The 57,671-nt window shown below is 57.2% G+C and carries 50 protein-coding genes and 1 pseudogene (2 of these 51 cut by a window edge); 22 read left to right on the plus strand and 29 right to left on the minus strand.

Annotated elements, in window-relative coordinates; translation table 11 throughout:
- The 3 genes in view from F0320_RS06250 to cecR are tightly spaced (each overlapping or abutting the next) and all read right to left on the minus strand, a layout consistent with a single transcriptional unit that may run on beyond the window.
- Positions 1–383: the start of an ATP-binding cassette domain-containing protein gene (locus F0320_RS06250; protein ID WP_149323889.1), read on the minus strand. It extends 1,357 nt beyond the left edge of the window; only the first 383 of its 1,740 coding nucleotides appear in the window; the start codon lies at positions 381–383; its stop codon lies off the left edge, out of view.
- Positions 376–1,371: a secretion protein HlyD gene (gene hlyD / locus F0320_RS06255; protein WP_047650638.1), complete on the minus strand. Its 996-nt coding sequence runs from the start codon at positions 1,369–1,371 to the stop codon at positions 376–378. The genes F0320_RS06250 and hlyD overlap by 8 nt, the downstream gene beginning before the upstream one ends.
- Positions 1,368–2,045: a transcriptional regulator CecR gene (gene cecR, locus F0320_RS06260; RefSeq protein ID WP_047650639.1), complete on the minus strand. Its 678-nt coding sequence runs from the start codon at positions 2,043–2,045 to the stop codon at positions 1,368–1,370. Before cecR ends, hlyD begins: the two co-directional genes overlap by 4 nt.
- Positions 2,046–2,252: 207 nt before the next feature.
- Between cecR and rhlE the strand changes: the two genes are divergently transcribed.
- Entirely contained in the window at positions 2,253–3,632 is a 1,380-nt protein-coding gene (gene rhlE, locus F0320_RS06265; protein ID WP_047650640.1) for an ATP-dependent RNA helicase RhlE, read from the plus strand.
- Positions 3,633–3,729: 97 nt separating this feature from the next.
- Positions 3,730–5,907, plus strand: coding sequence for an ATP-dependent DNA helicase DinG (dinG, locus tag F0320_RS06270; protein WP_126328073.1), 2,178 nt, complete (start codon positions 3,730–3,732; stop codon positions 5,905–5,907).
- Here dinG and F0320_RS06275 read toward each other — a convergent pair.
- The 5 genes from F0320_RS06275 to F0320_RS06295 all read right to left on the minus strand — a co-directional run bounded on the left by F0320_RS06275 (position 5,894) and on the right by F0320_RS06295 (position 11,255).
- Positions 5,894–6,397, minus strand: a complete 504-nt coding sequence (locus F0320_RS06275; protein WP_126328074.1) for a fimbrial protein — start codon at positions 6,395–6,397, stop codon at positions 5,894–5,896. The two genes, dinG and F0320_RS06275, sit on opposite strands and share 14 nt — an antisense overlap.
- On the minus strand, positions 6,394–7,386 hold the full coding sequence (locus F0320_RS06280; protein WP_047650673.1) for a fimbrial protein: 993 nt from the start codon (positions 7,384–7,386) through the stop codon (positions 6,394–6,396). Before F0320_RS06280 ends, F0320_RS06275 begins: the two co-directional genes overlap by 4 nt.
- Positions 7,387–7,406: 20 nt before the next feature.
- On the minus strand, positions 7,407–9,950 hold the full coding sequence (locus F0320_RS06285) for a fimbria/pilus outer membrane usher protein (protein WP_149323888.1): 2,544 nt from the start codon (positions 9,948–9,950) through the stop codon (positions 7,407–7,409).
- A 25-nt stretch (positions 9,951–9,975) separates the two neighbouring features.
- Positions 9,976–10,650 carry a fimbrial biogenesis chaperone gene (locus F0320_RS06290; RefSeq protein ID WP_126328076.1) on the minus strand — a complete coding sequence of 225 codons (675 nt, stop codon included), beginning with the start codon at positions 10,648–10,650 and terminating at the stop codon, positions 9,976–9,978.
- 68 nt (positions 10,651–10,718) lie between these two features.
- Positions 10,719–11,255, minus strand: coding sequence for a fimbrial protein (locus tag F0320_RS06295; protein ID WP_047650644.1), 537 nt, complete (start codon positions 11,253–11,255; stop codon positions 10,719–10,721).
- Positions 11,256–11,524: 269 nt separating this feature from the next.
- On the opposite strand from F0320_RS06295, the gene ybiB reads away from it, so the two are divergent.
- The gene (ybiB, locus tag F0320_RS06300; protein ID WP_126328077.1) at positions 11,525–12,487 is read left to right on the plus strand and encodes a DNA-binding protein YbiB; all 963 of its coding nucleotides are present in this window, start codon (positions 11,525–11,527) and stop codon (positions 12,485–12,487) included.
- A gap of 118 nt (positions 12,488–12,605) precedes the next feature.
- Here ybiB and ybiJ read toward each other — a convergent pair whose 3' ends face one another.
- From ybiJ to mcbA, 3 genes are all read right to left on the minus strand, one after another.
- Positions 12,606–12,866 (minus strand): DUF1471 family protein YbiJ, encoded by a 261-nt coding sequence (gene ybiJ / locus F0320_RS06305; protein WP_023310874.1) that lies wholly within the window; start codon positions 12,864–12,866, stop codon positions 12,606–12,608.
- A 285-nt stretch (positions 12,867–13,151) separates the two neighbouring features.
- Positions 13,152–13,418 (minus strand): DksA/TraR family C4-type zinc finger protein, encoded by a 267-nt coding sequence (locus tag F0320_RS06310; protein WP_047650645.1) that lies wholly within the window; start codon positions 13,416–13,418, stop codon positions 13,152–13,154.
- 126 nt (positions 13,419–13,544) lie between these two features.
- A complete protein-coding gene (mcbA, locus tag F0320_RS06315; protein WP_126328078.1) occupies positions 13,545–13,811 on the minus strand; it encodes a DUF1471 family periplasmic protein McbA in 267 nt (88 codons plus the stop codon).
- A gap of 243 nt (positions 13,812–14,054) precedes the next feature.
- Between mcbA and rlmF the strand changes: the two genes are divergently transcribed.
- Complete coding sequence (gene rlmF / locus F0320_RS06320) at positions 14,055–14,966, plus strand: 23S rRNA (adenine(1618)-N(6))-methyltransferase RlmF (protein ID WP_185807225.1); 912 nt, start codon at positions 14,055–14,057, stop codon at positions 14,964–14,966.
- 45 nt (positions 14,967–15,011) lie between these two features.
- On the opposite strand, the gene ybiO is transcribed toward rlmF, so the two are convergent.
- The 5 genes from ybiO to F0320_RS06345 all read right to left on the minus strand — a co-directional run bounded on the left by ybiO (position 15,012) and on the right by F0320_RS06345 (position 20,745).
- Complete coding sequence (gene ybiO / locus F0320_RS06325; RefSeq protein WP_126328080.1) at positions 15,012–17,225, minus strand: mechanosensitive channel protein; 2,214 nt, start codon at positions 17,223–17,225, stop codon at positions 15,012–15,014.
- Between the two features lie 124 nt (positions 17,226–17,349).
- On the minus strand, positions 17,350–18,072 hold the full coding sequence (gene glnQ, locus F0320_RS06330) for a glutamine ABC transporter ATP-binding protein GlnQ (RefSeq protein ID WP_023310879.1): 723 nt from the start codon (positions 18,070–18,072) through the stop codon (positions 17,350–17,352).
- On the minus strand, positions 18,069–18,728 hold the full coding sequence (glnP, locus tag F0320_RS06335; protein WP_014169254.1) for a glutamine ABC transporter permease GlnP: 660 nt from the start codon (positions 18,726–18,728) through the stop codon (positions 18,069–18,071). The genes glnQ and glnP overlap by 4 nt, the downstream gene beginning before the upstream one ends.
- An 84-nt stretch (positions 18,729–18,812) precedes the next feature.
- On the minus strand, positions 18,813–19,556 hold the full coding sequence (glnH, locus tag F0320_RS06340) for a glutamine ABC transporter substrate-binding protein GlnH (protein WP_013097464.1): 744 nt from the start codon (positions 19,554–19,556) through the stop codon (positions 18,813–18,815).
- A gap of 562 nt (positions 19,557–20,118) precedes the next feature.
- Positions 20,119–20,745 carry an SHOCT domain-containing protein gene (locus F0320_RS06345; RefSeq protein ID WP_233443212.1) on the minus strand — a complete coding sequence of 209 codons (627 nt, stop codon included), beginning with the start codon at positions 20,743–20,745 and terminating at the stop codon, positions 20,119–20,121.
- A gap of 200 nt (positions 20,746–20,945) precedes the next feature.
- Here F0320_RS06345 and F0320_RS06350 point away from each other — a divergent pair, with 200 nt between their 5' ends.
- Both F0320_RS06350 and F0320_RS06355 read left to right on the plus strand, forming a co-directional pair.
- Entirely contained in the window at positions 20,946–21,677 is a 732-nt protein-coding gene (locus F0320_RS06350) for a hypothetical protein (protein WP_126328081.1), read from the plus strand.
- Positions 21,678–21,877: 200 nt separating this feature from the next.
- Positions 21,878–22,083 (plus strand): annotated as a pseudogene (locus tag F0320_RS06355) (IS4 family transposase); the annotation flags it as partial.
- 45 nt (positions 22,084–22,128) lie between these two features.
- Here the strand turns inward: F0320_RS06355 and dps are convergent.
- Together dps and rhtA are read right to left on the minus strand one after the other, a co-directional pair.
- Entirely contained in the window at positions 22,129–22,632 is a 504-nt protein-coding gene (dps, locus tag F0320_RS06360; protein WP_010428924.1) for a DNA starvation/stationary phase protection protein Dps, read from the minus strand.
- Between the two features lie 299 nt (positions 22,633–22,931).
- Complete coding sequence (gene rhtA / locus F0320_RS06365) at positions 22,932–23,819, minus strand: threonine/homoserine exporter RhtA (RefSeq protein ID WP_023334998.1); 888 nt, start codon at positions 23,817–23,819, stop codon at positions 22,932–22,934.
- Positions 23,820–24,173: 354 nt separating this feature from the next.
- On the opposite strand from rhtA, the gene ompX reads away from it, so the two are divergent.
- On the plus strand, positions 24,174–24,692 hold the full coding sequence (ompX, locus tag F0320_RS06370) for an outer membrane protein OmpX (protein ID WP_023310884.1): 519 nt from the start codon (positions 24,174–24,176) through the stop codon (positions 24,690–24,692).
- Between the two features lie 91 nt (positions 24,693–24,783).
- Here ompX and F0320_RS06375 read toward each other — a convergent pair whose 3' ends face one another.
- On the minus strand, positions 24,784–26,367 hold the full coding sequence (locus F0320_RS06375) for a phosphoethanolamine transferase (RefSeq protein ID WP_126328082.1): 1,584 nt from the start codon (positions 26,365–26,367) through the stop codon (positions 24,784–24,786).
- Between the two features lie 283 nt (positions 26,368–26,650).
- A complete protein-coding gene (gene mntS, locus F0320_RS06380) occupies positions 26,651–26,779 on the minus strand; it encodes a manganase accumulation protein MntS (RefSeq protein ID WP_014831181.1) in 129 nt (42 codons plus the stop codon).
- Between the two features lie 183 nt (positions 26,780–26,962).
- Here mntS and mntR point away from each other — a divergent pair, with 183 nt between their 5' ends.
- From mntR to F0320_RS06425, 9 genes are all read left to right on the plus strand, one after another.
- Positions 26,963–27,436, plus strand: coding sequence for a manganese-binding transcriptional regulator MntR (gene mntR, locus F0320_RS06385; protein ID WP_045355726.1), 474 nt, complete (start codon positions 26,963–26,965; stop codon positions 27,434–27,436).
- Positions 27,433–28,542: an anion transporter gene (locus F0320_RS06390; RefSeq protein ID WP_126328083.1), complete on the plus strand. Its 1,110-nt coding sequence runs from the start codon at positions 27,433–27,435 to the stop codon at positions 28,540–28,542. Before mntR ends, F0320_RS06390 begins: the two co-directional genes overlap by 4 nt.
- A 101-nt stretch (positions 28,543–28,643) precedes the next feature.
- Positions 28,644–29,738: an HlyD family secretion protein gene (locus F0320_RS06395; RefSeq protein ID WP_047653241.1), complete on the plus strand. Its 1,095-nt coding sequence runs from the start codon at positions 28,644–28,646 to the stop codon at positions 29,736–29,738.
- Positions 29,735–31,306, plus strand: coding sequence for a DHA2 family efflux MFS transporter permease subunit (locus tag F0320_RS06400; protein WP_047653240.1), 1,572 nt, complete (start codon positions 29,735–29,737; stop codon positions 31,304–31,306). Before F0320_RS06395 ends, F0320_RS06400 begins: the two co-directional genes overlap by 4 nt.
- Positions 31,306–32,829, plus strand: a complete 1,524-nt coding sequence (locus F0320_RS06405) for an efflux transporter outer membrane subunit (RefSeq protein WP_126328084.1) — start codon at positions 31,306–31,308, stop codon at positions 32,827–32,829. Before F0320_RS06400 ends, F0320_RS06405 begins: the two co-directional genes overlap by 1 nt.
- 102 nt (positions 32,830–32,931) lie before the next feature.
- On the plus strand, positions 32,932–33,972 hold the full coding sequence (locus tag F0320_RS06410) for an aldo/keto reductase (protein WP_126328085.1): 1,041 nt from the start codon (positions 32,932–32,934) through the stop codon (positions 33,970–33,972).
- 148 nt (positions 33,973–34,120) lie between these two features.
- Positions 34,121–35,497: a glycoside hydrolase family 1 protein gene (locus tag F0320_RS06415; protein WP_126328086.1), complete on the plus strand. Its 1,377-nt coding sequence runs from the start codon at positions 34,121–34,123 to the stop codon at positions 35,495–35,497.
- Between the two features lie 51 nt (positions 35,498–35,548).
- Positions 35,549–36,871 (plus strand): PTS sugar transporter subunit IIC, encoded by a 1,323-nt coding sequence (locus F0320_RS06420; protein ID WP_047653236.1) that lies wholly within the window; start codon positions 35,549–35,551, stop codon positions 36,869–36,871.
- 15 nt (positions 36,872–36,886) lie between these two features.
- On the plus strand, positions 36,887–37,603 hold the full coding sequence (locus F0320_RS06425; RefSeq protein ID WP_126328087.1) for a GntR family transcriptional regulator: 717 nt from the start codon (positions 36,887–36,889) through the stop codon (positions 37,601–37,603).
- A 42-nt stretch (positions 37,604–37,645) separates the two neighbouring features.
- Here the strand turns inward: F0320_RS06425 and ldtB are convergent, their stop codons facing one another.
- On the minus strand, positions 37,646–38,566 hold the full coding sequence (gene ldtB / locus F0320_RS06430; RefSeq protein WP_045403737.1) for a L,D-transpeptidase: 921 nt from the start codon (positions 38,564–38,566) through the stop codon (positions 37,646–37,648).
- Positions 38,567–38,788: 222 nt separating this feature from the next.
- Between ldtB and F0320_RS06435 the strand changes: the two genes are divergently transcribed.
- Positions 38,789–40,384: an ABC-F family ATPase gene (locus F0320_RS06435; RefSeq protein WP_047653234.1), complete on the plus strand. Its 1,596-nt coding sequence runs from the start codon at positions 38,789–38,791 to the stop codon at positions 40,382–40,384.
- Between the two features lie 90 nt (positions 40,385–40,474).
- Here F0320_RS06435 and F0320_RS06440 read toward each other — a convergent pair whose 3' ends face one another.
- Both F0320_RS06440 and F0320_RS06445 read right to left on the minus strand, forming a co-directional pair.
- Positions 40,475–42,838 (minus strand): glycoside hydrolase family 31 protein, encoded by a 2,364-nt coding sequence (locus F0320_RS06440; protein WP_149323887.1) that lies wholly within the window; start codon positions 42,836–42,838, stop codon positions 40,475–40,477.
- A gap of 17 nt (positions 42,839–42,855) precedes the next feature.
- Positions 42,856–44,157, minus strand: a complete 1,302-nt coding sequence (locus F0320_RS06445; protein ID WP_014883122.1) for an MFS transporter — start codon at positions 44,155–44,157, stop codon at positions 42,856–42,858.
- Between the two features lie 288 nt (positions 44,158–44,445).
- On the opposite strand from F0320_RS06445, the gene F0320_RS06450 reads away from it, so the two are divergent.
- Positions 44,446–45,519 (plus strand): LacI family DNA-binding transcriptional regulator, encoded by a 1,074-nt coding sequence (locus F0320_RS06450; protein ID WP_047653232.1) that lies wholly within the window; start codon positions 44,446–44,448, stop codon positions 45,517–45,519.
- Here the strand turns inward: F0320_RS06450 and F0320_RS06455 are convergent.
- The 4 genes from F0320_RS06455 to F0320_RS06470 all read right to left on the minus strand — a co-directional run bounded on the left by F0320_RS06455 (position 45,516) and on the right by F0320_RS06470 (position 51,195).
- The gene (locus F0320_RS06455) at positions 45,516–46,772 is read right to left on the minus strand and encodes a DUF1479 domain-containing protein (RefSeq protein ID WP_149323886.1); all 1,257 of its coding nucleotides are present in this window, start codon (positions 46,770–46,772) and stop codon (positions 45,516–45,518) included. The genes F0320_RS06450 and F0320_RS06455 overlap by 4 nt on opposite strands.
- Positions 46,773–46,921: 149 nt before the next feature.
- Entirely contained in the window at positions 46,922–47,737 is an 816-nt protein-coding gene (locus F0320_RS06460; RefSeq protein ID WP_126328090.1) for a Cof-type HAD-IIB family hydrolase, read from the minus strand.
- 121 nt (positions 47,738–47,858) lie between these two features.
- Complete coding sequence (locus F0320_RS06465; RefSeq protein ID WP_126328091.1) at positions 47,859–50,291, minus strand: formate C-acetyltransferase/glycerol dehydratase family glycyl radical enzyme; 2,433 nt, start codon at positions 50,289–50,291, stop codon at positions 47,859–47,861.
- Between the two features lie 4 nt (positions 50,292–50,295).
- Positions 50,296–51,195 carry a glycyl-radical enzyme activating protein gene (locus F0320_RS06470; protein ID WP_063439178.1) on the minus strand — a complete coding sequence of 300 codons (900 nt, stop codon included), beginning with the start codon at positions 51,193–51,195 and terminating at the stop codon, positions 50,296–50,298.
- Positions 51,196–51,323: 128 nt separating this feature from the next.
- Between F0320_RS06470 and fsa the strand changes: the two genes are divergently transcribed.
- On the plus strand, positions 51,324–51,995 hold the full coding sequence (gene fsa, locus F0320_RS06475) for a fructose-6-phosphate aldolase (protein WP_126328092.1): 672 nt from the start codon (positions 51,324–51,326) through the stop codon (positions 51,993–51,995).
- Between the two features lie 65 nt (positions 51,996–52,060).
- Here fsa and moeB read toward each other — a convergent pair whose 3' ends face one another.
- Entirely contained in the window at positions 52,061–52,813 is a 753-nt protein-coding gene (gene moeB, locus F0320_RS06480) for a molybdopterin-synthase adenylyltransferase MoeB (RefSeq protein ID WP_126328093.1), read from the minus strand.
- A gap of 1 nt (position 52,814) precedes the next feature.
- Positions 52,815–54,047 (minus strand): molybdopterin molybdotransferase MoeA, encoded by a 1,233-nt coding sequence (gene moeA, locus F0320_RS06485; protein ID WP_126328094.1) that lies wholly within the window; start codon positions 54,045–54,047, stop codon positions 52,815–52,817.
- A gap of 188 nt (positions 54,048–54,235) precedes the next feature.
- On the opposite strand from moeA, the gene iaaA reads away from it, so the two are divergent.
- The 3 genes in view from iaaA to gsiB are tightly spaced (at most 23 nt apart) and all read left to right on the plus strand, a layout consistent with a single transcriptional unit that may run on beyond the window.
- On the plus strand, positions 54,236–55,174 hold the full coding sequence (gene iaaA, locus F0320_RS06490) for a beta-aspartyl-peptidase (protein ID WP_126328095.1): 939 nt from the start codon (positions 54,236–54,238) through the stop codon (positions 55,172–55,174).
- 11 nt (positions 55,175–55,185) lie between these two features.
- Positions 55,186–57,057 carry a glutathione ABC transporter ATP-binding protein GsiA gene (gene gsiA / locus F0320_RS06495; protein WP_126328096.1) on the plus strand — a complete coding sequence of 624 codons (1,872 nt, stop codon included), beginning with the start codon at positions 55,186–55,188 and terminating at the stop codon, positions 57,055–57,057.
- Between the two features lie 23 nt (positions 57,058–57,080).
- On the plus strand, positions 57,081–57,671 hold the 5' portion of the coding sequence (gene gsiB, locus F0320_RS06500) for a glutathione ABC transporter substrate-binding protein GsiB (protein WP_126328097.1). 948 nt of this gene lie beyond the right edge of the window; only the first 591 of its 1,539 coding nucleotides appear in the window; its start codon is at positions 57,081–57,083; its stop codon lies beyond the right edge, outside the window.

Raw genomic sequence — 57,671 nt, forward strand, 5'->3', positions numbered from 1 at the left:
AGGGAGGTAAACTCCAGCAATCGGGCGAAGGTTTTCTCCCGGGTTTCACCGGTGACGCTGCGCAGGTCGGCGTACAGGTTCAGGTTTTCCATCACCGTCAGATCTTCATACAGGCCAAACTTCTGCGGCATATAGCCGAGCATGGCGTGAAGGGCTCCGTCATCCCCGATCGGGTCAAGGCCGAGCACGCGGGCGTTGCCTTCATCCGGCTTCAGCAGCCCCGCCAGCATCCGCATCAGCGTGGTTTTCCCGGCGCCGTCCGGGCCGACCAGCCCGGTCACATAGCCTTTCCGGATGGTGCAGTTCAGCGGAGCAACCGCGAGCTTATCCATCCCCTTAAAGCGTTTAACCAGATTGTTGAGCTGAATAACCGCGTCATTCATGTCGTTCCCCGTTGTTCACTTTTACGGTGACGGGCATGCCCTGACGCAGCGCGTCGTCCGCATCGGTCACGATGATGCGCAGGCGATACACGAGGTCGGTGCGCAGGTCCGGTGTTTCAACGGTTTTCGGCGTGAATTCGGCAGTAGGGGAGACAAAGCCCACCTTGCCGTGATACGGCTTGTCCGGGCGGCCGTCGGTATAGAGCAGCAGCTCGCGGCCCGGCTGCATCTGGCCGAGGTTCGGCTCGTCAACGTAGGCGCGCACCCACACCGGGCGGGTCAGGGAGAGCGTTAAGACGGTGCTGCCGGCGCTGAGCATGCTTCCCGGCTCCACGGCGCGGGTCATCAGCATGCCGTCAGACGGCGCGATCAAGGTGGTGTCGTGCAGATCCAGCTCTGCCTGAGCCAGCTGCGCCTGCGCCTGTTCAAGGCTGGCCTTCGCCTGGGCGATATCCTGCGGGCGGTTACCGGTGTGGTACTGGCTTAATTTATCCTGCGCGGACTTCAGCGTGGCCTGCGCCTGGTCGCGGGACGAGCGCGCATTTTCCAGATCGTTGGCGGAAATGGTGCGGCTTTTCCACAGCCCCTGCTGGCGCGCGTAGAAGTTCTGCGCGTAGTCAAAGGCGGCTTGCGCCTGCTTAACGGCGGCGGCGGCCTGGGCGATCTCTTCGTCGCGATAGCCCGCCAGCATCAGGTCATACTGCGCCTGGGCGACGGACACGCCCGCTTTGGCCTGCAGCAGCGCATTTTCATAGGGCGCTTTATCCAGCATCCCCAGCGTCTGCCCGGTTTTAATGGCATCGCCTTCGTCCACGCTCAGCGAGGCGAGACGTCCGCCCACGCGGAAGCTCATGTTCACCGTGCGAATATCCACGTTACCGTACAGCGTCAGGCCTTTATCCTGATGGCTCTGATACCACAGCCATCCACCGACTCCGGCGGCAAGCAAAACAACAACCACCAGAATGATGGCGACAGGTTTTTTCATGACTTCAGGCTCCTTTGCGTTAAGCCTTGCAGGATCAGATCGACGTGACAGGCGATGACCTTGCTAATCTGCGCGGCTTTATCCTCATCAAATTGTGTCCAGCCGGTGCGTAACAGGATGGTTTCCCTGCCCAGACGGAAGGCAAGAATTTCACCCAGCAGGGCGTGGGTATGCAAAATTGTCTCGGTATCACTGGCGTCCCGCCCGGTATAGGCGGCGATCAGCCGGGTCAGATGGGTATGCATCGGGGCAATCACCCGATCGTGTACCCGCTGGTAGGCGACGGTCGGGGAGAGCTGCTCGCGGGAGATAAACTTGCTCAGGTTGAGCGTATCGTCGTGCGTCAGCAGGCGGATCATGTTGTGGCAGGCATTGAGAATAAGCTGGCGAACGGCGGCGCGATCGGGCGACGGCTGGCCGAGCAGCGCGGTGGCTTCCTCAACGTGCGGGTGAAACTGCGTGCCGATAAAATCGGCGATCCACTCGGCGCAGGCGAGGTACAAATCCTCTTTTGAGCCAAAATAGTAGGTAATCGCCGCAATGTTCTGCCCGGCCAGCGCGGCAATATCGCGCGTGGTCGCATGCAGCCCGTACTCACCAAACTGCGCCAGCGCGGCGGCGATAAGCTGATTTTTGGCCTGTTCACCTTTGGTTGTTGTGGGTGTCGTATTCATGGCGGCATTAAGAATTAATCAATCGATTGATTAAGATTATGCCTGATTCACGCTAACGTCGAGGGAACGCGGAGGGATATTTTATGCGCTACGTCACAAAAGCTGCTACACTCCGCCCCTTCGCGACATTGTGGTTTTTGTCCTCCCCTATTCGTTATATCTCCCTGAAAACTACACCTGTGATGGTCGGGGCGGTTCGGAGTTTTTATGTCTTTTGATTCCCTTGGCCTGAACCCGGAAATTCTGCGCGCGATCGCAGAGCAGGGCTACGTTGAGCCAACCCCAATCCAGCAGCAGGCGATCCCCGCCGTTCTTCAGGGCCGTGACCTGATGGCGAGCGCCCAGACCGGTACCGGCAAAACCGCGGGCTTTACCTTGCCGCTGCTGGAACTGCTGGTAAAAAACCAGCCGCATGCCAAAGGCCGTCGTCCTGTCCGTGCGCTGATCCTCACCCCAACCCGCGAGCTGGCGGCGCAGATTGGCGAGAACGTGCGTGACTATAGCCGCTATCTCAACATTCGCTCTCTGGTGGTTTTCGGCGGGGTAAGCATCAACCCGCAGATGATGAAGCTGCGCGGCGGCGTGGACGTGCTGATAGCAACGCCGGGCCGTCTGCTGGATCTGGAACACCAGAACGCGGTGAAGCTTGATAGCATCGAAATTCTGGTGCTGGACGAAGCCGACCGCATGCTCGACATGGGCTTTATTCACGACATTCGTCGCGTGCTGGCCAAGCTGCCTGCGCGTCGTCAAAACCTGCTCTTCTCCGCGACCTTCTCCGACGAAATCAAGGCGCTGGCGGAAAAGCTGCTGCATAACCCGCTGGAAGTGGAAGTGGCTCGCCGCAACACCGCCTCCGAACAGGTGACGCAGCACGTTCACTTTGTGGATAAAAAGCGCAAGCGGGAACTGCTCTCCCAGATGATCGGCCAGGGTAACTGGCAGCAGGTGCTGGTCTTTACCCGCACCAAGCACGGCGCGAACCACCTGGCGGAACAGCTGAATAAAGACGGCATCCGCAGCGCCGCCATTCACGGTAACAAGAGCCAGGGCGCGCGTACCCGTGCGCTGGCGGACTTCAAATCCGGCGACATCCGCGTGCTGGTGGCGACCGACATCGCCGCCCGTGGCCTCGACATTGAAGAGCTGCCGCACGTGGTGAACTACGAGCTGCCAAACGTGCCGGAAGATTACGTGCACCGTATCGGTCGTACCGGCCGCGCGGCGGCAACCGGTGAAGCGCTTTCTCTGGTCTGCGTGGACGAGCACAAGCTGCTGCGCGACATCGAGCGCCTGCTGAAGAAAGAGATCCCGCGCATCGAAACCCCGGGCTACGAAGTGGACCCGTCTATCAAAGCCGAGCCGATTCAGAACGGTCGTCAGGGCGGTCGCGGTCAGGGCGGCGGCGGTCGCGGTCAGCAGCCGCGTCGTAGCGAAGGTGGCGCGCCGAAATCATCCGGCAAACCGCCGCGTCGTAACAACGACAGCAAACCAGCGGGTGAAAACCCGTGGCGCAGCGGCGAAGGGAAACCGGCAGGAGAAGGGCAGCGTCGACGCCGCCCGCGCAAGCCTGCTAACCCGCAGTAATCTGGAAGCCCGGTCGTAAAGCCGGGCTTTTCTTTTTGCGGCAGCGATAAGAAAGTGCCACAATAGTGGCTGTTTATACAGTATTTCAGGTTTTCCGATGGCTTTAACCGCTGCGCTCAAGGCGCAAATTGGCGCATGGTATAAGGCGCTACAACAGCAGATCCCCGATTTTATCCCCCGAGCGCCGCAGCGGCAGATGATTGCTGACGTGGCAAAAACGCTCGCCGGGGACGACGGGCGACATCTGGCGATTGAAGCCCCGACCGGCGTCGGGAAAACCTTGTCGTATCTCATTCCCGGCATCGCGATTGCGCGGGAAGAGGACAAAACGCTGGTGGTCAGCACCGCCAACGTGGCCTTGCAGGACCAGATTTTCAGCAAAGATTTGCCCCTGCTGCGCAAAATCATCCCCGACCTGCGGTTTACGGCCGCCTTTGGTCGCGGGCGTTACGTGTGCCCGCGTAACCTGGCGGCGCTGGCCAGCAGCGAGACGAATCAGCAGGATCTGCTTGCGTTTCTGGACGACGAGCTGACGCCAAACAATAAGGCCGAGCAGGAGCAGTGTGCAAAACTCAAAGCCGAGCTCGACGGCTATAAGTGGGACGGCCTGCGGGATCACACCAGCCAGGCCATCAGCGACGACCTGTGGCGCAGGCTCAGCACCGACAAAGCCAGCTGCCTGAACCGCAACTGTCACTACTACCGCGAATGCCCGTTCTTTGTCGCCCGGCGTGAGATCCAGGAGGCGGAGGTAGTGGTCGCGAATCACGCGCTGGTGATGGCGGCGCTGGAGAGCGAAGCGGTGCTGCCGGAGCCTAAAAACCTGCTGCTGGTGCTCGACGAAGGACACCATCTGCCGGACGTGGCGCGGGACGCGCTGGAGATGAGCGCCGAAATAACCGCTCCGTGGTTCCGCCTGCAGCTGGATCTCTTCTGCAAGCTGGTGGCGACCTGCATGGAGCAATTCCGTCCGAAAACCACGCCGCCGCTGGCGGTGCCGGAGCGGCTGAGCGACCACTGTGAAGAGATCTATAGCCTCATTTCATCGCTGAACAACATCCTGAATCTTTATCTTCCGGCAACCCAGGAAGCTGAGCACCGCTTTGCGATGGGTGAGCTACCGGAAGAGGTGATGGAGATCTGCCAGCAGCTGGCGAAGCATCTGGAAAAGCTGCGCGGGCTGGCGGAGATGTTCTTAAACGATCTCAGCGAGAAAACGGGCTCGCATGACGTGGTGCGTCTGCACCGCGTTCTGCTGCAGATGAACCGCGCGCTGGGCATGTTCGAAGCCCAGAGCAAGCTCTGGCGGCTGGCCTCGATGGCGCAGGCGTCCGGCGCACCGGTCACCAAATGGGCCACCCGCGAAGTGCGGGACGGGCAGGTCCATCTCTTTTTCCACTGCGTGGGCATCCGCGTGGCCGATCAGCTGGAAAAGCTGATCTGGCGCAGCGTGCCGCACGTGGTTGTCACCTCTGCCACGCTGCGCTCCCTGAACAGTTTTTCTCGTTTGCAGGAGATGAGCGGGCTAAAAGAGAAAGCGGGGGACCGTTTCGTGGCGCTGGACTCGCCGTTTAACCACTGCGAGCAGGGCAAGCTGGTCATTCCGCGCATGAAATTCGAGCCGCTTATCGACAACGAAGAGCAGCACATTGCGGAGATGGCGGCCTACTTCCGCGAGCAGGTCGAGAGTAAAAAGTACCCCGGTATGCTGGTGCTGTTTGCCAGCGGGCGGGCGATGCAGCGCTTCCTGGAACACGTCACCGATTTGCGTTTACTCCTGCTGGTGCAGGGGGATCAGCCGCGCTACCGGCTGGTGGAAAACCACCGTAAACGCATTGATAGCGGCGAGCGCAGCGTGCTGGTGGGACTACAGTCCTTTGCTGAAGGTCTGGATCTGAAAGGGGACTACCTGACGCAGGTGCATATCCATAAAATCGCCTTCCCGCCCATCGACAGCCCGGTGGTGATCACCGAAGGCGAATGGCTCAAAAGCCTCAACCGCTATCCGTTTGAGGTGCAGAGTTTACCTGCGGCGTCGTTTAACCTGATTCAGCAGGTCGGGCGTCTGATTCGTAGCCACGGCTGCTGGGGGGAGGTGGTGATTTATGACAAACGTCTGCTCACCAAAAATTACGGCCAACGGCTCCTGAACGCGCTGCCGATCTTCCCGATCGAACAGCCGGAGGTGCCTGAGGTAAAAAAACAGCCGGTCAAACTCACCGCCGTGCGTAAGAAAAGCGTCCGTGCTAAGGGGCGCAGACCTACTGATAAATAAAAGTCACCTGCACCACGCTGCTGAAGGTTCCTGCCGTGACCGGCAATGAGGTAGCGTAATAGCGGGCGGCCAGCGGGAAATCCGCCGTATGATCGTTCTGGTTGATCAATACGCTGAAGCTGGCGTCCGGGGCAAGCGAGATCTGATCCTGCGGGTCGGCAAGCTCCAGCGCCAGTCCTTTCGCGGTTCCGCTGCTGGCGAATTTAGTCGGATGAATGCTGTCTGGCTGACCGTGAAAGGTGGCCGTGGCCAGCACGGCAGTGGTTGGGCATTTCGACAGGGTTAAGTCGAATGATCTCCATTGTCCGGTATCGCCCACGTCCTTAAAATCGCCGGTATTCGCTTTGCCCAGATTGACCGTCAGGTTCTGGCTGGCGCTGTCCACCTGGCAGGCGTTGGCGTAAATGTTTCCGCGAATATCGAGTTGAATCTCCTCCGCCAGGCTCTGGCTGGCTACTCCAAGCAGTAAAAGGGCTAATAAGGTTTTCATTTGTAGGCCACCGTAATGGTTGCGACGGCATTCGCCGTTCCGGGGGTCACCTCCGCGCTGGTTTGTTCGTAAGAGACGCTGAAGGGATATTGCGACTGGATATTGGCGTAGGTGGTAAAGGTATTCATATATTGCCCGAAAGCAGGTATCTGACCGTTAAAGAGCATTTTCACCCCGACGCCGGTCGCCACGCCGCTTTCCGGCGTTAATTTGATCACGCCGGGAAAATTCGTTTCATAGCCATTGGCGCTGGCGATCATCATTTCCGGCTGAACATCCCGATCGCAGAGCATGCCGATATTGAATACCGACTGGGAGACCACGGTTCCTGCCCCGGTAAAACGGCTCACCGGAAAATCACCCAGTATGATAGTCAGGGATTTGGGTGACACAGTGCAGGTCACAGCTTTTACCTGGACATTGCCTGAGTAAGAGATGGTGTTAGGGTCACCCAGGGCCTCAATGCGTGCAACAGCAAGGTTGAATTGCGTATTGCTCATCGTCAGTGCGCCCGAAGCCACGGTTTCGCTGGTTTTTACCAGTTCCAGCGTCACGTCAAAGCTAAAGGGGATGGTAGAGTCGCTGTTTATCGTACCGGAGACCTGGCCTACGGGCATGTTCGCCGAACAAACCTGGTCCGCCGCGCCGGTCACGCGCTGTCCTTTATCATTTCTTAGCGAGATGCCGACACCAGCAACGCCTGTTTCATAGACGCCGGGGATCCCGGGTATCTCTTTGCCGAAGCCGTTGTAGCACGCGATGATTGGCTGACCCGCATCCGGCGCGGAGTAACAGTTTCCCGCTATGTGGACACTGCGTTCAGTTCCCGGAATGGTCGACCCCACGGGCAGGCTGGTGGGCACTGAAATAGACGCTAACGATAGCAGCGCGGGCAGGCTCGGCGATTGGCAAGAAGCCTTCGCGTGCGGCATAAAAAGTGCTGCCGTCGTCAGAACGACAAGTAAGAAAAACGATTTTGCTATCTGCATTATGATCGGTCCGGTGTTAATCAGTGGCACTGCGCGGCAGCGTTAATAATGTTGGTGTCATCCTTCTCCTGCATCAGGGCGTAATCGGCGACGCAATGCTCGCTCGCCTCCTTGCCCCAGGAAACGAAAAGGCGTCCGTGCTGCGGCAGGCCGGTGAGATACACCAGGCCGTCGTTGCCGACGATAAATTCACTGCTCTTATCTTCCGTGGTGACCGTTGCGCCGAAGGGCAGCGGTTTGTCTTTCCAGGCCAGCGTCATTAAGACGCGTTTACCCACGCGGGTATCAAAGCTGGCGCGAACTATCGCGCCGCGTGACGGTGTTACCGTCTGCGAGGCGTGCGTGACGTCGGCATCTTCTGGCAGTGTCTCCGTGTCCAGTGAAATGGGGTTGTGACGCCACGGCGTGACAAACGGCACCAGCGTATAGCCGCGAGAGTCCGTTTCCACGCCCGTCTGGTTGGCAACGTGCGTGCCATGTGTGCCCGGCGCTTTAATCAGCACCACGGTTTCGCCCAGGGTCTGGCCGAAGGTGACGCCGTCAGAGTGGGCGACGATGCCGCCCTGGATCCCGGCGTTCACAGTGTGCTGATGGCTGTCCTGGCTTACGCCGCCGCGCACTTCACCGTAGGTGCCTTTGTAATCTGCATTCATACTGGTGGAAGTGTTGTTATTGGCGCTGTCCAGCCCCTGCTGAACGTTCCAGCTCAGCTTGTCCCCCTCCAGCGCGGTACCATTCAGGCCCAGGTTATGGGTGGTGCCGTCTTTACTGTTGTTCAGGCTGTAGTTTGCCCAGGTATTAGGCAGCCAGCGGTCGAGCGGAACCGACACGTTGAGGCCGATTTGTCGGTCATAGCTGATGGATTTACCGTCCTCATCCGTGTCATCGCTGTTTTTATTGACGCTGTAGCTCAGGCTATAGCTCACGCCGTGCCAGCTGTTGTTGTAGTTAACGCTCAGGGAGGTCATATCCTGACTCTGGCTCCAGTAACTCTCTTTCACCAGGCTTAGCGTCACCGAACCCCACTTATCGCCCAGCGTCTGGTCGATGGTGGCCTCCGCCCGCGCGCGGCGCTGCTGTGGAGCGGACCAGTCGTTTGCACGGGTCCAGGACTCCATAGTGTCCTGCAGGGTGTAAAAGCCTTTGCTGTTATAGCGATAACCCGCCAGCGAGAAGCTAGTGCCGGTCGCGGTAAAATTTTTGCTGTAGCGCAGACGAAGGGATTGCCCTTTGCTGGTTTTGCGCTTTTTCAGTAACGCTTTGGCGCGGGTAACGTCTACGGAGAACGCACCGAGGTCACCAAAGTTTTTCCCCGCCCCGAGCGCGGTGGAGTGGTAATGCGAACTCTGCTGTGTACCGCCATAAACGGTGACGCCATGTGACAGGCCATAGATGGCGCTGCCCTGGGCGAAAGGGGTCTTCTCAACCTCTTTATCGTATGAACGGTAGCGCCCTGCCGCGACGCTGTACTTCAGGTGCTTTTCCCGCTGCAGAACCGGCACGGAGGCAAACGGCACCACGAAATGACTCTCGCTGCCGTCGGTCTCTTTTACCGTGACGTTCAGATCGCCGCTGCTGCCGGTGGGGTAGAGATCGTTAATCTCAAACGCACCGGGGGCCACGGTGTTTTGATAGATAACGTAGCCATTCTGGCGAACCACCACCTGGGCGTTACTGTGCGCCGTGCCGCGAACCACCGGGGCATACCCGCGCTCGCTGTCCGGCAGCATGTCGCTTTCGGTAGCCAGCTGTGCCCCAGTGTAAGAGACGCTGTCGAAAACGTCGGCCTGGGTGCTGCTCTGACCCACGGTCATCTCGCTCTTCAGCCCCACGATATCGCGCTGGGCATAGGTATAGACCGGGGTCAGCTTGCCGTCGTCCTGACCGCCGTCCGAATTGTGGTTCCAGGTGCTGTAATTACGCACGCGCCAGGCACCGGTGTTAAAGCCGGGGCGCAGGTTAATAAACTGGCTGCTTTTGTCCGCTTCCCCTTGCTGGCGGGCGTGGCTTTGGCTGGCGTTAACGCTATAGTTCAGGATGCCCGCGGTGATCCCTTCGTCATACTCTTTCGGATCGATATAGCCGCGAGGCACCTGGCCCAGCGCCGACTGGGGAATACTCAGCAATAGCTGCTGGTTTTTGATGCGGAAAGTCGCCGAGGCCGAAGGGATAGCGCTCAGATCCGCGCATTCCCCTTTTGCCGCCAGCTTTGGATAATCTTTGGTTTTGATACCCAGATGCGTTAATTCATCCAGGCTCAGGCAAGGCTGCAGAGAATTATCTCCCTGCGCATCTTTTTGTAATGTAAAAAGGACGTCACGTGTGTCGATTTTATTGTTATTGACGAACATCGTGACCTGATATTTACCCGGCGCCTGACCGGGACCGTTTTCATAAACAGAGAGATCGGTTTTTGCCTGCTCTGGATTATCAATATCCAGCAGGGCAGGGTTAAAATAATCATCAGCATGGGCCTGCAGCGCGCAGCATGTCACCGCTATCCCACAAAAAGTGGGCAGCATTTCACTCAGTCGACGGAATAGCGGCTTAGTTGTGCTGTACATGATTATCCAGGCGTCAAATAGAGTATTAACGAACGGATGCAGACCAGGTTTTACTGATGCTTCCGTAATCGTTAATGACCGACCAGTTTACGGTGTTACCGTTCATATTTGCCGGAAGGGCAAAGCGGGTAGAGGTATCAGGCACAGCCCAGGTCGCTTTTGCCACTTTTTGGCCGTTCAGCGTTACGCTCTGGAAATTCATATAGAAAGGCGTGGGGTTGTTTACCACCAGATCGTTGCCTTCGCGGTGCCATTCCAGTTTATCTGCCACTTCTTCGGGTTTGCCTTTAATCGATGCAGGGCGATACAGCAATTTAATACGGGTATTGATGGCTATTTGTAATGTATTAACGCCCTGTTCATGGCTTGAAGAAGGAATGGCTTTAATATTTAACCAGTATAACGACTCGCGATCTTCTGGCATATTTCCGCCGGTACGCACCACGCGCAGCACGTTATCTTCTTTAGCGTTCAGACGGAACAGAGGCGGGGTAATCAGAAACGGTGCTTTACCGTCTTTTTTCAAACCGGTATCCACCCAGGACTGTACCAGATAGTTAATATCATCCGGATTGGAAATCCCAATCGAAGACTCTTTTTTCTCTCCCTGATAAACCAGTCGGGTGCCATTAATTATTACACCTGCATGGGCTGTTACTGCGGTCAGTAAAAGTGCGCTTAATAAATAACTGTGTCGCATAAATCTGTCTCAAAGAAAGAGGAGATATTCACCTTCGCGTGAAGGTGAATATCTCCTTATTGATCGTATCAGTTATAAATAACGGTAAAAGTAGACGCTGAGTTAGCCTGCCCGGCAGTGATCGATGCCTGAGTCTGAATATAACGTGCGCCAAACTCCAGATTATTTACCGTCGTGCCAGCAGCTAAAGGATACTGCTTCGAAGGCGTATATAAACTGACGGGCTGTTCGGAAGAATCAACCAGCTGAATCGCCACGCCGGTTGCCGTCGTCGCACCCGGGGTCAAGGCCAGCGTGGTATTATTATCCGCGTCGGGCGTACCACCGAAATTGATGGCTGCAGACGTGACCGTTTCCGGGCAGTCTTTTAACTGAATATCAAATTTCGTTAAGGTGCTGGTAGAGCCTGCGCCGGTAAATGTTGTTTTGGAGACTTTGCCCAGCGCAACATTCAGCGGACTGCTTAAGCCGTTAACCACCTGACAGGCGGAATCGATAATTTCACCTGTGAAGTTAATTTGCCCTTCACCGGTGGATGCTGCGAAAGAAGATGCAGAGCATCCCAAAGCGGCAGCAATGAATAAACCTAAAGTCACTTTTTTCATATTTAAACCTGTATGTTTCTCCTTTCGACCTCTGCATCCCGCATTATTCGAAGTTATGTCTCAACTACTCACCGCTGAGTATTTAATCAGAAAATTCAGGCCGGGAAAGGTCCCGCGCGGCTTCCAAATAATTCAATTAATTCTTGCAAAATAATTTTTCTTAATAAAACAATTGATTATAAAAAACCACAGGGTGGGCAAAAAAACTAACAGCGGCGACATCATCAGGGCTATATTGTTAACAAGATAAGGCTGTCAGGAGGAATGTCGTGGATTATCGCAAAATTATCAAAGAGGTAGGGCGCGGGAAAAACCATGCCCGCGACCTGGACCATGAAACCGCGCGTGCGCTTTATACCCGCATGCTTAACGGCGAGGTACCTGAGCTGGAGCTGGGCGGTATCCTTATTGCGCTGCGTATTAAAGGCGAAGGTGAAGCGGAGATGCGCGGCTTCTATGATGCCATGCAGGCGCAAACGCTGCGCTTAACGCCGCCGGTGGCTAAACCGATGCCAATCGTCATCCCGAGCTACAACGGCGCGCGCAAGCAGGCAAATTTAACCCCGCTGCTCGCTATCTTATTACACAAGCTGGGGTTCCCGGTGGTGGTGCACGGCGTCAGCGAAGATCCCACTCGCGTGCTGACGGAGACCATTTTTGGGATGCTGGGCGTTGAGCCCACGCGTCATGCAGGTCAGGCGCAGGCGAAGCTGGATGGCCATCAGCCTGTTTATATCCCGGTCGGCACACTCTGCCCGCCGCTGGAAAAGCAGCTCGATATGCGCTGGCGCATGGGCGTGCGCAACAGCGCGCACACGCTGGCGAAACTGGCCACGCCGTTTGGCGAAGATGCCGCTCTGCGTCTTTCCAGCGTCTCGCACCCGGAATACGTGGCGCGCGTGGGGCAGTTCTTTGAGGCAATTGGCGGAAGAGCGTTGCTGATGCACGGCACGGAAGGCGAGGTTTATGCCAACCCGCAGCGCTGCCCGCAGGTGATGCTGATTGATTCTGCAGGTACGCGCGCCATTCTGGAACGCGGGGAAGAGAATACCGGTGTGATACTGCCTGAGGCAAAAGATCCCCATACTACAGCCCACTGGATTGAGCAGTGTCTTGCCGGAAATGTTCCTGTTCCGCATTCAATCAAGCTGCAGATGGCCTGCTGTTTGCTGGCAACCGGAGAAGTGGAATCCATTCAGGCCGGGCTTGAACGCGTGGCGCAGGCGTTTTAGACAAAAAAAAGCCCGTCCAGTGGCGGACGGGCAAGCAAGGGTAACAAACAACAGGGTCAATGAGGGTTGGAGCAGCTCACCAGAGGGTTTGGCGAGGGAACAGCATTCGTTCAGGCGATTATTTGTAGATAACCGCGGTACCGCTCAGCTTGTTATTGCCGTTAGCGGAAGTAATGGTGTATCCGCTTGCACCGGCAGCAGCGGCTTTCTCAGCCAGTTTGGCTTCCAGACCGTCCAGCGTGGTGGCGCCATCAGCACTCACCACACCAACTTTGTTCATGTTCTGTGCCTGAGTAGAAGAGACAGGCTCTACGGCAAAAGCGCCGAAAGACAGAGCGGACAGGGCAACAGCAGCTACAGCATATTTGATGGTTTTCATAATTAATCTCTCGCAGGTGTTTCTGTTAAGGGGACGATGTTCCGTCGATGTGATAAGTATCACGGTTTTTTGCGAGTGATAAAATCGAAGAGAATTGACGTGGTTACTCAAAAAAATTGAATGACAAATAACTTATTGAATATTAATAAATTCAAAGCACCCCTTTACACTTCTTGCGGTGGCGCTTTACAGAAGCGCTACGAAGGGCACGTTTTGCTACGCGTCTGGCTAAAAACCGTGAGCGTAAAGGAACGCGTGCGCTCGGTTAGCTTCGGTAAAGCAAAGTCAACGTAACTGGCTGTCTTTCGAACCTCTGCGATTATATCCCGAGTGTGATGCGTTTTTTGAATCTTTATGCTGCTGGCAGGCAATGCAAAGCCGTACGCCGGGAATGGCTTTTCGGCGAGCCTCCGGAATGGGGTCTCCGCATTCTTCGCATTCCGTTAAGCTTTCGCCGCGCGGAATTTCACCGCGGGCACGTGCAACCGCATCTTCAATTGTACTGTTGATCTGTTCGTTAACAGCGTCGTCATTTGCCCAGCCGGAAGCCATAGCGTCCTCCTGAAATCGGTTTAGCCATACGTTTACTATGGGGTTAAAAATTGAACAATCAAGGCGAAGGGAGAAGAGAACTGCATCCGTTGGGCAGATGCAGTCTTATATTATAGAAGAGGCCGGTTATTTATAAATGGTCGCAGTGCCGTACATATGGTTATCTCCGCCAGCGGAGTTTACCACGAATCCTTTTGCGCCTTCCTGACGGGCTTTTTCGGCGAGCTTAGCCTGTAGATCGTCAAGGTTACTGGCACGGCTTACCGAAACGGTGCCTGCTGGACGCAGCTGGCTGGTATCGTTACTCTCGGTCAGCGACTGAACGGACATGGCAGAAAATGAAGCGGTCGCCAGAACGCCGGCGATAACAGCAAGGGTCAGGTACTTTTTCATAATCACATCCTCATGAGGAAACAACAGGTGATTCCCTTTAAGTTTAGAAGCCTGACGAGTGTGACTTAGCGCAAATATTTGATGATGATCTGCTTATTTTTTGAACGATATAAATTGACAATTCGCTGACGAATCATAGACATAAAGGTGTTTGATTTGTGGCGAGTTTTTGAGCGCCGCAGAGAAAGATTTACCGTTGGGCCAGCAAAGGGTATCTTACGCCGCTGTTTAAAGGAGAATGCCATGACTGCCCAAAAGCCGGGATTGCACCCGCGAAATCGCCACCGCAGCCGCTACGACATGAACGCGTTATGCCTGAGCTGCCCGCCGCTGCAGGACTACCTGGTTCAGACCCCAGCGGGTGAGCCCTCGGTCAACTTTGCTGACCCGCAGGCGGTTAAAATGCTGAACAAAGCCCTGCTGGCGCATTTCTATGGTGCGGCTCACTGGGATATTCCGGAAGGCTTTCTCTGTCCCCCTGTGCCGGGCCGCGCGGATTACGTTCATCACCTTGCCGACCTTCTTGCCGAAGGCAATGAGGGTGTTGTTCCGCCGCAGGCCACCATTCTGGATATTGGCACCGGGGCGAATCTGATTTACCCGCTGATCGGGGCGCATGAATATCAGTGGCGCTTTACCGGAAGCGAAATCGGTGACGAGGCCTTTGCCAGCGCCCAGGCGATTATCAGCGCTAACCCGGGAATGAGCCGCGCCATTCGCCTGCGTCGTCAGAAAGATGCAGGGTCGATCTTCAACGGCATTATTCACAAAAACGAAAGCTATGACGCCACGATGTGCAACCCGCCGTTCCATGATTCGGCGGCATCGGCCCGTGCGGGCAGCGAGCGCAAGCGCCGTAACCTGGGTCAGGCTGAAGATGCTGCGCTGAACTTCGGTGGTCAGCAGCAGGAGCTCTGGTGTGAAGGGGGCGAAGTGGCGTTTATCCTTCGCATGATTGCGGAAAGCAAACAGTTTGGCCGTCAGGTGAAGTGGTTTACTACGCTGGTTTCCCGCGGTGATAACCTGCCGCCGCTCTACCGCGCGCTGACCGAAGCGGGCGCCGTAAAAGTGGTGAAAAAAGAGATGGCGCAGGGCCAGAAACAGAGCCGCTTTATTGCCTGGACGTTTATGGACAATAACAAACGTCGCAAATAGCACTCCGTCGTAGGCCGGGTAAGGCGAAGCCGCCACCCGGCTCGGTTACAGCGTCGGCTCCTGCGGCGGGAGCGGCGATGCGGGTGGCGGCAATACCTGATAAGTCTGTACTGGCATCCGCACGTTCGCCAGATCGAAGTGTTTCTTCACCATGCTGTCGAGCGCAAAGCGTACCGTCCACTGCTTCAGCGGCTGGGTAGTGAACGACACGCGCAGGGTAAAGGCCGTGTTCGTCAGCCCGACGATGCCGGCAAATGACGGCTCTCCGATCACCAGCCCGCGAATATCTTCCATCAGCATCAGTTCTTCTACCGCATCGCGCAGCGCCTGCTTCGCTTTGTCCGCATCCTCGTGGCGATCCACATCGTAGTTCGCCACAACGGAACCAATCCCGCGCACAAAGTTGGCGAAGGTGGTGATCGAAGACCAGGGGATGATGTGGTAGGCCCCGGTGTCCTGACGCACGCCAACCGAACGGATGGACATCCTCTCCACGGTGCCGGTTAACGGTCCGATGGTCACCAGATCGCCCGTGTTCATCCCGTTCTCAAACTGGATAAAGATGCCGGTAATAATATCCTTCACCAGCGTTTGCGACCCGAAGGAGATCGCCAGCCCAAGGGCACCGGCACCCGCCAGCAGTGGGGCGATATTCACACCAATTTCCGACAGCACAATCATGATGGTGATGGTGCTGATAATCACCGCCAGCGCGTTGCGGAACAGGGTTAACAGCGTTCTTGCCCGGGCGCTGGGCAGCGGCCTGCCGTGAATATCCGATACCAAACGGTTCTCAATAAGGCTCGCCAGCAGCGTCCAGCCGACGGCGGAAAAGAACAAAATCAGCGCGATGCGAATCAGGATATCAACCGTTTTTTCACCCGCACCGTTGTGCAGCCAGTTCCAGAAATCAAACAGGCTCCACGCATTCAGAAGCAGCATAATCGCCACGCAGACGGTGAGAATGCGCGCCACTTTGAGCGATACCGACATCCAGCCGTTTACCCGCTTTTGCAGTTCCGGGTAATTACGCTGGACCTGCGGCGACAGGGTGATGGTTTTCGAGATCCAGCGCGACAGCAGCCCCGACACAAACGCCGCGATGCCGATAATGGCCAGGCTTTTGAACGTCGCCCCCATCATAAATTTCAGGCTATTGCCCGGGTCGAACAGCGAGAAGAAGCACAGCACGATGAAGTAAGCGCTTGCCAGCCAGTGCCACACCAGGGCGAACGCGCGAATAAAGAGGCTAAAGAACGAGAGGGAGCGATCGGCCAGATTCAGCAGGCTTTGGGTAATGGTTTTTTTATTGTGGAAGATCAGATACAGCGACCAGACGGTAATGCAGATCATGATTAGGACGTTTGCCAGCGCGCCAAACTGGACGTTCACCTGGTTGGAGATGATAGGCACGGCAACCAGCAGGCCGTAGCCAATCAGCCCGCTGAGCACGCTCAGACGCAGCGCCCAGTACTTCGCGCTCGCATCCCGAATGGAGAAAGGCCGCAGCTCCGGCACGTGTGGACAAAAGAGTAACCGCAGCAGCGCCTTGAAGAATTCAATCAGGGCAAAGGCATTCAGGAAAAGCGACTGCTGAAAGGCGATGGTTTTGTTGCCTGCATTCAGCCTGTCGGCAAGCATCTGGCCTAAAAACAGCGTCAGGGCCAGCAGCAGTAAATCGATGATAAACGCTGAGGCTATCATCAACGGCAGGTGCAGCCAGCTGCTTTTATGCTGATTTTTCCTGCGTCCCCATTGCCCCATTTTGCGGTACAGCGGCCACGCGCACAGGCGCACCAGCCAGTAAAAAAGAAATACCGCACCCGCCAGCATCAGGAACTGCGTGGCGGCGGCGGTAAACGTTTGCGGGTTAAACGGCTTGTGCGGTGAGCCAATCAGGTTGCGGTAAAGCTGAGCGAAGCGCGAGGAGAGCGCTTCCCCATAGTGGCGGCTCACGTCGGTGACGTTTTCCAGCACCGTTTTTTGCTCCTCAACCTGCGGAGGAGCGAGGGTTGGCACCGACTCCTGCGGCGGCGTGGCGGCGGCTTTGCGCAGCTGGCCAATGAGCTCCTGCCGGGAGGTGTCGTTTTCAAGGACGTCGGCAAGCGCACCGTAGGCGGCTTTTTTCTGTTCAACATCGGGTTCCGGAGGTGGCGTACTTTGCTGGGCAGCAGGGGCGCCGGTGGTCACTCCGGGGATCGCGACGGCGAACGATGGCGCACTAAACAGGCTAATCAACAGCAACAGGATCCACGGCACGGCGTCCTCCGGTGAAAATGTCGAACAAAATGATAAGTATAGAAGTCGGGGCGAGGAGTGGGATTTTTGGGAACAATCTGGCGTAAAAAAGCCGGGCAAGCCCGGCTTAGCGTAAAGCGATGGATCAGGAGACGTGCTGCAGGAACTCCTGCAAACGCTGGCTCGGCGGGTTCGCAATCAATTCCTGCGGGTTACCGTCTTCCGCGATACGGCCTTTATCAATAAAGATCAGGCGGGACGCCACTTTTTCAGCAAAGCCGATTTCGTGGGTTACGATCACCATCGTCATCCCTTCTTCCGCCAGATCCTGCATGACTTTCAGCACCTCGTGGCGCAGCTCCGGGTCAAGCGCAGAGGTTGGCTCATCAAACAGCATCATTTTCGGTTTGACCGCCAGGGCGCGGGCAATCGCCACACGCTGCTGTTGACCGCCAGACAGCTCGGAAGGGTAGTGGTGCGCACGTTCTGCCAGGCCGACTTTCGCCAGCAGGTCTTTTGCCAGCGCTTCCGCTGCCGCTTTGCTGGCACCGCGCACGCGCAGCGGGCCAAACATAACGTTTTCCAGCGCCGTCAGGTGCGGGAACAGGTAGAACTGCTGGAACACCATGCCCGCTTCCTGACGAATCAGACGATCGTCCACTTTCGGGTCGTTTACCTTCAGGCCGTCGACGATCAGATCGCCGCTGGTGATCTCTTCCAGCTTGTTGATGCAGCGCAGCAGGGTGGATTTACCGGAGCCGGATGGCCCGATAATCACCACTACTTCACCCTGCTTGATGTTCAGATCGATATTGTGCAGCACCTGGGTTGGGCCAAAGTGCTTGGAAACGTTTTTAAATTCAATCACAGGATTTTCATCCTTCTTTCAAGACGACGCAGAACGAAGCTCAGAACCAGAGTAATGATCAGGTAGACAACGGCTACCGCACTCCAGATTTCCAGCGCGCGGAAGTTGCCAGCAATGATCTCCTGTCCCTGACGGGTCAGCTCGGCCACGCCGATAACAATGAACAGCGACGTATCTTTAATGCTGATGATCCACTGGTTACCGAGCGGCGGCAGCATGCGACGCAACGCCAGCGGCAGAATAACGTGGCGGATCGTTTCGCGACGAGAAAGACCTAGCGCCAGACCGGCTTCACTGAAACCTTTATGAATCGACAGCACCGCACCGCGGGTGATTTCCGCAATGTAGGCGCCTGAGTTGATCATAATGGTGACGACGGCTGCACTGAACGGGTCGATGCGCAGGTCGGTGAACGCCATAGGCAGGGCGAAGTAGATGAACATGACCTGCACGACAATAGGCGTGCCGCGGATCACTTCGATGAAAACCAGTGCGATGTGGTTTGCGATCCAGCCGCCGTAGGTGCGGGCGAAACCGGCGACAAGACCGATAATCAACCCACCAACCAGACCCAGGACCGAAATCCACAGGGTCATTTTAGCGCCTTCAAGCAAGATAGGAATGGCAGGCCAGATGGCGCTCCAGTCAAACTGCATGATAATTTCCTGTTACTGTTACCGTGTTTCAAAAATAGCAGGGGCGAAAGGTCGCCCCCGAGTGAACGTCATTTTTACGTCTTATTATTTAGGCTCGGTACCGAACCATTTTTTGTAGATTTCGTTATAGGTGCCGTTCTCTTTCAGCGTTTTCAGCGCGCCGTTAACTTTCGTGCGCAGGTCGTCGCTGCCTTTCGGGAACGCGATACCGTACTGCTGCGCTTCCAGAGACTCGCCAACGGCTTTGAACTTGCCGTTACCGGCTGTCTTGATGAAGTACAGGATGTTAGGCGTGTCGTGCAGAACAGCGTCAGCACGGTTGGTGCCGAGTTCCATGTACGCGTTGTCGATGTTCGGGAACTGACGCAGGTCTTTGGTTTTGATATTTGCTTTCGCGTAATCAACAGAACCGGTGCCGCTCTTCACTGCCACCACTTTGCCGTCGAGATCTTTCACGCTTTTTACGTCGTTATTATCGGCTTTGACCATCACCAGCAGGCCGCTTTTGTAGTAGCCGTCAGAGAAGTCGATCGCTTTTTTACGTTCATCGGTAATGGTGATGCCTGCCAGTGCCAGATCAACGTTTTTGGTTTGCAGTGCCGGGATGATGCCGCTGAAGTCCATAGGCTTCAGGGTGTAATCCAGCTTGAGTTCTTTTGCGATAGCGGCCCACAGATCCACATCAAAACCAACGTATTTATCACCCTGTTTGAATTCAAACGGAACGAACGCCGTGTCGGTCGCCACAACCAGTTTGTCGGCAGCCTGAGAGGACACTGCAAAAGCCAGGGTAAGTGCAGCCAGTGAAACTTTTAATACAGACTTCATAGCATTTCCTTTTATATCCACGGGGCGATCCCCTGCGAGAACAGGTGGCACAATGAAAAAATCGTGCCAACTTTACAAGCTATTGTTTTGCAAAGGGGATGATGTCATGCATTGCACAATAAATGGGGCAATGAGGCTTTATTGCACCAAAGTGGAGCACCGTTTTGGTGCGCTTCGTTTGGCTCAACTGACGGGGAGATATTTAGCGTAAATTCTGACGAAAAAACAATCTTCCGTTAACGGTTGTGTGAGGTGATTATTACATTTCGTTCACTTTTGCAGGTGTGCAGACAAAAACTGTGCACCATAGATGTGCAAAACCCTCACCAATGGCACAGGTCACAGGCAGCTGAAACTGAAAGTGTCAAAACAGGCACGGAAAGAGAAATCTTCACTGCCAGAGTACTGATATGTCCGAGGAATATCTTGTGAGGTGCACGGCGTGAGGCAAAAAACGCCCCCGACCAGCAAGGTCGAGGGCGATTAAGATAGCAAAAACCGTTCTCCGGTGAATTGGCTGCGGAATCCAATAATTTCCCCTGTTAACCCGGAGGAAGGAACGTTAAATCAGCTCCATTAATTTGCTTTTTTTGGCCTGGAATTCTTCTTCCGAAATGATCCCGCTCTCTTTGAGTTCGGAAAGCTTTTTGAGCTGCTCATAGGGATCCTGATGGGTCATAGCCGGTTCGGCTATTGGTGTTTCCGTCTTCACTCGGCGGCCAGCTTCAATCGCCTCAATCAGGGCGAGTTCTGCATCCTTGCTGAACATCTTAAATTCCAGATCGTCGTGGGAAGTATGGATCCGAATGACCCGGTGACCCAGCGTGGACTTGCGTTCAATCGACGTAATGGATTTTAACGGGATAGTCTCAATCACCTCGCCGAGAAAACCTTTACGGTAGAATGCCACTCGCTGGCCCGTAACGATCAGTACACCGTTGTGCTGTTTGTCCTTACCCTGTCCCATCACTTTGCCGATATAGCCTTCTCCCCACTGCAGAACGGCTTCACCAGGATTGAGATGGTTTGCTTCGAATTTGCTGACGTGCTTATTTTCTTTCATCAAAAAACTCCCTTTAAGAAGACCGATGCATTTGGCCTGCATCGGATTGAAGTCACTGCAAAATGAATCATCTATCATATTGCATACCCGGGATAACTGCACTTCTTGAAAGGCGATTGTGTACACGGTATTTACCGGATGATCTGCTTCAGACGCGGAGAGGTCAGCGAGCGGATGCTAAGAAAGAATCCTGCCGGCAGAATAAAGACGACCGCCACGTCTCTTCCGATGCTGGCGCATGAGAGTGAATTACTCCCTAATTAGATCTTATTTTCTGATAATATGACATTGTTTTTTAATGGATATATACAGTCAAAAGGATAACGATGAGCACTTTTCTTTCTTTAATCGCATTTATTCTGTTTGTGGCCTTTTTTATTGGCCTGATTAAACCCTCGCTGGTCAAAATGCCCGGTCGTAAGCAAGCCAGTGCCGTTTATCTGGGCGGTTTTCTGGGCCTCTGCGTAATCAATGCCATCCTGCTACCGGCCGACCGCAGTCCGGCCGTTGTGAAAAAACAGGATCAGCCGCAGAATGCGGATGTCTCCCCGCCGCCTTTCAAATATGCCGATAAAACCCTTACCGAGTATCGTAGGGAGCGTAAGGATACGCGACACAAGATTGTGGCTGCTTATATGGCATATCGTCAGGTGCCCGTCGCGTCAGAAGAGGGGTTTTATGCCTGCGTGAGCCAGAACAGCTACACCACGCAGGGTGACACACCGTTTGGCGTGATAGCAAACTGGTGTGTCACTGAATACCGTTCCAGTCCTGAGATGCTGGCAAAACGCATCAACTTCGATACATTCCAGGATAATTTTAGCGGTTGGAACGGGGCTTATCGTCCATTAGAGGCCATGATCAAAGCCGACATGCATGATGATTCTTCCTACAAACACCTCTCCACACGGTATCATCTGGTTCTGACCGACGATCCGCATGCCACGATAGATACCACATTCCGTGGCACCAACGCCTTTGGTGGCATAGTCAAAGAGACTGTCTCTGCGCGGGTAGATCTGCGAACCGGGAATGTTATTTCGATCGTTGAACAGTAAGGGCAGCAAGCTTCCTCGTCTGTTCGGGCGCGTGAAGGGCCAAGAGCGAGGCTGCTTTTTTAACATTCATTGAAAATATGATTTTTATCATATGTCTTGCTCTCTTTTTTCGCCGAAAAATTAAGCATTAGCGTTTGGCGGCAGAGCGATTATGCGCTCTGCCGTTTTTTTATCCTCGACCCGACGTTAACACCTTGCTCAAGATCGCGTACTTGCTTATAGCGACGGACAGGCTAGTGCTGGAAATAGAGCGTCACCAGGAACCATCTCGAAAAAGCTGGAACATCTGCGTGGAAATCTGGAAGCGTTGTTCATAATAAAACGCCCCCGACCATGAAGGCCGCGGGCGGTTAAGATATCAAAAACCCTTTATTCAGTGAAACACAGTGCCGCTCCGCTTATGTGAACGGCATCGCGTCATGGCGAGGGTTTAATAGAGCAATTATATGAATTACTCGATGTTAGATTCGATAAACCACAGAAACTGATCCAGGTCGCGGGAGGCGGCGGTGAAAATATCTGCGGTATCTTCGTCTTTGGCTTCGCCAATCGCTTTGCGCACGTCATTGGCCACAATCGCGTAGCGGTCCGCCAGCTCTTTCAGGTGATCCTGAACGGTATGGATATCCAGCGGATAACTCTTCAGTGGCGTTTTGCTGTTGATCACCTGCGTGGTGCCCAGCGCCACGCCGCCTAGCTGAACGGCACGTTCAGCCATCGTATCGAGGTGGGTCACCAGTGCTGTGCGGAAGCCATCCAGCATTTCATGAACGGCAATAAAGTTTGCACCGCGCATATTCCAGTGGGCCTGTTTGGTGATCAGCGAAAGATCGATGAACTGGATCACCTGGCGATTCAGCAACTCAATGGTCGCTTTTTTGTCGCTATCCGATACATCGTTACGGGTATAAAGCAGATTAGACGCTTTCGTTTTCACCAGTTTAGCGGTACTCATAATCTCATATCCTCTTGATGTTTATGTCCCAGGTAATTACGGAACTAAGTATAGCACCGGATTTTATCTCTGCGGTTTGGCTGTGCCTATCGGTTTAATAGCGAGAAGTGGCTTGTGAATTTAATTCATTGAAAATAAACATTTATTTTTAAATTGATACAGATCAATCTTAATTGCTGGATAGGCGTGTAAACGCAGAGGGATATTTCGAAAATAGCGCAAAGAATGTAAAAAATTATAACGTCTGTCTTTTTGGCCTTTATTCTGCATGGCATGGAAGCCATGCAGAATATATGGCCTTAGCTAATATCCACTTTCTCAACTTTCGGTTCCGGGCGCATGGTGAGCGTCGAGCCCATTGATGCCGCGATAATCGAGCAAAGCGCCAGCGTCTGGGTCAATGTCAGAGTTTCGCCGAGAAACACCATCCCGGAAATGGCGGCTAGCGCAGGCTCCATGCTCATCAGCGTGCCAAATATGCGCGTCGGCAGACGCGTAAGGGCAATCATCTCCAGAGAGTAGGGAAGTGCGGTAGACAGAATCGCGACCGCCAGCCCGATGGGCATGACGGACCATTGCCAGATAGATTCGGTCGCCTGCGCCATGCCGATGGGCACAAAGACGATGGCAGCGATCAGGGACCCCAGCGCGACGGTCGCCGGACCGTGCTCTTCTCCTGCACGCTGGCCCGTAAGTATATAGACGGCCCAGCAGGCGCCAGCTCCCAGCGCCAGGGCTGCGCCCGTCAGATCGATCTCAGCGACGCTCTGGCCCAGCGGCAGCAGGAACCATAAGCCCAGAACGGCTAACACGACCCAGATAAAATCGACCGGACGTCGCGAGGAGAAAAGCGCCACCGCCAGCGGGCCGGTAAACTCCAGCGCGACGGCGATCCCCAGCGGTATTGTCTGAATAGAGAGGTAGAACAGATAGTTCATTGCCCCGAGGGAAAGTCCATAAAACAGCAGGGGTAAACGCTGCTCCTTTTTGAAGCGTAGACGCCAGGGTTTGAAAATGACCACCAGTATCGCCGTGCCCAGCACGATACGCAGGGCTGTCACCCCTGGTGCACCGACCAGCGGGAAAAGTGATTTTGCCAGCGAAGCACCGCTTTGAATGGACAACATGGCAATGAGTATGACTGCGACCGGCAACCAGACCGACGACGTGCGGGATAACCCAGGCATCCTTTCTCCTGTCAGCTTATGTCAAATGAGGTAAAGGTTGCAGTGTAAAGGAAATAAGCGGCAACGGTTGAGGCGCTGTTGAAAAAAAACCGTGTCAAATCCGTAAAATGGTTAAGCGCTGGTGGATTTATCGCCTGATAGATTAGGAATAATCTGGATGAATGTAACGGCGCGTGCGCGCAATATGCGCATTTAGTAGTGAAAATTGCATGTGATTTGAAAGAGATAGCTGAGGCTGGAAACGTTCTGTTACAGGAAAGGTTTCATTAGACATCACGAATCACAAAGAGTTTCGCAAATTTTTTTGATATATTTAAAACTTACGGACTTACTTGAAGCACATTTGAGGTGGTTATGAAAAAAATTGCATGTCTTTCAGCACTGGCCGCTGTACTGGCTGTTTCCGCAGGTACCGCTGTAGCTGCTACTTCTACTGTTACTGGTGGTTACGCTCAGAGCGACTATCAGGGCGTGATGAACAAAGCTAACGGTTTCAACCTGAAGTATCGCTACGAACAGGATAACAATCCACTGGGCGTGATCGGTTCTTTCACCTACACCGAGAAAGATCGTTCTGAAAACGGCGCATACAACAAAGGCCAGTACTACGGCATCACCGCTGGTCCAGCTTACCGTCTGAATGACTGGGCGAGCATCTACGGTGTTGTAGGTGTTGGCTACGGTAAATTCCAGCAGACTGAAAACCAGAGCGAAAGCCGCACTGCAAGCAACAGCGACTATGGCTTCTCCTATGGCGCAGGCCTGCAGTTCAACCCAATCCAGGACGTTGCTCTGGACTTCTCCTATGAGCAGAGCCGTATCCGCAACGTTGACGTTGGCACCTGGATCGCGGGCGTAGGTTACCGCTTCTAATCACTTCGGTGATTAAATAAAAAATCCGCCCAATGTGGCGGATTTTTTTTTGTCTTTTTCCCTCTCCCCGTGGGGTGAGGGCATCAGATCGCTACTTACTCTTAATATCAAAAATATCCGTACCCAGATGGTTGTAGTCAACTTTCTGTAACTTGAAGTTGGTAACGTACACTGGGGGAGCTTTCTTGTTAGAGACAAACGGGTAAGCCGTTTTTATCTGCTCGGCTGTAATTCCCGTCCACTGCGAGAAGAACTGCAGGAAATCATTTGCCGAACGGCGCGCTTTAATCACGCGATGCGTTTTATCGTCGCTCGACAGCACCATAAACGGCACCTGGAAGTTCTGCTGGAACTTGTCATCGTGCGCCAGATACTGCACCTCTTTACCACGCTCTTTAAACGCCAGCCCGTGATCCGAGAAATAGACCATCGAGAAGCTGTCGCCCGTATTGCGTAGCTGATCGTACAGTTTGCTCAGCAGGTCGTCGGTTTGCGTCATGGTGTAGAGATAGCAAGAGGTCTCTTTGGACTGCACGAATTCAGCGTACTTCCCGCCAGTCCGATCGCAGGCCTGCGGGTGCGACCCCATCAGGTGCAGGACGATCAGCTGAGGCTGGGTGCGCGGCGTGGCGAAGACCTGTGCCGTCATTTTCAACAGCGCTTCGTCTTTGGTGTTTTTGTCGGCTTCGAAGTCGCCATTTTTCAGGAACTGCACTTCGTCAGCGCGTTTGGCGATACTGGCGATGGCCGTATCGTATTCGCCAATTTGCCCCTGATTAGAGAACCACCACGTCTGAAAACCCGCGCGGTTTGCCAGGGTGACAAAATTATCCTGATACTGGGGTTTGCCGTCGACGACACGGTTTAGGGTCAGGCCGAGCGATTTCTGCGTCGAGCCGCTGGCCGCGACGTAATCGGTAAACAACGTGCCTTTGACCGAACTGGCAAACGGTGTGTTATCCCAGTGTCCGCCGAAGGCTCCCATTGCATCGCGACGGGCACTTTCGCCAATCACCACCACATAGGTGTGATATTTCGGCTTAACGGCCAGCACGTTCCAGGTGTCTTTCATATTGGAAAGCTCAGCCATGCGCGCCTGCTCGTCGAGAACCTCTTTATTATTGACAACGACGTCCTTCACGAAGCGGAAAACCGGATAGCCGATATTGCTGAGCCTTAGCTTACCGTCCCAGGGAATATTCTGGATGGGGGCGACAAACGCCACGGCAACGCTGAACACCAGACAGAGTATTTCGATCTTACCCCAGGATTTTTTCTCGCCCGACTGACGGCGGATGGCGATAACGCCCAACGCGAAGATAAAGAGCCCGACCACGTAGCTGTACCAAGGGAAGATCGTCAGGATCTCCGTCGACTCTTCCATATTGGTCGAGTGCAGCGCCAGCAGGGTATTAAAGTTTGGCGCGCCGTAAGCCTGACCAAACGGGAAATAGAGTGCAGCGACCAGCGAACAGATCCCGATTAACGCTTTTTGCACGCGCGGTGCGGCTCGCCACAGCAAATGCAGAACGCAGGTGAAAGCCACCGCGTAGAGCAGACTAAAGGGATAACCCAGCGCAAAGTTAATCAGTAATGACTGCAAAAAGTAAAAACCCGTCCACGGGTTTAAGGCCCGGCTGCGGGTCACAACGGTATCTATCAGGGTAACATTCATAGGTCACTATCATGGATGAAAACGCCATGTGCTCACCCTGGCGTCAAGGGTCATAACCTGCCTGACAGTGCGTGGAGAGGGAATGAGGGTCCGCTTCAGCGAGCCGCAAATTGTGCAGGGCTGCAAGAAGATAGTGCGAGCGCTAAATAATATCAACAGTTGCTAAGCAGATGTTTTGCGAAGGGGATTGCAAATCCGTAAAAAAGATCGGGAATAAGGCGGCTGGAAGCCAGTTTAGAGCGAGATTGTGACGGGAAAATGAAGCGGCGTACCGCAACGCCGCTTAGTGGGAAGGTTTGTCGTCCTGATGCGGTTTGTTGTTAAACATATCGCACAGCATGTTCAACAGCATTAAGCGCACTTTAAAGGGAGAGTGGGTAAACACGGTCATGCACCTCTTGAATTCGTTCATAAGACCTCCTGAGTTTTGATCCCTTCGATCCGTGAAGGGTGACTGCATTACATACAGATATAGCACAGGCTATATTGTATAGCTATGGCTATTTCGTTAATTTTTTGTGCTTGCGGAGCTATGGTTTACAATGTGCGCTCTCGAAACCGGGCGCTGGAAGCGTCACCCCACTGAGGAAGTACAATGAACCGTCGCGCAGGTCATCCGACAATCAGGAAAACGACGCAACTGGTGAATGTTGAAGAACATGTCGAAGGTTTTCGCCAGGTCCGTGAAGCGCACCGGCGTGAACTGATTGATGACTATGTTGAACTCATTTCCGATCTGATTCGTGAGGTTGGTGAAGCGCGCCAGGTCGATATGGCCGCCAGGCTGGGGGTTTCACAGCCAACTGTCGCTAAAATGTTAAAACGCCTGGCCTCCGTGGGCTTAATTGAAATGATCCCCTGGCGCGGTGTTTTTCTGACGCCGGAAGGGGAGAAGCTCGCGCAGGAGAGCCGCGAGCGCCACCAGCTTGTCGAGAATTTTTTACTGGTGCTGGGCGTCAGCCCGGAGATTGCCCGCCGGGATGCGGAAGGAATGGAACACCACGTGAGCGAAGAGACGCTGGTGAAGTTTCGCGAATTTACCCTTAAATATGGTCCCTCCGCTGAATGAAAATCCCTGGACTGCAGGCCCTGGCACGCGATCGTTTCTTCCATCTCTTATTACTCATTGGCGCAGGGTTAAGCCTCTTTGTGCCGTTTGCGCCACACGCCTGGCCCGCCGCAATTGACTGGCGAACCATCATTACCCTGAGTGGCCTGATGATGCTCACCAAAGGGGTCGAGCTGAGCGGCTATTTTGACGTTCTGGGCCGTAAAATGGTGCGCCGCTTTGCCACCGAGCGCAGGCTGTCCCTGTTTATGGTGTTCTCCGCCGCGGTGCTGTCGACGTTTCTGACTAACGATGTGGCGCTGTTTATCATCGTGCCCCTCACGCTCACGCTGCGTAAGCTGTGCGAGATCCCGGTCAGCCGGCTGATCATCTTTGAAGCGCTGGCCGTCAATGCGGGCTCGCTTCTGACGCCAATCGGCAACCCGCAAAATATCCTTCTCTGGGGACGGTCCGGTCTGTCGTTTGCCGCCTTTACCTGGCAGATGGCCCCTCTGGCGCTGGTGATGATGCTGTCGCTGATGGCGGTGTGCTGGTTCGCGTTTCCGGATAAAAAGCTGCAGTACCACAGCGGCACAACCGGCCCGCAGTGGCAGCCGCGCCTGGTGTGGAGCTGTCTCGGGTTATACATCGTCTTCTTGTTCGCGCTGGAGATGAAGTATGAGCTGGCGGGCGTCCTGCTTGTTGCCGCAGGCTTTGTCGTCCTGGCGCGTCGCGTGCTGGTGAGCGTGGACTGGACGCTGCTGCTGGTCTTTATGGCGATGTTTATTGATGTGCATCTCCTTATCCAGCTTCCGGTGCTGCAGAACGTTCTGCACAGCGTCAGCACGCTGTCTCAGCCGGGACTGTGGCTGACGGCGATTGGCCTGTCGCAGTTTATCAGCAACGTGCCGTCCACCATTCTGCTGCTCAACTATGTTCCGCCCGATACGCTCCTGGCCTGGGCGGTGAACATCGGCGGGTTTGGGCTGCTGCCCGGCTCGCTGGCAAACCTGATTGCGCTGCGTATGGCCAATGACCGTCGTATCTGGTGGCGTTTCCACGTCTGGTCGATTCCGATGCTGGTTTGGGCCGCGGCGATCGGTTTCGGAATATTCCTTCTCATATAGTGCGCAATTTGTCAGTTTTTCCTGGCAAACGTATAGCAACGTCCTAGCTTTAGTGAACGGCATAGTGTGATGCCGCTCACTGACAGGACCGTTGCTGAACTATGGCTGAAGATCAAAACCCGCCTGCTGACGAGCAGGACAAAAACAATAATGAGCGTAAGCGCCCGGGCAAGAAACCGTTAATTATCCTCGGCGTTGTCGTGGTGGTGATGGTCGTCGTTGCGCTGGTCTGGTGGTTTTTAACCCGTAACGAAGAGACGACCGACGACGCCTTTACCGACGGCGACGTGGTGACGATTGCCCCCAAAACGGCGGGCTACGTTACCGAGCTGCGCGTGCGCGACAACCAGCGCGTGAAAAAGGGCGATCTGCTGGTGGTTATCGATCCGCGTGACACCACCGCGCAGCGCGATCAGGCTCAGGCCCAGCTTGGGCTGGCTATCGCGCAGCTGCATCAGGCCCAGGCGCAGCTGGCGCTTTCAAAAGTCCAGTATCCCGCCCAGCGTGACGAAGCTAAAGCGCAGGTGCTGAAAGCGCAGGCCGATCTGGCGAACGCGCAGGCAGAGTACCGCCGTCAGCGCGGCGTTGACCCGCGTGCGACCACCCAGCAAAGTATCGATTCCGCGAACGCTCAACTGCGCAGCGCACAGGCGGGGCTGGCCAGCGCTCAGGCGCAGCTGGAAGTGGCAGAGCAGGTCCAGCTGCAAATCCGCCAGCAGGAAACCAACGTTGAAGCGCGCGAGCGTCAGGTCGATCAGGCGAAAGCGCAGCTGGAAACGGCCAATCTGAACCTCTCTTACACCGAAGTCCGCGCCCCGTTCGACGGGTTTGTCACCAAACGCAACGTGCAGCCCGGCACGCTGGTGCAGGCGGGAACGGCGCTGTTCTCGCTGGTTTCCCCGAACGTGTGGGTGGTGGCGAACTTTAAAGAGTCGCAGCTTGAGCGCATGAAGCCGGGTGATAAGGTCACCGTGTCCGTCGACGCGTGGCCGGATATGGCGCTCGAGGGCCACGTTGACAGCATCCAGCAGGGCAGCGGCTCGCGCTTCTCCGCCTTCCCGGCAGAAAACGCCACCGGCAACTTCGTCAAGATTGTGCAGCGCGTGCCGGTTAAAATCGTGATTGATAAGGGCCTCGATCCGAACAAACCGCTGCCGCTGGGGCTGTCGGTCGCACCGAAGGTGACGGTGGAATGACGGATCACAGCCACGACAGCTGGAAGCCCGCCAGCAATCCGTGGGCGGTGGCGATTGTCGTTACCCTGGCGGTATTCATGGAGATTCTGGATACCACCATTGTTAACGTGGCGCTCCCCCACGTGGCAGGCTCGCTCTCGTCCAGCTATGACGAATCCACCTGGGTGTTAACCAGCTATCTGGTGGCGAACGGCATCGTGCTGCCCATCTCGGCGTTTCTGAGCCGGGTGTTTGGCCGCAAGCAGTTCTTCCTGATTTGCATCGTGATGTTCACCGTCTGCTCGTTCCTGTGCGGGATTGCCACCGAACTGTGGCAGATCATCCTGTTCCGCGTGATGCAGGGCTTTTTTGGCGGCGGGCTGCAGCCCACGCAGCAGTCGGTGCTGCTCGACTACTTCAAACCCGAAGACCGGGGCAAAGCGTTTGGTCTGTCCTCCATTGCGATTATCGTTGCGCCGGTGCTGGGCCCGACGCTGGGCGGCTGGATCACCGATAACTACTCCTGGCGCTGGGTGTTCTTTATCAATATTCCGGTGGGCATTGTCACGGTGCTGGCGATCTACCAGCTGCTGGAAGATCCGCCGTGGGAGAGCAAGTCAAAAGAGAAGCTGACTATCGACTGGACGGGGATCGGCCTGATCGCGCTGGGGCTGGGCTGTCTGCAGGTGATGCTCGACCGGGGAGAAGATGAGGACTGGTTCTACTCGAACTTTATCCGCACCTTCGGCGTGTTGACGCTTGTCGGCATTATCGGCGCCATCTACTGGCTGGTATATGCCAGAAAGCCGGTGGTGGATCTGCACTGCATGAAGGACCGTAACTTTGCCATCTCCAGCCTGCTGATGGCGGGGATGGCGATGATTTTGTACGGCAGCTCGGTGGTGATCCCGCAGCTGGCGCAGCAGGATTTGGGCTACACCGCTACCTGGTCGGGGCTGGTGCTGTCGCCCGGGGCGGTGCTGATTGTGTTAACCATTCCGCTGGTGCTGAAGCTGATGCCGGTGGTGCAGACGCGCTGGATTATCGCCTTTGGCTTTACCTGTCTGGCGGTGTCGTTCTTCTGGTCGCGCACGCTGACGCCGGATATCGACTTCGAAACCCTGGTGCTGTTCCGCAGCGCCCAGTCGATTGGGCTGGGGTTCCTGTTTGTGCCGCTCACGACTATTGCGTTTATCTCGATACCGAGGCGGCTGAATGCCGATGCGGCGGCGCTGTTTACCATGTTCCGCAACGTCGCGGGTTCGGTTGGGATATCGCTTTCGACGGCGGCCATTACCGAACGCGCCCAGGCGCACAGCGCGCATCTGGCGTATCACGCCTCGCCGCTTAACGAGCAGTTCCAGCAGGCGATACGCGAAAGCGCCCAGGCGATCCAGAACTTCACCACCCAGGTGGGCGACCCCACCGGCATCGCCACCGGACGCATGTACCAGACCATGATTGAGCAGTCGCGCTTCCTTGCCTACATCGACGTCTTCACCATTCTGAGCGCGGTGGCCTTGTTACTGATTCCGTTTTGTTTGTTGCTCTCGCCGGTTAAGAGCGAGGGGAGTGCAGGAGCACATTGATGATACACAGACGTTTACACCCCCTGATGATAATGATGCTGCTGGCGGGCTGCGCCGTCGGGCCGGATTACCAGCAGCCTGCGCCGCCCGCCGTTACGCACTGGAACGATAAGGGCGACAGCGCGGTGAAGTCGCAAACTACCTCAGCCGCGACCAATCCGCGCTGGTGGAAGACCTTCGGCTCGCCGCAGCTCGACAGCCTGGTTGAGCGCGCCATTGCCGGAAACCTGACGCTGCAGCAGACGGTGCTGCGCATTGCCGGGGCCCGCGAGCAGATTAACCAGGCGGGCGGGGCGTTTTATCCGTCGGTGAACGGTAATCTGCAGGCAACGCGCCAGCAGCTTGGCCTGGAAGGAGAGCTGAAATCCCACGGCGTGTATGACCAGCTTGATAATGTCGATCCTGAACTGCGGGGCGCGTTAGGGCCGCTGACGCAGCCGATTAATCTCTACCAGGGCAGCTTCGACGCCCAGTGGGAAATCGACCTGTGGGGCAAGGTGCGTCGTCAGGTGGAAGCCGCCGAAGCGCAGCAGAAAGTCGCCATTGAGCAGCGTAACGATGCGCTGGTGTCGCTGGAAGCCGAAGTGGCGCGCGCGTGGCTTCAGCTGCGCGGGGCGCAGAGCATTATCGCCACGCTGAACACCCAGATTAAAAGCGCGCAGCAGACGCTGGATCTCACCGAAAGCCGCCAGCGTGGCGGGCTGTCGCCGCAGATGGACGTGGAAAACGCCCGGGCGCAGTTAGGCAACCTTGAGGCACAGCTTCCGCAATATCAGGCGCAGGAGCGGCAGGCGATGAACGGCCTGGCGATCCTGCTCGGCAAGCCGCCGGGGGCGCTGGATGCGGAATTGCAAAGCGTGCAGCCGATGCCTGCCTTGCCGGATATTGTGCAAACGGGCATTCCGTCCACGCTGGCGCGCCGTCGGCCGGACGTGCGCGAAGCGGAGGCGAACCTCCACGCCGCCACGGCGCAAATCGGCGTCTCGGTGGCGGAGCTGTTCCCGAGCTTTACGCTCTCCGGCCAGTTTGGCCTGCGCAACAGTGAAACCAACTGGCTGACCGACTGGAGCAGCCATTTCTACAGCTTCGGCCCGCAGGTCTCTATTCCTATCTTCCAGGGCGGTCGACTGGTCTCCAGCGTCAAGGTGGCGCGCGCGCAGCAGGGAGCGGCGGTGCTGGACTATCGCCAGACGGTGCTGACCGCGCTCGGGGATGTGGAAAACGCGCTGGTGAGCTATCGCACCGACCAGCAGCGTGAAGCGGGACTCGCAAAAACGATCGACGCCCTGCAAAACGCCTTTGATTTAGCGAGCGACAGCTACCGGCAGGGGATCGCCAGCTTTATCGACGTGCTGGACGCTCAGCGTCAGCTGGCGCAGGCCCAGCAGCAGCGCGCACAGGCGCAGGTGCAGAGCGCGCTCGATCTGGTGGCGCTCTACAAGGCCCTCGGCGGCGGGTGGGAGCCGTATCAGCAGGTGCAGTTACCGGACTACAGCGTCTTTGGCGACGCCCCGCGCGGATAAATTCAGAGGATTGGGCAAGAAACGGACAGGAACACCACATTCGCGATGGCTGAGGGGCGGGTATAACTATCGGGTACCCAATCGACATGCGAGGAATAACTTATGCGTTATCAAAAACTGGGCAACACCGGTCTGTTTGTTTCTGAACTGTGCCTCGGCACCATGACCTTCGGCGGCGAGGGCGGCATGTGGGGCAAGATTGGCCAGCTCCAGCAAAGTGAAGCCGAGCAGCTGGTCGGCCGCGCGCTGGATGCCGGGATCAACTTTATCGACACCGCGGACGTTTACTCGGAAGGACGCTCGGAGGAGATCACCGGTCAGGCGCTGAAAAACCTGAAGATCCCGCGCGAGAACGTGGTGGTCGCCACCAAAGTGTTCGGCGAAACGGGAACGGCAGGGGTGAACTCGCGCGGCAGCTCGCGCTATCACATCGTCAGCAGCGTGAAGGAGAGCCTGCGCCGCCTGCAGCTCGATCATATCGATCTCTACCAGCTTCACGGCTTCGACCCCGCAACGCCGATTGAAGAGATGCTCTATGCGCTGGATAACCTGGTGCAGCACGGCCACGTCCGCTACATCGGCGTCTCGAACTGGGCGGCGTGGCAGATTGCCAAAGCGCTCGGTATTTCTGAACGTCTTGGGCTGGCGCGTTTCGCGTCGCTGCAGGCGTATTACACCATTGCCGGGCGCGATCTGGAGCGCGAGCTGGTGCCGATGATGCAGAGCGAAGGCGTTGGGCTGATGGTCTGGAGCCCGCTGGCAGGCGGTCTGCTGAGCGGAAAATATGGCCGCGACGGGCAGAGCGAAGCCGGTGGTCGCCGTCTGGAGTTCGACTTCCCGCCGGTGAACAAAGATCGCGCCTTCGACTGCGTGGACGTGATGCGCGCTATCGCCGAAAGCAAGGGCGTCTCCGTCGCGCAAATCGCGCTGGCGTGGCTGCTGCACCAGAAAGCGGTGACCAGCGTCATCATTGGCGCGAAACGCGTTGAACAGCTGGACGACAATATCGCCGCGACCGGGATCCGCTTAAGCGAAGATGAGCTCAAGCAGCTTGATGCGGTGAGCGCGCTGCCGCGCGAATACCCGGGCTGGATGCTGGAGCGGCAGGGGGAATATCGCCGCAATCAGCTCGCGCAACAATAACCTTCCTCGCCCCGGCAGTGCATCGCTTACCGGGGCTTTTTTTCCCGCATTGCTCACAAAAAACGATCCTCCTCTTTGATCCCCTTTTCATCTTCGCCTATATGACTAGTCATAATATTTTAAATGACTAGTCATATAGGGAGAGGCCATGAACAATCAGCTGCCAGCAAACTTTTTATGGGGCAACTCGGTATCCAGCATGCAGACGGAAGGTGCATGGAACGAGGGTGGGAAGGGGATGTCGGTGTACGACATTCGCGAAGCTGGGGAGAACGTCTCCGACTGGAAAGTGGCCACCGACTCCTATCACCGCTATCGGGAAGATTTCGACCTGATGCAGGATCTGGGCATGAACTGCTACCGCTTTCAAATCTCGTGGAGCCGCGTCTGCCCGCAGGGCGACGGCGCGTTCAACGACGAAGGCATCGCGTTTTACGACCGCTTTATTGACGATCTGATCGCCCGCGGCATCGAGCCGATGGTTTGTCTGTATCACTTCGATATGCCGCTGGCGCTGGCGCAGGAGTACAACGGCTTCAACGACCGCCGCGTGATGGAGGCCTTTATCCGCTACGGCAAAAAGATGATCGACTGCTATGGCGACCGCGTGAAGTACTGGCTGACCTTCAACGAGCAGAACATCTTCCATATGCCGGAAGCCTTCCGCATTTCAGGCTATATGCAAGGCGATAAAACCCTGCGCGAGCTGTACGAGCTGCAGCACCATACGATGGTGGCGCACATGGCGCTGACCGAGTATCTGCATCAGACCAGACCCGGCCAGCTGATGGGCGGCATGCTGGCGCACCAGCTGATCTACCCGGCCACCTGCAAACCGCGCGATATCTTCTGCGCCCAGCAGTACGACGAGTTCCTCAACCAGAACCTGCTGCGCGTCTTCGCAGGGCAGGGCTACAGCCCGGCGGTGATGGCGGTGGTGGAGCAGGAAGGCTTTGGTGATATCTACCGCGCCGAGGATTTAGCGCTGCTGGCGCGCACCAGAAACGACTATATGGCCTTCAGCTACTACGCCAGCAAAACGCTGGACAGCGATGCGATCCCGGAAGGCACGCCGGTGAACTATTACCTGCTGCACGGCGAGAAAAACAACCCGTACCTGAAGGCCACCGAGTGGAACTGGCAGATCGATCCGCTGGGCTTTCGCACCATCATCAACCGCTACGCCAACGACTGGCGGATGCCGGTCTTCCCGATCGAAAACGGCATCGGGGTGATTGAGTCCTGGGACGGCGTCAATCCGATCGAGGACACCTACCGCATCGACTACCACCGGGCGCATATCAATGCCATGAAGGAGGCGATGTTCGAGGACGGGGCAGAGGTGATCGGCTACCTCGGCTGGGGGTTAATCGACATTCTCAGCTCCCAGGGCGACATGCGTAAGCGCTACGGCGTGGTCTATGTCAACCGGGAAAACCACGACCTGAAAGACCTGAAGCGCGTGCCGAAGAAGAGCTACGCGTGGTTAAAACAGGTTATCCATACCAACGGACGCGAGATGTAAGCCGTACGCTGCCGGGCCGTTTTTGTGACTGATTGATGGGAACACTCCGCTATGTCTGAAACAAAAATAACACCGCACATGCAGTCTTTTGTCGATAAGTTTGTTGAGTTCTCGGCGCGCCTGGCTAATCAGGTGCACCTGCGCTCCCTGCGCGACGCCTTCGCCACGGTGATGCCCATTTTCATCCTCGCCGGCCTGGCGGTGCTGGTGAACAACGTGGTATTTCCGTGGATTTTTCACGGCGACACGCTCGCGCAGTTTAAGGTGTGGGGCGAGGCGATTATCAACGGCACGCTGAACATCGCCGCGCTGCTGCTGGCCCCGATGATTGCCTGGTCGCTGGCGCGCAACAAAGATTTCGACAATCCGGTCTCGGCAGTGGTTATCGCCGTCAGCAGCTTCATCATCATGATGCCGATGCGTCTGCAGATTACGCCCGTCGGCAGCGATGCCGCGGTGAACGTCACCCAGGTGCTAACGTTCGCCAATATTGGCTCAACCGGGATTTTCGCCGGGGTGCTGATCGGGCTGATCTCAACGGAAGTGTTTATCGCTATTTCGCGCCTGAAGGCGCTGCACATTTCCCTCGGGGAAAATGTGCCTCCGGCGGTGAGCAAATCCTTTACCGCGCTGATCCCGACGATCTTCACGCTCTCCCTGTTCGCGGTGCTGGCGGCGATACTGGCAAACGTGCTGCACACGGACCTGATCCATCTCATTACGACCTTTATCCAGCAGCCGCTGCGGCTGATCAACACCAGCCTGCCGGGGACGATTTTTATCTACAGCTTCGGTAACTTCCTGTTCACGCTCGGCATTCATCAGTCAGTCGTTAACAGCGTGGTGCTGGAGCCGTTCCTGCTGATCAACACCAACGAGAACATGCTGGCCTTCGCCAACGGCCAGCCCATTCCGCACATCATCAATAACATATTCGTGCCGACCTTTGGCATGGTGGGCGGCACGGGCAGCACGATCTCGCTGCTGATCGCCATCTTTATCTTCTCCCGTCAAAAGTCGGCGAAGCAGGTGGCGCGTCTGTCGCTGGCGCCCGGTCTGTTCAACATCAACGAGCCGGTGATTTTTGGCCTGCCGATCGTTTTTAACCTGCCGCTGATGATCCCGTTCGTGCTGCTGCCCGCCATCGGTATTTACTTCGCCTGGCTCTGTACCACGCTGGGGTTAATGTCGCGCTGCGTGGTGATGATCCCGTGGACCACGCCGCCCATTCTCAGCGCCTGGCTGGCCACGGCGGGAGACTGGCGGGCGGTGGTGGTGCAGTTGGCAATCATCGTATTTGGTGTATTCTTCTACCTGCCTTTCCTCAAGATTGCCGAGAGAGTGGCGTTGAAAAACAGCGGGATAGAAAACTAACTGAAAGGAAGGACGATGGCGGCGAAGTACATCACCATAGCGCGGGAAATTAAGAAACGCATTATCAGCCAGCAGTACGCCGCCAATGAACCCCTGCCGGACCAGTTTGCGCTGGCGGCGGAGTTCAACTCCAGCCGGATGACCATTCAGCAGGCGATGCGCCAGCTCATCGTCGAAGGTCTGGTCTATACCCGCCAGGGCCAGGGCACGTTCATCCGCAAAAACTTCCTCCAGCTTTCGCAGTGGGATCTCTCCGGCAGCGACTACTTTGGCGCGACCAAAACCTGGGAGCATCTGGGCACGGTGACCAGCCGGGTAGTGCATTTCGAGCTGCGCTTTCCGAACGAGAAAGAGCAGGCGTCGCTGATGATTAACGCCGATGCGCCGATCTATGACTTCATTCGCCTGCGTTTGCTGAACAGTGAACCTATGTCGCTGGATTCCACGGTGATGCCGATGAATCTGGTACCGGGCCTGACGAGAAACCATCTTGAAGGTTCAGTGTTTCAGTACGTGCAGGAGACGCTGGGGCTGAAAATTATGGGGTCGTACCGGGTGGTGCGGGCGCTTAAGCCCAACGCGCTGGACAGGGAGCATCTGGTCTGCGAGGAAACCGATCCGGTGCTGGAAGTGGAGCAGGTGATTTATCTGGAGGACGGCACGCCGCTGGAGTATGCCCACTGCCACTATCGGTACGACCACGGCGGGATCGTGATCGTGAATAACGGATAAAAAAAAGCGGGCAACGAGGCCCGCTTTTTTAATGCTTCTCTGTCAGTTCAAACGCACCGGCATACCGGAGCGGTTCTGCACGGCCTGGTCAACAATCGCCGTTTCGACGTCTGGCTGAGAAGTCACCGCCTGTACCGCGCTGTTCAGCGTAACAGGGACGACTTCGTTGTTGTTGATCTGGTCTTCGCTGGTGGACAGCGGGTTGTGCACTTCGATGTAGCGGCTGCCGTCTGGCTCAGAGGTCGCCTTCACCGGTTCGTTGATGAACTGCACGCGCGTACCGACCGGCACGTTTTCGAACAGGAACTTGATGTCGTCGTTACGCAGACGCACGCAGCCGTGGCTTACGCGCAGGCCGATACCGAAGTTGGCGTTGGTACCGTGGATAGCGTACAGGCGGCCAATGTACAGCGCGTACAGACCCATTGGGTTATCCGGGCCTGCCGGTACAACGGCTGGCAGCGGTTCGCCCGCAGCGATGTATTCCGCGTGCATTTTGGCAGTCGGCGTCCAGGTTGGGCCCGCTTTCTTACGCTCAACTTTGGTGGTCCAGTTCATTGGGGTGTCTTTACCCAGCTGGCCGATACCGATTGGCAGCACGATAACGGTGTTGGTGCCTTTCGGGTAGTAATACAGACGCATTTCGGCGCTGTTAATCACGATACCTTCATGAACGGTATCCGGCAGGATCAGCTGCTGAGGAATATTCAGCACGGTACCCGCTTTCGGCAGATACGGGTCAACGCCCGGGTTCGCTTCCAGCATGTTAGACAGGCCCAGCTGGTACTGCGCAGCGAAATACTCCAGTGGCTGAGAGTTACCTTCTGGTACCGTCACAACCTGGTTCTGGCCTACCAGACGGCTACCGTCTGTTGGCAGGGGATACGTCACCGCAGACGCGGTCTTACAAAAACCTACTACGGCTAACGCCGCCGCTAAAAGCGTTGTTAATTTCATGTTCATGTTGTGCGAGGTATCTAAGCCATTCTGGCGATGAGTTGATAAGTCTGAATCTGTGATGGGAGCGCATTATATGTGCATTCCCGCTCACAGGGAATTCAGATGTGTACGAAATCACATTTTTTTCGATTTTGTTAAAGTTTAGTGGATTGCCGCAACACGGGATCTCAATTCGGAATTGTGGCATAATGCCGTGTTTATCACACTTTTCGCAGGAATCTCCCCGTGTTAGTTACCAGCAACGTCACTATGCAGTTTGGCAGTAAGCCGCTGTTCGAAAACATTTCCGTCAAATTTGGCGGCGGCAACCGTTACGGCCTGATTGGTGCCAACGGTAGCGGAAAATCCACCTTTATGAAGATCCTCGGCGGTGACCTGGAGCCGACGCTCGGCAATGTATCGCTCGACCCTAACGAGCGTATCGGTAAGCTGCGTCAGGATCAGTTCGCCTTCGAAGAGTTCACCGTGCTCGACACCGTGATCATGGGGCATGGGGAACTGTGGGAAGTGAAGCAGGAACGCGATCGCATCTACGCGCTTGCCGAAATGAGCGAAGAAGACGGCTATAAAGTGGCCGATCTGGAAACGCAGTACGGCGAGATGGACGGCTACTCTGCGGAAGCGCGCGCGGGCGAGCTGCTGCTGGGCGTCGGCATTCCGGTAGAACAACATTACGGCCCGATGAGCGAAGTGGCGCCGGGCTGGAAGCTGCGCGTGCTGCTGGCACAGGCGCTGTTCTCTAACCCGGACATCCTGCTGCTCGACGAACCGACGAACAACCTGGACATCGACACCATCCGCTGGCTGGAGCAGACGCTGAACGATCGCGACAGCACCATGATCATCATCTCGCACGACCGTCACTTCCTGAACATGGTCTGTACGCACATGGCGGATCTGGACTACGGCGAGCTGCGCGTTTACCCGGGCAACTACGACGAGTACATGACGGCGGCCACCCAGGCGCGTGAACGTCTGCTGGCGGATAACGCCAAGAAGAAAGCGCAGATTGCTGACCTGCAGTCCTTCGTCAGCCGCTTTAGCGCCAACGCCTCTAAGTCGCGTCAGGCGACCTCGCGTGCCCGTCAGATCGACAAAATCAAGCTGGACGAAGTCAAAGCCTCCAGCCGTCAGAACCCGTTCATCCGCTTCGAGCAGGACAAGAAGCTGTTCCGTAACGCGCTGGAAGTGGAAGCCCTGGCAAAAGGCTTTGAGAACGGTCCGCTGTTTAAAAAGTTCAACCTGCTGCTGGAAGTGGGCGAGAAGATTGCCATCCTCGGCGCCAACGGCGTGGGTAAATCCACCATGCTGAAAACGCTGGTCGGCGAACTGCAGCCGGACAACGGCACCGTGAAGTGGTCTGAAAACGCGCAGATTGGCTACTACGCGCAGGATCATGAGTACGAGTTCGAAAACGACCTCACCGTCTTCGACTGGATGAGCCAGTGGAAGCAGGAAGGCGACGACGAGCAGGCGGTGCGCAGCATCCTGGGTCGTCTGCTGTTCAGCCAGGACGACATCAAAAAGCCGGCTAAGGTGCTCTCCGGTGGTGAGAAGGGACGCATGCTGTTCGGCAAGCTGATGATGGAAAAACCAAACATCCTGGTGATGGACGAACCGACTAACCACCTGGATATGGAATCTATCGAATCCCTGAACATGGCGCTGGAGATGTATCAGGGTACCCTGATCTTCGTTTCTCACGACCGCGAGTTCGTCAGCTCGCTGGCGACCCGCGTGATCGAAATTACGCCAGAGCGCGTGGTGGACTTCACCGGTAACTACGAAGATTACCTGCGCAGTAAAGGTATTGACGGCTAAAAAAAGCCGGGTGGCGGCTTCGCCTTACCCGGCCTACGTTCTGTTCCCTCTCCCAGTGGGAGAGGGTTAGGGTGAGGGCATCAGGCCGCACTAGATCACCCACTCGCTCCCTTCAGCCCCGTTCACCAGCAGTTTGCGTTTCTCCCCCGCTGGTAATGACACCTTCAGTACTTTCCAAGCCGGACGATAATCCCCGCGCGCGTTGACCTTCAGGTTGATGGTTGCGCCGTCGCACACCATTTCCCATTCTACCCACAGCGCATTGCCGTTCTGGTAGCCCCAGCTTTCGCCGTCGTCTTCAAACAGCATTCCGGTGGTCGTGCCGACGCCCTTCACCGGGAAGAGCTTCAGCTCGCGGGTGTTGTCTTTTTCAGCGGACACGTGGGTAATGCGTTCGCTCAGCGGCAGAGCGGCACCGGCGCGCACCAGCAGCGGCAGTTTTTCCAGCGGCGCGTCGAGGACGATCGACTGGCCGCCAGCAAACCACGCGTGGGTGTAAAAATCATACCAGCCGGTGTCGTTATCCGGCAGCCAGACGCGGCGCTCGCGCTGCCCGGCTTCGACGACGCTGGCCACCAGCAGGTCGCGGCCCAGCAGGAAGTCATCGCACTCCTCAAACGTCTGCGCATCGTGCTCGTGATCGAGGAAGGTCGGGCGCAGCATCGGCTCGTCGTCGGCGTGCGCCTGCCAGAGCAGGGTATAGAGGTACGGCAGCAGGCGGTAGCGCAGCTCAACCGCGCCGCGAATGGCTGGCGTGACGCCCGGGTACATCCACGGCTCGTTCACGGTGTGGTCATCGTTCCACGAGTGAATGGTAAAGCGCGGGTGCATCACGCCGTTCTGCACCCAGCGTACGAACAGCTCGGCGTCCGGCTTGTCGCCGGAGAAACCGCCGACGTCGTGACCGACGTTGAACAGGCCGGACAGGCTCATGCCCAGTCCCATGCGGATGTTATAGCGCAGGGTGTCCCAGTTGGTGCGGTTGTCGCCGCTCCAGGTCTGAACGTAGCGCTGCATCCCGGCGCAGCCGGAGCGGGAGATGAGATACGGACGTTTTTCCGGCGCGAAACGCTGCTGCGCTTCCAGCGAGGCGCGCATCATCAGCAGCGGCATCACCGGGCGAATGTGCTTGATGGCGATCTCCTTGCCGAAGCCAAAGCAGCGCGCTTCTCCGTCCCACACTTCATATTCGTTGTTGTCGTTCCAGGTAGAGTCGATGCCCATCTCCAGCAGCTGCGTGGTCACGCCGTTCTGCCACCACTGCACCGTCTGCGGGTTGGTAAAGTCGAGGTGCGAGCCTTCGTCATCCCAGAAGCTGGAGCGTTCCGGTGCATCGGTTTCTGAATCGCGAATGAACAGGCCGCTCTCCGCCACTTCGTTATAGCGCGGATGATCCTGCAGCAGGCACGGCTTGATGTTGGCCGCCAGCTTCAGCCCCGCGTCGTGAAAGGCCTGGCTCATCACCTTCGGCTGCGGCACCTTGTCATAGTTCCAGTTAAAGACGTAGCGCTTGCCGTTGATGGAGGTATAGCCGGAGGAGAGCTGGAACGAGTCGCACGGAATGGCGTGCTCTTCGCACAGGCGGATGAAGTTCATCAGCTGGTTCTGGGCGTCCGGCGCGTCGGTGTAGTGCATGGTAGAGCCGCTGTAGCCCAGGCTCCATTTCGGTCCGAACAGCGTTTTCCCGGTCAGGCGCACGAAGGATTTGGTGACGTCCAGCACGCGCTTGCCGGTAAAGATGTAGTAATCGATATCGCCCGCTTCCGCCTGCCAGCGGCGATAGGCGGTGTGGTAGTTGTCGATCTCGTTGCCCAGATCCAGCCAGCAGCTGCTCAGGTTATCGTAGAACAGTCCGTAGCTGACGTCGTCGCGGCGGGCGATTGTGAACGGGATGTGCTTGTAGAGCGGGTCGGTGCTGGCCGCGTTGTACCCCATTGCGTCGAGGTTGCGCATCTCATAGCGTTTACCGTTGCGCTGCAGATCGCCCGCTTTCTCGCCCAGACCGTAGAAGCGCTCGTCCTTGCGGCGGCTCAGGTAGTGCGCCACTCCGTCGCCGTGGGCGTTCAGCAGGTAGGCGCTGGTTGGACGGTCGTTGACCAGCGGCTGCCACTCGCCCGCCTCATTGCGGTAGTGCCACTCCAGCCACAGCGGCTGGTGGATCGTCACGCGCAGCTGTTCGGTTGCCACCGTGAGCGTCTCATCCTGCTGCGTCAGGGTCCAGGCCGGGCAGGAGAAACCGCTTATATCGTCACGACGGCGGCCTTCCCAGGGCACGTCTTTTTCCGGCGCGATGCTCCAGGTGCGGTCCAGCGCCAGCTCGCCTTTGCGTTTGATCAGCACGCGGAACAGGTTCTCTTCCAGCACATACAGGCACAGGCGGTGCTGGTTATCGACCAGCAGTTCCAGATGGTTTGCCGACTGCGTATCAAGGGTCCAGTTTTTCAGGGTTTTCATATGCAATACATCCACTATCAGGCGCGCTTGGCGCGACGTTCAGCAATAAATGCTACCAGGAAGACAGCGCCAATCAGGTCAAAGAAGCCCATGGCAATAAAGAGCGGGTTAAAGCCGATTTTGTCGGCGGTCACGCCGATTAACAGCGAGAACAGGAAGCTGGCGATCCACGCCGCCGAGCCGCGCATGCCGTTGACGGTCGCCATCTGGCCTTTGTCGAATGACTCCACGACCAGGGCGCTCAGCATGCAGGAGATAATCTGGTGGCCGAAGCCGCCGATGGAGATCAGCACGATGGTGATATACGGGTCGCGGGTGATGGCCACGATACCCAGAGAGATCATCAGGAACGCGCCCGTCACGGAGCTGGCAACGACCGAGTTAACGCGCGAGCAGCCGAACAGACGGGTGTACAGACGCGTCAGGTAGCCACTCGCCACGCTGCCGAGGTCGGCGGCGAGGAACGGCAGCCAGGCAAACATCGCAATCTGCTTCAGGTCCATGCCGTGCTCTTTGGCGAGGTACAGCGGCACCCAGAAGCTCAGCACCGCCCAGGCCGGCTCCGCCATAAAGGCCGGAATGGCGATACCGTAGAAGCGTTTGTTTTTCGAGACGGTTTTCAGCGCGGTCAGGAAGGGCAGTTTGACGGCAGGCGGTTCGTTATCCTGCTTGATAAACGCCAGCTCGTCCTTACTCAGATTCGGGTGCTGCTCCGGGTTGTGGTAGAACGCCCACCACAGGATCACCCACAGCAGCGCCAGCACGCCGGTAAACATAAACGCGCCCTGCCAGCCGAACGAGGCGTGAGCAAAGTAGATGATAGGCGGGGCCAGCATCGCGCCGATGGAGAAGCCCACGCCCGCCCAGCCGGCGGCAACGGGTCGCTCTGATTTCGGGAACCATTCGCCGATGGTTTTGGCGTTCGCCGGGGTAGCGGCGGCCTCAGAGGCACCCATAAAGAAGCGCAGAATAGCGAGGTGCAGCCAGCTTCCGGCGCCCGCGTGGAAGATACACATCAGCGCCCAGATCCCGGCGCAGACCATAAAGCCGATCTTCAGGCCGATGACGTCAATCAGCCAGCCGCACAGGGGCTGGAAAATGGTATAGGCGATCTGGAACGCGCCGACGATCCAGGAGTATTGCTCGGTGGTGATCCCGAGGCTCTCTTTCAGTTCCGGGGCGAGGATCCCGAGTGAGTTTCGGGTGATGTAGTTAACGGTGACGCCAAGTAAGAACAGCACCAGCACGTACCAGCGCAGGTTCTTGATGACGCGACGGGTTTTGCTTGTCGCTACGGTGTTATTGATGTCCTGACTCATTATACTCTCCACAAGACGGACGGTAAGGGGACGGAGGTTCAGGTGTCACACGGATTTTTATGACTTTGATTTCTATCCGTTTAAAATGCTTAAGTTGGTATACAACTAGTATGGAAGTTGTGTGACAAGTTCACCTTAAGGAAGAAAATGAGTGGGCAAAAGTGGATTTTGTGCAAAATTTCTCATAACTGACGTAAACCCTCTGGCATGATGGTGTTTATGTCAGCTATTGCCTGACCAATACGCTATGAGAATTTTTTCATTTCGCAAATGGAGCCAGATCACAAAATGGACAAAAGGCTAAAAATCACCGAAATCGCCGCCCGAACGCAGCTCTCGATCAGCACCGTGTCGCGGGTGCTGGCGGGAAAAGCGAATACCAGTGAAAAAGCGCGCGCAAAGGTGCTGGCGTGCGCGCGGGAGCTGGGGGTGATGGACGGCATGGCGGCAGGGCGTCTGCTGCTTAACAGCCTGGTGGTTTTTGCCCCGCAGCGGGCGTTTGACGAGCGGTCCGACATCTTTTACTACCGCGTGATCCAGAGCGTGAGTAAAGGCCTTGCGTCCCACGATGTGCGCCTTCGCTACTGCGCGCTGGAGGAGAACGACAGCGACGCCCAGCTATTTCTGGCACGCATGAACGAAGCGGACACCCAGGCGGCAATCCTTCTTGGCATTGACGATCCCCATATCCACGATCTGGCGGTGGACGTGGGGAAACCCTGCATGCTGATTAACTGCCGCGACCGTCACATGCGTCTGCCTGCCGTCGCGCCGGATCATCGCGCCATTGGCGAACGGGCGGCGGAGTACCTGTTCGAGATGGGACACCGTGAGGTGATGAATGTGCTGTGCCTGCGCCGCTACACCATGGAGCTGCGCCTGGCGGGGATCCGCGACGCGTGGCAGTCTCACAACCTGAAATTCAACGATAAACGCGATCTGCTGGTGGTGCCCAGCTTCAGCGCGCGTGAAACGGAACAGATGGTCAGCGGCTGGCTCAGCGAAATGCAGGGGAAGGATTTACCTACCGCGTTCCTGGTCGGCGGCGACTTTATGGCGGCGGGCACCATTAGCGCCTTACAAAACCACGGCCTGCGCGTGCCGCAGGACGTGTCGGTGATGAGCATTGACGGCTTTAACCTGGCGGCGATTCAGGATGTTCCATTAACGGCGGTGCACGTTCCGCGCGATGAGCTGGGAACCGAAGCGGTATATATGCTCCAACAGCGGCTCATGCGCCCGGACGCACCGGTGGGGACGTTACTGCTTAACGGCACGCTGGCCGTGCGGGAATCGGTACGGCGGATACGTCAGGGGAAACGACGCACCGCCGTAGAGCGGGAAGGGCTGTACGACAGTTAAACCATGCCCAGCGCGCGCTTGCCGTGGATATTAAGATCGTTCACGGTAAAGCGGTCCTGCCAGCTCTTTTCATAATCCTCGCGCGGGAAGTCTCCCGGCGACGCGCCGGTTTCCAGCGCTTCCTTGACCTTTTTGGCGTAGGCGAGGTTCTTCTCGCACATCGGCGCGGCAGGGATGTACATCACGTTGCCCCAGCCCTGCTGATTTTCCACCGGCACGACGGAGTGGATCACATCGCAGTGCCACCACACGGAATCGCCCGCGTCGAGTGCCGGAATGCTGGTCAGCGCCTCGATCAGCAGCGGGTGCCATTTCTCTGAAACTGGCAGCACGCGCCCCGGCGCGACGCCGCAAAGCTCGTCTTCCGGCACGTCGTCCAGCAGCGGCCGCAGCAGAATGTAGGCCATCGCCTCCGGGATGGGCACGACGTGCAGTAAGCCCTGGCCGGGGATCATGTCCGACAGCGCCGTCCAGCCCTGGAAGGTGCGGAACACCGAGCATTTGGTGGTGTTATCGACGGTGTACTCTTCCACTTCGGTACGGTGCGCGGCGTTCCACGGATCGTATTTCTCGACGTTGCCGTCAAACACGCGGGCGAACACCTGCTGATAGGCCGGCAGCAGCCAGCGCTCCAGCGCGCCGGAGTCGGTATGCGCCCCAAGCCCTTTCGAGGTCGTTCCAGGCGGACGGCGGCGGATACGGTCCGGGTAAATCACGCTCACGTCCGGGTCGAACCACTGTTTGCCGTTGCTCTCGAACGTCCATAAACGGTTCAGGAACGACTGCACCTGCGCCATCTCTTCGCTCTGGCGCGCCTGCATTTGCGCCTGCGACCAGTAAATCGGGTAAATCTCCGGACGAGAGGCCGTCAGGGTGCCGAAGAAGTTATCGCCCGGGCCTTTGTAGACCTCGTCAAACCTGTTCAGATCGAGGTAGTCGAGCATCGACTGATCCCACGCCAGCGCCTGCTCGCGCGGGAAATGACCTTTAATCACCGCGCAGCCGCGGCGTTTAACGGCCTCGCGCTGTGCGTCGGTAATCGTGCCGTTTTTCACATCCGCAAACGGAATCACCGGCCAGACGGATTCGCCTTTGTTCTTAAGGGCGTTAATTTCCCCCACGCGGGTGGCAATTTTGTCGCTGAGCTTATTAAACACCGCCTGCACGTCGCCGATCTGCGCGCGCAGCTCACGTTTTAACTGACGGATTGCCGCTTTGTGATCCGCTGGCAAAGTTTCACTGGTAAAGGTCATAACTGCCTCGCATCTTTCATTCGAAAGTAAAAATGTCTACAAGTGATACTTTAAGTTAAAAATAAGTTAATGCAAGTTTAAAAACTTGACGCAAGCCACAGGACGGAAAAAGAGTGACAGGCCGGAGCGACGCTCCGGCGAGGAAAAGATCAGACGTCGAACGGGGAATGGTTGTCGAGCACGGCCTGAATGACGTTCAGCGCGCCCTGATGGTTGTTGTCGTCTGTGCTGTAGCGGCTGATTTCCTTGATGCTCTCTGCCGCGTTGCCCATCGCAAAGGAATATTTCACCAGCTTCAGCATCTCGGCATCGTTGCCGCTGTCGCCGATGGCCACGCACTCCTGCGGGGAGATTTTCCAGCGTTTCAGCAGACGGCTGATGCCGTTGGCTTTGTGCAGGCCGGGGATAATCAAATCCACAAAGCCAAAGCCGCTGGTGACCGGCTTCATGATGCCGTCCAGGGAGACGTGCAGTTTATCCACCAGATTTGGGATATCGCTGTCCGGCAGGTTAAGGGAGAACTTAAACAGCACGTCGTCAATTTCGCGATAATCGCTGATGCGCTTTAAGCGGTGATAGTGCTTTGACATCAGCGCAACGAATTCTTCAGGAGCCTGGTCGCTGACCCAGGCGCTCTCCAGCCCGCAGGCCACGAAGTTCAGCCCTTTGTCCTTCAGCAGTTCGCCAATCACGATCTGCGATTCATGGCGGGTCAGCTCGCCGTGAAAAATCTGCTCGCCGCGATCGAACACCAGCGCGCCGTTTTCCGCCACGAAGGAGATCCGATCTTTTAGCTCCGGAAAGAAGGAGATGAGCTGGTAATACTGGTTGCCGCTGGCAACAACGAATTCAATGTCGCGGGCTTTAAGCTGTTCAAACTGTGCCTGGAAGCGGTCACGATCGTAATGCTTGGCATCATCAAGGAAAGTTCCGTCCATATCGGTGACGATAACTTTAACGGTCATACTGTGCTCCTGGGTCACTGCGTTTTGAAACATTCTAATAACAAGGTGACGAGGAGCACAAATTTAATTTCGAATGAAAGTCAGAAAGCCCGGTGGCGGCTTCGCCTTACCGGGCAGTTTTTTACAGCGTATGCTCAGTACGGGCGATAATATCGTCCTGCGCATCCGGTGACAGGGCGGTAAAGAACGCCGAGTAGCCCGCCACGCGCACTACCAGGTCGCGGTACTGGTCCGGGTGTTTCTTCGCTTCCAGCAGCGTTTCGCGCGAAACGATGTTGTACTGAATATGCCAGCCCTTATGCACCTCGAAGAAGGTGCGCAGCAGCACCATCAGCTTCTGGCGATCGCTGTCGTTTTCCAGCGTCGACGGATTCAGCTTCTGGTTCAGCAGCACGCCGCCGAGAATCGCCTCGGTAGGCAGTTTACCCACGGAACCGATGACTGCCGTTGGACCAAGGTGGTCGGTACCGGAAGCCGGGCTGGCTCCTTCCGCCAGCGGGGTATGCGCCTTACGACCGTCAGGGGTGGCCATCGTTGCCGCGCCAAACGGCACGTTTGCGGAGATGGACGACGTGCCCGCGTAGTAGTTACCGCCAGTCGGGCCGCGGCCGTAGCGCGGGTTGTGGTACTGCTTCAGCTCTTCAATGTAAGTCTGATAGGCGCGCGTCAGCAGCATGTCCACGCTGTCGTCGTCGTTTCCGTACTTCGGCGCGTCGTTGATCAGGCGCTGACGCAGCTGCTCGTGAGTCAGCCCCTCGAAGTCATCCGCCAGCGCCGCCGCCAGCTGCTGTTGACCAATAGTGCCCTGTTCGAACACCAGCTTCTTCACCGCCGCCAGGCTGTTGCCGAGGTTAGCGATGCCCACCTGCAGGCCGGAGACCCAGTCATACTTCGCGCCGCCCTGCTTGATGCTTTTCGCGCGTTCGATGCAGTCGTCCACCAGCGCCGAGCAGAGAATATCGTGGACGTTCTCTTCCAGCATGGTGTCCACCACGTACTCAATCTCGATGGATTTGCGGGTATAGTAGCGAATCTGGCTGTCCCACGCCGCCATCACCTCGTCGAAATTGTCGAAGTTACCGGCAGAAAGCGCTTTCTCCTGCGGCAGGAACACCCTGCCGCTGGTGGCGTCGCGCCCGCCTTCCAGCGCGGCGAGCATCACGCGGGCAAAGTTGATAAAGCTCATGCCGGTGCAGCGATAGCCCCACTTGCCGCCCACCGCGGTTTCGATGCAGCCAATGGCCGCGTAGTCGTAGGCGTCGTCACGTTCAACGCCGAGCTTGATGAATTCCGGAATGACGATTTCATCGTTGTTGAACGCGGGCATCCCGAAGCCGCAGCGGATCACCTGCACGCAGGAGTCGAGGAAGTCGTTGCTCATGCCCGCGTGATAGCGCACGCTCAGGTTCGGCTGGGTGGAGCGCAGACGGCCGCAGGATTCCAGAATCGCGTAGGAGAGCGGGTTCACCGCGTCCATCGGCTCACCGTTGACCAGCTTCTGGCCGCCGATGGTAACGTTCTGGTACAGCGGGCTGCCGGCAGAGGCTTTCGAGTGCGAGCCGGAGCGGATCTTGTTCACTTCCAGCAGCTTCAACCAGCAGCAGTGCAGCAGCTCAATGGCGTGTTCGCGGTCGAGGCTCTGGTTCAGCTCCACGTCGCGGCGGTAGTACGGATAAAGATACTGGTCCATACGCGCGAAGGAGACGGAGTGGCCGTTGGACTCAATCTGCAGGATCAGCTGAATGAAGTAGCACAGCTGCAGCGCCTGCCAGAAGGTTTTTGGCGGCTCGTGGGCAATCACGTCGCAGTTTTCCGCCATCGCCAGCAGCTCGTCGCGGCGGCTTGCGCGGGTTTCGGTGGAGGCCATTTCACGCGCCAGGTCGGCAAAGCGTTTGATGTGCAGGCTCACCGCTTCCAGCACGATATCAATTGCCTTCAGGAACTGATCGCCGTGCAGGTCTTCCAGCACCGTCAGGTTGATGCGCGAGCGGCGCTCGGCCACTTTGGCGCGCAGGCCGTCGAGACCTTTCTCCAGCACCAGCGGGAAGTTCACCGCCAGGTGCGCGTCGCCGGAAGTCATGTTGCCTTCGGCTTTGATAATGCCGGTTTCCAGCAGGCCTTTCTGCTCGTCGGTGAACATGCCGTAGCAGCGATCCTGCACCGTTTGGCCGCGCCACCACGGGCAGATGTCGTGCAGCACGCGCTTGTTCTCTTCGCTCACCGCAAAGCCCGCGCCCGGGCGGTCCGCCAGATCGTCGATCTCTTTCTCAATCCAGGAGACGGTGTATTCCGGGAAAATCGGCGCGGCGCGCACTTCACTGGCCTGGTTACCGATAATCAGCTCGTCGTGTTTGATCCAGATGGTACGCTCGGCCAGGTGATGCGCCAGCGCCAGCGCGCGACGTACCGGGATCGGCTTGTCCATGTGCTGCTGGTACATTTCGGTGTAATGCTGCGCGCGCTCGGTACAGACCGGCGGCTTAACGATATGCACCAGCGCCGTTTTGTGCGCCTTGATGCGCTCGCTGAGGGTGTTGAGATTCAGGGTCGTCATAGGTTTATCCTCGTAAGGTCGCGGTTAACCCTTTCTGGCAAGCGTACTGCTGCGCGAAGTCCAGCAGGGCAGGGTTATCCAGCGGTTTGTCAGGGGCAGAGTAGGGTTGGCCGAGCAGGGTGTATTTGTTCATGCCCAGCGTGTGATACGGCAGAAAATGAATATCGTCGACGCCGAGTTCGTCGGCGGCGAAGTTAGTAATGGCGGTGATGGACGCTTCGTCAGCGTTAAAGCCCTGGATCAGCGGCACGCGGATGGTGATTTTTTTCCCGGCGGCAGCAAGGCGCTTCAGGTTATCCAGGATTCGCTTAGCCGAGCCGTCCGTCCACTGTTTGAACACCTCACCGTCGACGTGCTTCAGGTCGGCGAGGAACAGATCGACGTACGGTAATGACGGCTCGATGTAGTGCCACGGCACGTGAAGGCAGGTTTCCACGGCGGTGTGGATCCCCTGTTCATGGCTGGCTTTAAACAGGGCGTGCGCCAGCTCAGGGTTCATAAACGGCTCGCCGCCGGAGAGGGTGATCCCGCCGCCACTGCGATCGTAGAAGGGTTTGTCGCGCAGTACGGTCGCCATGATCTCCTCGACCTGCTGTTCTTCACCGCAGACGGTCAGCGCCTGCGTAGGGCAGCAGTCGGTGAGGGCGTTGAGCGCTGCTTCATCAAGCTTCTCACGGTGGATAACCAGACCGTTCAGCGCGCGTTCGATGCAGCCCGGTGCCGCCTGCTGGCACAGGTCACAGCCGTCCAGGCACAGGCGTGCATCAAACAGCACGTCCCGGCTGCGGGAGCGGCTTTCCGGGTTCTGGCACCAGCGACAGCCCAGCGAGCAGCCTTTCAGGAACACCACGGTTCGAATACCGGGGCCGTCGTGGGTAGAGTAACGCTGAATATTGAAGATCATGATTTCGCCTCTCATATTGCATATGAAGATTAAATGACTTTCGAATGAAAGTTATCTTGATGCAGGTCAACTACTGAGCAGGTTTTGTCGTGATAGGGTAAGTGCAGGCTAAATTTGAGGATGACATCATGGAACTTTATCTCGACACATCTGACGTTGCGGCAGTCAAAAAGCTGGCGCGTATCTTCCCGCTGGCGGGCGTGACCACCAACCCAAGCATTGTGGCGGCAGGTAAAACGCCGCTGGACGAGCTGCTGCCAGAACTGCATGACGCGCTGGGCGGCAAAGGCCGTCTCTTCGCGCAGGTGATGGCGACCACCGCCGAAGGGATGGTGGAGGACGCGCGTAAGCTGCGCGCCATCATCAACGACCTGGTAGTAAAAGTGCCGGTGACCGCCGAAGGGCTGGCGGCGATCAAGATGCTGAAAGCGGAAGGGATCCCGACGCTCGGTACGGCGGTTTACGGTGCCGCACAGGGGATGCTCTCGGCGCTGGCAGGGGCTGAGTATGTGGCGCCTTACGTTAACCGCGTGGACGCGCAGGGCGGGGACGGGATCCAGACCGTGGTTGAACTGCAACAGCTGCTGGCGCTGCACGCCCCGCAGTCAAAGGTGCTGGCCGCGAGCTTTAAAACGCCGCGTCAGGCGCTGGACTGTCTGCTGGCAGGCTGCGAGTCCATCACGCTGCCGCTGGACGTGGCGCAGCAGTTTATCACCTCTCCGGCCGTGGATGCGGCGATTGTGAAGTTTGAGCAGGACTGGCAGGGGGCGTTTGGACGGACGTCTATCTGTCGGGGGTAACCTACGATTTTCTCCCTCTCCCTGTGGGAGAGGGCTGGGGTGAGGGCATCAGGCAGCGACAGGGTTTAACCTCCGCACACCTCACACCCAGGATTACGCACCAGCTTCATCTCGCGGAACTGGCAGGTCATCGCGTCATACATCACGATTTTCCCCGCCGCAGGCGTGCCGTAGCGCGCCAGCACTTTGATTGCTTCCATCGCCTGCAGTGAGCCAATCACGCCGACCAAGGGTGCCATCACGCCCGCCTCAACGCAGGTCAGCGTGTTTTCGCCGAACAGCCGGCTCAGGCAGCGGTAGCAGGGTTCACCTTCCGCATACGTGAAGACGCTGATTTGCCCCTCCATGCGGATCGCCGCGCCGGAGACCAGCGGGGTTTTGTGAGCAAAACAGCCCGCGTTGAGCTGGTTACGGACCGTGACGTTATCGGTGCAGTCCAGCACCAGGTCGTGCTGCGCAATCTGCGCGGACAGCGCCTCGTCATCCAGCATCGCGTCAATCAGGGTGAACTGAACGTTGGGGTTGATGCGCGCCAGCGCCGTGCGGGCAGAGTCCACTTTCGGCTGGCCAACCGTCGCATCGCTGTGCAGCGTCTGACGCTGGAGGTTAGACACCGACACGGTATCGAAATCCAGCAGCGTCATCCTGCCCACGCCCGCCGCGGCAAGATACTGCGCGGCGGCGCAGCCCAGGCCGCCGAGCCCGACAACCAGCACGCTTGCTGCCTTAAGGGCTTCCTGGCCCTCGAAGTCAAACCCGCGCAGCACAATCTGGCGGTTGTAGCGCATCATCTCTTGGTCGCTCAGCTCCACCGTCATGTCAGCCTCCGAACAGGTGGTTAAAACGCTCGATCTCAACCCACTCGCCTGCTTCCACGTTGCCGCGCTCGCGCTCCAGCACGATAAAGCAGTTGCCCTGGCTGAAGGAGCTGAAAATGTGTGAGCCCTGGTGCCCGGTGGTGCTCACTTCCAGCTCGCCGTCCGCGTTGCGCGCCAGAATGCCGCGCTGGAAATCGAGACGACCCGGCGATTTTTTCAGGCGCGTGGCGGCGCGCACGCGCTGGCGTTCCGGCAGCGGGTTTGCTTTGTTGCCGGAAAGCTTCGCCAGCAGCGGGATCACCAGCTGGTAGAAGGTGAGTGCCGCCGAGACCGGGTTACCCGGCAGGCCGCAGAACCAGCCGTGCTGGAGCTTGCCAAACGCGAACGGTTTGCCCGGCTTGATGGCCAGCTTCCAGAAGGCGATTTCCCCCAGCTCTTCAAGGATGGTTTTGGTGTAATCCGCTTCGCCCACGGAGACGCCGCCGGAGCTGATAACCACGTCGGCTGCGTTATCCGCCTCGATAAACGCGGCGCGCAGTTTTTCCGGATCGTCAGGAATAATGCCGAGGTTAATCACCTCGCAGCCCAGCTGCTCCAGCATCAGGTGTACCGCCAGGCGGTTGGTATCGTAAATCTGGCCGTCCTGCAGCGGCTGGCCCGGAAGCTGCAGCTCGTCGCCGGTGGAGAAAACGGCGACGCGCACTTTACGAATAACGTCGATTTCAGCCACGCCGAGCGACGCCAGCACCGGCAGCTCACCTGCCGTCAGCTTCTGCCCGGCAGAAAAGACCGTCGCGCCAAGGGTGATATCTTCGCCCGTGCGGCGGATGTTCTGACCCGCTTTAACGTTCGCGGTAAAACGCACGCCGTCGTCGGTCTGTTCGGTCTCTTCCTGCATTACCACGGCATCGCAGCCGGCCGGAACCGGCGCGCCGGTCATGATGCGCACGCAGGTGCCCGCAGGCCATTCACCGCTAAACGGCTGACCCGCAAAGGCTTTACCCGCCACCGGCAGGGCGTTACCCGTCTGGAGATCCGCCAGGCGAACCGCGTAACCGTCCATCGCGGAATTATCAAACCCCGGCACGTTAAGCGGAGAGACGATATCGCGCGCGGCAATACGGCCAAAACAGCGCACGAGGGGCAGCGTCTCAACGTCATGCAGCGGGGAAACTCGGTTAAGCATCTGCGTGAGTGCCGTCTCAAGCGGCATCAGTCCGGCGGTAAAATCCATGGTGGGCTCCTGCGGAGTAACAACGAAAGCGCTCATTATGGCAGAAAAGTGCGGCTAACTGTATGACCCGATGGGTGTACGCTTTACATCACAGTTACGTCTTTCTATATTCAAAAATCATCTGAAGTTTCATCGACGATAATGATATTTATAGAAAAAGCCGCAAATCAGGCTAACGGGTGATGCGAATGGTTAATGCGGTAATCGCAATTCATGGTGGCGCCGGGGCAATCACCCGAGCACAGCTCAGTCCCGAGCAGGAAAAGCGCTATATCGACGCGCTGTACGCCATTGTGGAAACGGGCCAGAGAATGCTGGAAGCGGGCGAAAGCGCGCTGGACGTGGTCACCGAGGCGGTGCGCCTGCTGGAAGAGTGTCCGTTATTTAATGCAGGGATCGGTTCGGTCTTTACCCGGGATGAAACGCACGAGCTGGATGCCTGCGTGATGGACGGCGTCACTCTGAAAGCGGGCGCCGTGGCGGGCGTGAGTCATCTGCGCAATCCGGTGCTGGCCGCGCGTCTGGTGATGGAGGCGAGTCCGCACGTGCTGCTGACGGGGGCCGGGGCAGAGGCGTTTGCCTTCGATCACGGGATGGAACCGGTATCGCCGGATCTTTTTTCCACCGAGGAGCGCTATCAGCAACTGCTGGAAGCCCGTTCGGCGGGCATGACGCAGCTTGACCACAGTGCGCCGCTGGATGAAACCACCAAAATGGGCACGGTCGGCGCGGTGGCGCTGGATAAGGCCGGAAACCTCGCGGCGGCGACGTCAACGGGCGGGATGACCAACAAGCTGCCCGGACGCGTCGGCGATAGCCCGCTGCCGGGCGCCGGCTGCTACGCCAATAACGCGACGGCGGCGGTGTCGTGTACCGGAACCGGGGAAGTGTTTATTCGCGCCCTCGCGGCCTACGACATCACCGCGCTGATGGATTACGGCGGTTTAAGCCTCAGCGAAGCCTGCGAGCGCGTGGTGATGGAGAAACTGCCCGCCCTGGGCGGCGTCGGCGGGCTCATCGCGGTGGATCGTGAGGGCAACGTGGCTCTGCCGTTCAACAGCGAAGGCATGTATCGCGCCTGGGGTTATGCCGGTGATGAACCAAGCACGGGCATCTATCGTGAATAAGGGGGCAGCGCGTGCCGCACAGTGAAAAACTGGACAACCGCGAAGTGCTGGCTGTCCATCAGCTCAATATTGCGTTTCAGGAAGAGCGGCAGTTCATCCCCGCAGTACAGAATTTATCGTTCACGCTCAGGCGCGGCGAGACGCTGGCGATTGTTGGCGAGTCCGGTTCCGGAAAATCGGTCACCGCGCTGGCACTGATGCGCCTGCTGGAGCAGACGGGCGGGCAAATCAGCAGCGAGAAAATGCTGCTGCGCCGCCGTAACCGTCAGGTCATTGATTTAAACGAGCTAAGCGGTTCGCAGATGCAGGGCGTGCGCGGGGCGGATATTGCGATGATCTTCCAGGAGCCGATGACCTCGCTGAACCCGGTTTTCCCGGTCGGGGAACAAATCGCCGAGTCTATCCGCCTGCATCAGGGGCTGAGCGGCGATGAAGCGCTCAAAGAGGCCCGACGGATGCTGGAGCTGGTGCGCATTCCGGAGGCGCAGGCCATTCTGGGTCGCTACCCGCATCAGCTTTCCGGCGGCATGCGCCAGCGGGTGATGATTGCCATGGCGCTCTCCTGCCGTCCGGCGGTGCTGATCGCCGACGAACCGACGACGGCGCTGGACGTGACGATTCAGGCGCAGATCCTGCAGCTCATTAAAGTGCTGCAGCAGGAGATGGAGATGGGGGTGATTTTCATCACCCACGATATGGGCGTGGTCGCTGATATCGCCGATCGGGTGCTGGTGATGCACAAGGGCAGCGCGGTGGAAACCGGCCCGGTTGAGCAGATTTTTCACGCGCCCGTGCATCCTTACACCAAAGCGCTGCTGGCGGCGGTTCCGCGTCTGGGGGCGATGAACGGCAGCGATTTGCCGCGCCGTTTCCCGCTGATTTCTCCTGAGGCGTCTGAGCTGCAGGAGGAGGAGCGCGAGCAGGACACCGTGGTGCCGGGTAAGCCCATTCTGGAAGTGCGCGATCTGGTCACCCGTTTTCCGCTGCGCAGCGGCGTATTAAACCGCGTGAAGCGCGAAGTGCACGCGGTGGAAAACGTCAGTTTCGATCTCTGGCCGGGCGAAACGCTGGCGCTGGTGGGGGAGTCCGGCTGCGGTAAATCCACCACCGGGCGCGCGTTGCTCCGTCTGGTGGAATCCCAGGAAGGCAGCATTACCTTTAACGGCGAGCGCATTGATACCCTTCCGGACAGCAGGCTGCAGGCGGTGCGGCGGGATATTCAGTTTATTTTCCAGGATCCGTATGCCTCCCTCGATCCGCGCCATACGGTGGGGTATTCGATCATGGAGCCGCTGCGGGTGCATAACCTGCTCGACGGCGAAGCGGCCCAGCGTCGCGTGGCCTGGCTGCTGGAGCGCGTCGGCCTGAAGCCGGAGCACGCCTGGCGTTATCCTCACGAGTTTTCCGGCGGACAGCGGCAGCGTATCTGCATCGCCCGGGCGCTGGCGCTGAACCCGAAAGTGGTGATTGCCGATGAGTCCGTCTCGGCGCTGGATGTCTCTATCCGGGCGCAAATCATCAACCTGTTGCTGGATTTACAGCGGGATATGGGAATCGCCTTTCTGTTTATCTCGCACGATATGGCGGTGGTCGAGCGCATCAGCCATCGCGTGGCGGTGATGTTTATGGGGCAGATCGTGGAGATTGGGCCGCGAAGGGCGGTGTTTGAAAACCCGCAGCACCCGTACACCCGCAAGCTTATCGCGGCGGTCCCGGTTGCCGATCCCGCGCATCGTCACGGCCAGCGGGTGCTGCTGCAGGATGAAATACCGGGCAATATTCATAAACGCGGCGAGGCCGTGGAGCGCGTGACGCTGCGCGAGGTCGGGCCGGGTCATTTCGTCGCTCCCCCGCGTCAGGACAACGCTTTTTCGCGGTTATAACTTACAACAGGCAGGAGAACACAATGGTTACATTTGTAGCGCGTAGATGGTTGTTAGCCGCGAGCGTGACGGCAGCCCTGGCCGCTGCCCCCGCGTTCGCTGCCAAAGATGTGGTGGTCGCCGTCGGCTCCAATTTCACCACGCTCGATCCGTATGACGCCAACGACACGCTCTCTCAGGCGGTGGCGAAATCGTTCTATCAGGGCCTGTTTGGCCTCGATAAAGAGATGAAGCTCAAAAACGTGCTGGCGGAGGGGTACACCGTGTCCGACGACGGGCTGGTGTATACCATCAAGCTCAGGACCGGCGTGAAGTTCCAGGACGGAACAGACTTCAATGCGGAGGCGGTGAAGGTTAACCTGGACCGCGCCAGCAATCCGGAAAATAGCCTCAAGCGGTATAACCTGTATAAAAATATCGCCAGCACCCAGGTGGTCGACCCGGCGACGGTCAAAATCACCCTGAAAGAGCCGTTCTCCGCGTTTATCAATATCCTGGCGCATCCGGCAACGGCGATGATTTCCCCTGCCGCGCTGAAGAAATACGGCAAGGAGATCGGCTTCCACCCTGTTGGCACCGGTCCTTACGAACTGCTCACCTGGAACCAGACCGAT

It is taken from the genome of Enterobacter dykesii (assembly GCF_008364625.2).
In the GTDB taxonomy this organism is placed as follows: Bacteria; Pseudomonadota; Gammaproteobacteria; order Enterobacterales; family Enterobacteriaceae; genus Enterobacter; species Enterobacter dykesii.

Bases quoted from the DNA above. Each gene is read 5' to 3' on its own strand.
- F0320_RS06275 (WP_126328074.1), bottom strand. From the start codon at position 6,397: ATGAAAACCTTATTAGCCCTTTTACTGCTTGGAGTAGCCAGCCAGAGC.
- F0320_RS06280 (WP_047650673.1), bottom strand. From the start codon at position 7,386: ATGCAGATAGCAAAATCGTTTTTCTTACTTGTCGTTCTGACGACGGCA.
- F0320_RS06465 (WP_126328091.1), bottom strand. From the start codon at position 50,291: ATGACGACCCTGAATCTCAACACCCTCAGCGAGCGCATCAAGGCGCAC.
- F0320_RS06410 (WP_126328085.1), top strand. From the start codon at position 32,932: ATGCGTTATCAAAAACTGGGCAACACCGGTCTGTTTGTTTCTGAACTG.
- F0320_RS06285 (WP_149323888.1), bottom strand. From the start codon at position 9,950: ATGTACAGCACAACTAAGCCGCTATTCCGTCGACTGAGTGAAATGCTG.
- F0320_RS06290 (WP_126328076.1), bottom strand. From the start codon at position 10,650: ATGCGACACAGTTATTTATTAAGCGCACTTTTACTGACCGCAGTAACA.
- F0320_RS06415 (WP_126328086.1), top strand. From the start codon at position 34,121: ATGAACAATCAGCTGCCAGCAAACTTTTTATGGGGCAACTCGGTATCC.
- ompX (WP_023310884.1), top strand. From the start codon at position 24,174: ATGAAAAAAATTGCATGTCTTTCAGCACTGGCCGCTGTACTGGCTGTT.
- cecR (WP_047650639.1), bottom strand. From the start codon at position 2,045: ATGAATACGACACCCACAACAACCAAAGGTGAACAGGCCAAAAATCAG.
- rhtA (WP_023334998.1), bottom strand. From the start codon at position 23,819: ATGCCTGGGTTATCCCGCACGTCGTCGGTCTGGTTGCCGGTCGCAGTC.
- F0320_RS06310 (WP_047650645.1), bottom strand. From the start codon at position 13,418: ATGGCTTCCGGCTGGGCAAATGACGACGCTGTTAACGAACAGATCAAC.
- ldtB (WP_045403737.1), bottom strand. From the start codon at position 38,566: ATGAACATGAAATTAACAACGCTTTTAGCGGCGGCGTTAGCCGTAGTA.
- F0320_RS06420 (WP_047653236.1), top strand. From the start codon at position 35,549: ATGTCTGAAACAAAAATAACACCGCACATGCAGTCTTTTGTCGATAAG.
- hlyD (WP_047650638.1), bottom strand. From the start codon at position 1,371: ATGAAAAAACCTGTCGCCATCATTCTGGTGGTTGTTGTTTTGCTTGCC.
- ybiJ (WP_023310874.1), bottom strand. From the start codon at position 12,866: ATGAAAACCATCAAATATGCTGTAGCTGCTGTTGCCCTGTCCGCTCTG.
- F0320_RS06395 (WP_047653241.1), top strand. From the start codon at position 28,644: ATGGCTGAAGATCAAAACCCGCCTGCTGACGAGCAGGACAAAAACAAT.
- F0320_RS06350 (WP_126328081.1), top strand. From the start codon at position 20,946: ATGAGCACTTTTCTTTCTTTAATCGCATTTATTCTGTTTGTGGCCTTT.
- F0320_RS06440 (WP_149323887.1), bottom strand. From the start codon at position 42,838: ATGAAAACCCTGAAAAACTGGACCCTTGATACGCAGTCGGCAAACCAT.
- mcbA (WP_126328078.1), bottom strand. From the start codon at position 13,811: ATGAAAAAGTACCTGACCCTTGCTGTTATCGCCGGCGTTCTGGCGACC.
- mntS (WP_014831181.1), bottom strand. From the start codon at position 26,779: ATGAACGAATTCAAGAGGTGCATGACCGTGTTTACCCACTCTCCCTTT.
- rhlE (WP_047650640.1), top strand. From the start codon at position 2,253: ATGTCTTTTGATTCCCTTGGCCTGAACCCGGAAATTCTGCGCGCGATC.
- mntR (WP_045355726.1), top strand. From the start codon at position 26,963: ATGAACCGTCGCGCAGGTCATCCGACAATCAGGAAAACGACGCAACTG.
- F0320_RS06405 (WP_126328084.1), top strand. From the start codon at position 31,306: ATGATACACAGACGTTTACACCCCCTGATGATAATGATGCTGCTGGCG.
- F0320_RS06390 (WP_126328083.1), top strand. From the start codon at position 27,433: ATGAAAATCCCTGGACTGCAGGCCCTGGCACGCGATCGTTTCTTCCAT.
- glnH (WP_013097464.1), bottom strand. From the start codon at position 19,556: ATGAAGTCTGTATTAAAAGTTTCACTGGCTGCACTTACCCTGGCTTTT.
- F0320_RS06460 (WP_126328090.1), bottom strand. From the start codon at position 47,737: ATGACCGTTAAAGTTATCGTCACCGATATGGACGGAACTTTCCTTGAT.
- F0320_RS06425 (WP_126328087.1), top strand. From the start codon at position 36,887: ATGGCGGCGAAGTACATCACCATAGCGCGGGAAATTAAGAAACGCATT.
- moeB (WP_126328093.1), bottom strand. From the start codon at position 52,813: ATGACGGTGGAGCTGAGCGACCAAGAGATGATGCGCTACAACCGCCAG.
- F0320_RS06295 (WP_047650644.1), bottom strand. From the start codon at position 11,255: ATGAAAAAAGTGACTTTAGGTTTATTCATTGCTGCCGCTTTGGGATGC.
- rlmF (WP_185807225.1), top strand. From the start codon at position 14,055: ATGACTGCCCAAAAGCCGGGATTGCACCCGCGAAATCGCCACCGCAGC.
- F0320_RS06375 (WP_126328082.1), bottom strand. From the start codon at position 26,367: ATGAATGTTACCCTGATAGATACCGTTGTGACCCGCAGCCGGGCCTTA.
- F0320_RS06445 (WP_014883122.1), bottom strand. From the start codon at position 44,157: ATGAGTCAGGACATCAATAACACCGTAGCGACAAGCAAAACCCGTCGC.
- iaaA (WP_126328095.1), top strand. From the start codon at position 54,236: ATGGTTAATGCGGTAATCGCAATTCATGGTGGCGCCGGGGCAATCACC.
- fsa (WP_126328092.1), top strand. From the start codon at position 51,324: ATGGAACTTTATCTCGACACATCTGACGTTGCGGCAGTCAAAAAGCTG.
- F0320_RS06450 (WP_047653232.1), top strand. From the start codon at position 44,446: ATGGACAAAAGGCTAAAAATCACCGAAATCGCCGCCCGAACGCAGCTC.
- F0320_RS06455 (WP_149323886.1), bottom strand. From the start codon at position 46,772: ATGACCTTTACCAGTGAAACTTTGCCAGCGGATCACAAAGCGGCAATC.
- F0320_RS06400 (WP_047653240.1), top strand. From the start codon at position 29,735: ATGACGGATCACAGCCACGACAGCTGGAAGCCCGCCAGCAATCCGTGG.
- dinG (WP_126328073.1), top strand. From the start codon at position 3,730: ATGGCTTTAACCGCTGCGCTCAAGGCGCAAATTGGCGCATGGTATAAG.
- moeA (WP_126328094.1), bottom strand. From the start codon at position 54,047: ATGGATTTTACCGCCGGACTGATGCCGCTTGAGACGGCACTCACGCAG.
- F0320_RS06470 (WP_063439178.1), bottom strand. From the start codon at position 51,195: ATGATCTTCAATATTCAGCGTTACTCTACCCACGACGGCCCCGGTATT.
- glnP (WP_014169254.1), bottom strand. From the start codon at position 18,728: ATGCAGTTTGACTGGAGCGCCATCTGGCCTGCCATTCCTATCTTGCTT.
- dps (WP_010428924.1), bottom strand. From the start codon at position 22,632: ATGAGTACCGCTAAACTGGTGAAAACGAAAGCGTCTAATCTGCTTTAT.